A 57671-nucleotide genomic window follows, 5' to 3' on the forward strand; every position below is an offset into this window, starting at 1 on the left:
GGCTACTGTTGTTTTTTTTAACGCAAGAATGGTGAAAAAAAATAGCATATATGCGAAATTCTTATCAGTAAATCGTATAAAATGTATTTGCTAATATCATATTAACATAAGCCGACAAATCAAAAAGCTATATGAAACCTCATTATATCATACTAAATAAGCTTAAGTTTTTAGACCTACCTGTACTAATTATAACTCAATAACTTTTGAAGCTTCTTTAATAAGTTGTGCTGTATTTTTCACCTTAAATTTTTCAATAAGATGTTTTCTGTGAGAAATTGCAGTATGATTACTAATAAAAAGACGATCTGCTATTTGTTTCGAAGAAAAACCATCGGCAATCAATTTAAGTACCTCTTTTTCTCTTATTGAAATTAATTTGAAGTTTGTAAAACCACATGCTGTGTTTAGTTGTATACATTTTTCAATAGCTTCTTTTTCTGAAATATCATAATAATAATTTAATACCAGCGCTTCCTTTTCCAGATTAAATAATACAGCTTCATGTTTGATATAAATTCTTTTTCCGCAAAAATTTGTGATATGATATTTTAATGAAAACACATTCCTATTTAAATTACTTGTAAAAAAGCTTTTTAATTTTTTTTCTACCGTAGTTGCCTCAACAAAATCGACTATTGAAAGACCATGTTTCCAATCTGATTCAAAAAAAACAGCATCATTACAACCTATAATTTTTTGAAACGCTTTATTGTAATAAACTAATCTACCTTCTTTAACAGTACAAATACTAATAATCAATTTTTGTGATTGCTCACATGAATTTAAAATATTAGAAAGCTTGGATCTTAATAGACATCCATCAATAAAAGATGATTTATTTTTTAAATTACAATACATTTTAAGTTGGTTTCTTTGGTCAAAGTGTGTGTTTATAAAATTACTGAATTAGAGTAAGTTACATTCATGATTAACACCTTTTTATGAAGGGGATTTTCCCTATTTATGTTTATTTTAACAAGAACTATATATAGATTTTTCACATCCATTTAATTGAATTCACTTTAAATTTTAACGTGTAGTAATACTCATTTTTATCAAACCAAAGCAACTATAAAATCACAAATCCATTTTTGAACATCGTAATTCCAACTTATTTGAACCCGTTCTAATTAAATAATATTCGCAACTTTGAAGTCATATTTTCGTAAATTTGCAAATCCAAAAAAGTATTTTTTAATTAGTTGCTTTTTTGATCGATAAAAAAAACCGAAATGAGTAAGACATTATTTGACAAAGTATGGGATTCGCATGTAGTAAAACACGTTGAAGATGGACCAGACGTATTGTTCATAGACCGCCACATGGTGCATGAAGTAACAAGCCCTGTTGCTTTTTTAGGAATTGAAAACAGAGGTATTGACGTTTTATATCCTTCAAAAACATTTGCTACAGCAGATCACAACACTCCTACAATTAACCAGCACTTACCTGTTGCTGACCCACTTTCTGCTAATCAATTAAAGGCATTAGAAGAAAACGCAGCTAAACACGGTATTAGTCACTGGGGATTAGGACACGAAAAAAATGGTATTGTACATGTTGTAGGACCAGAATATGGTATCACTCAACCTGGTGCAACTATAGTATGTGGTGATTCACATACATCTACTCACGGTGCTTTTGGAGCCATTGCTTTTGGTATTGGAACTTCGGAAGTTGAAATGGTATTGGCTACACAATGTATTATGCAGCCTAAACCTAAAAAAATGCGTATTAACGTTAAAGGTGAATTGAGTTTTGGAGTTACTCCTAAGGATGTGGCTTTATACATTATTTCAAAATTAACCACATCTGGTGCTACAGGATATTTTGTAGAATATGCGGGTGATGTATTTGAAAATATGACTATGGAAGGTCGTATGACTGTTTGTAACCTTAGTATTGAAATGGGTGCCCGTGGAGGAATGATTGCTCCAGATGAGAAAACATTTGAATATGTAAAAGGTCGTGAATTCACTCCATCTGGTGCTGCTTGGGATAAGGCAATGGCTTACTGGGAAACTTTAAAAACTGACGACGATGCTGTTTTTGATAAAGAATTGACCTTTGATGCCGCAGATATTGAACCAATGATTACTTATGGAACCAACCCTGGAATGGGAATGGGAATTTCTAAAAGTATACCAAATGCTGCCGATGTTGAAGGTGGTGTGGCTACCTACAAAAAGTCTTTAGGATATATGGACTTTAGCGAAGGTGACGATATGATTGGTAAACCTATTGATTTTGTTTTTATAGGAAGTTGTACTAATGGGCGTATTGAAGATTTTAGAGCTTTTGCTTCTATCATTAAAGGACGCAAAAAAGCGGATCATGTAACCGCATGGTTAGTACCTGGATCACACAAAGTTGAAGCTGCTATTAAAGAAGAAGGTATTTTAGATATTATTCACGAAGCTGGTTTTGAGTTACGTGAACCTGGATGTTCTGCTTGTTTAGCCATGAACGATGATAAAGTTCCTGCCGGAAAACTAGCCGTAAGTACTAGTAACCGTAACTTTGAAGGACGTCAAGGACCCGGATCAAGAACACTACTTGCTTCTCCTTTAGTTGCTGCTGCTGCTGCTGTTACCGGAAAAGTAACTGACCCACGTGAGTTAATGTAAAAACGCTATTAGCTATTAGCCCTTGGCTTTTAGCTTCAAACAAAATTATTAAAAGCCAACAGCCAAAAGCTAAAGGCCAAAAGCTAAAAAATTATGGCATACGATAAATTCGAAATATTAAAAAGTACCGCTGTACCACTTCCTATAGAAAATGTGGATACAGATCAAATCATACCTGCTCGTTTTTTAAAAGCAACTGAGCGTAAAGGTTTCGGAGATAATTTATTCCGTGACTGGAGGTATAACAATGATAATACACCCAAAGCTGATTTCGTTTTAAACGACGCTACTTACTCTGGAAAAATCCTTGTAGGAGGAAAAAACTTTGGTTCTGGATCATCACGTGAGCATGCTGCATGGGCAGTTTACGATTATGGATTCCGTTGTGTAATTTCAAGCTTTTTTGCAGATATTTTTAAAGGAAACTGTTTAAACATAGGCGTACTTCCTGTACAAGTAAGTGCCGAATTTGCTGAAAAAGTTTTTGCAGCCATAGAAGCTGATCCAAATACAGAGATTGAAGTAAACTTACCTGAGCAAAAAGTAACTTTATTGGCTACTGGCGAAAGTGAGTCTTTTGATATCAATGGATATAAAAAAGGAAATATGTTGAACGGTTTTGATGATATTGATTACCTTCAAAATATTAAAAAGGATATTACAGCTTTTGCTGAAGAGTTACCTTTATAGTATAAAAACATTTATTACAAAAAGCGTTTTAACTATAAAGTTAAGACGCTTTTTGCTTTTCTGCTTCGATTTATATCAAATTGCTTACAAAACAATGTGATATTAATCAATAATAGTATTGAATATAGAATTTCATAAGTACTAAAATGAACAAAAGACATATAGAAATAATGGACACCACACTTCGTGATGGTGAACAAACTTCAGGAGTATCATTTTCAGCTTCCGAAAAATTAACCTTGGCTAAATTATTACTTTTAGAACTTAAAGTAGATCGCATTGAAATTGCTTCTGCTCGAGTTTCCAAAGGTGAATTCCAAGCGGTAACCGACATTACCTCATGGGCAGAAAAACAAGGTTTAATTGATCGTATTGAAGTATTGTGTTTTGTTGACAGAGGAATTTCTATACAATGGATGCTTGATGCTGGTGCAAAAGTACAAAATCTACTAACCAAAGGTTCTTTAAATCATTTAACCCACCAACTAAAAAAAACACCAGAACAGCACTTTGAGGACATTTCAAGTAATATCGAACTAGCTACCAGTAAAGGAATAGCAACTAATGTATACCTCGAAGACTGGAGTAATGGAATGCGGGATTCCAAGGAATACGTACTACAATATCTTGATTTTTTAGCTACACAACCTATTAAACGTGTGTTGCTACCAGATACACTAGGTGTACTCACTTATGAGGAGTCAAAAAAATTCATCACTGAATTAGTTGAACGCTATCCCAATATGCACTTTGATTTTCATGCCCATAATGACTATGATTTAAGTGTTGCCAATATTATGGAAGCTATAAAAGCTGGGGCACATGGCCTCCACCTTACTATGAATGGTATGGGAGAGCGTGCAGGTAATGCACCAATGGCTAGTGCTATAGCAGTGATTAATGATTTTATGGCCGATATTAAAATCAATGTTGAAGAAAAGGCGCTTTACAAAGTAAGTAAGTTAGTAGAAAATTTTTCAGGTTTTAGAATCCCTGTAAATAAGCCTGTTGTAGGTGATAACGTGTTTACACAAACTGCGGGAATCCATGCCGATGGCGATAATAAAAAGAACCTGTATTTTAATGATTTACTTCCAGAACGTTTTGGTCGTAAACGTAAATACGCTTTGGGAAAAACTTCGGGTAAAGCTAATATTGAAAAAAACTTACAAGAATTAGGTTTAGAGCTTAACGCAGAAGAAATAAAAAAAATAACACAACGTATTATTGAGTTGGGTGATAAAAAAGAGGTACTTACTAAAGATGACCTTCCATATATCATTTCCGACGTTTTAGACAACGGTACTTTAGAGCAGACTGTTCTTGTAGAATCATACGTATTAACACACGCTAAAGGCTTAAAACCCTCCACTACTGTTTCGGTAAGAATCGAAGGTGTATTGTATGAGGAACACGCCCAAGGAGATGGTCAGTTTGACGCTTTTATGAATGCCCTTAGAAAGCTTTACACGAAAAGGAATAAAACTATCCCAGAATTGATTGACTACTCTGTTCGTATACCTCCAGGAAGTCATTCCGACGCTTTATGCGAAACTGTAATTACTTGGAAAGACGAAAATAAGGAATTTGTTTCCAGAGGTTTAGATTCTGACCAAACCGTTTCAGCTATAAAAGCTACTGAAAAAATGCTAAACATTAACGAATTAAATTAATTTTTTACACTCTATGTATAACAAAAGCCCACCTAAATTTTATTTAAGCGGGCTTTTTAACAAGCTATCATCAATTAAAATTAAAAAGGGTTCAATTTTTGTTAAGCCTATCCCCCGAAATTTTTAACTCATACATTTTACTAAAAAACGTACTAGTCAAACCCTTTTAATTTATGCTCGCAATAATTAAATACTTAACTATACTGTAAAAAAAATGAGCTTTTAATCTTACGTAACATTTATAATTATTAAACACCTAATTATATGTGATTATTTTTGATAATATCAAATTTATGTAATTTACTAATTAATTTACCCCCTGTTTTCAGGGGTTTTTATTCTTTTTATTTATCTGTTATTATCAAAAATTTTGAAATGATCTATTGATTTTCTATAGATTACATTAAAGAGTTTCTTTTGACAATTCCTCTCCTTTTATATTGTAACTGTTTTCCAGATGTAACAATTTTCTCTAAAAATCAATGAGATTCTTTCAGAACTATCTCCAATACTAAATTCAAAAAAAGCGAAACATTCATTTCTTAATATTGACCGAATTAAAGGAGAATTATTTGCTACAAAATTTATTGAATCCATTGTACCTATTTTTTGAAAGGCTGTTTTGGAATCTATCATTATATTGTATTGAATAAAGTATTGCTAGTTTATGCTTTTACTCCTATTAATTAACTATGCAAAACATACTTTAATGTGGTATATTTGTCTCGAATTAAGATTAAAGTTCAAAAAAATCATACAAATGAAATTAAATATAGCACTACTTGCCGGTGACGGTATTGGACCCGAAGTAATTGATCAAGCAGTAAAAGTTTGTGACGCTGTGGCCACAAAGTTTAACCATGACATTAGCTGGACACCTGCATTAACCGGTGCAGCAGCTATTGATGCTGTTGGTGAACCTTATCCTGATGAAACTCACAATATTTGTGTAGCTGCTGATGCGGTTCTTTTTGGTGCTATTGGACACCCTCGTTTTGACAATGATCCTTCTGCCAAAGTACGCCCAGAACAAGGTTTACTTAAAATGCGTAAAAAATTAGGATTATTTGCTAACGTACGCCCAACATTTACTTTCCCTTCTTTAATTGATAAATCACCTTTAAAAGAAGAACGCATTAAAGGTACCGACTTAGTTTTTTTACGTGAATTAACTGGGGGTATCTATTTTGGTGAAAAAGGAAGAAAAGATGGAGGTGAAACTGCTTTTGACAACTGTGTTTACACCCGTGCAGAAGTACAACGTTTAGCTAAAAAAGGTTTTGAATTAGCTATGACACGCACAAAAAAGCTATGTTGTGTTGATAAAGCTAACGTATTGGAAACTTCAAGACTTTGGAGAGAAACTGTACAGGCTATGGAAAAAGATTATCCTGAAGTTGAAGTATCTTATGAATTTGTTGATGCAGTGGCTATGCGTTTAGTACAATGGCCAAATAGCTATGATGTTTTAATCACTGAAAACTTATTTGGAGATATTTTAACAGATGAAGCTTCTGTAATTTCTGGATCTATGGGATTAATGCCTTCTGCTTCTGTAGGAGAAAAAACATCTTTATACGAACCAATACATGGTTCATACCCGCAAGCTGCTGGTAAAGATATCGCCAATCCACTTGCTACTGTATTATCCGCTGCAATGATGTTCGAGGATGCTTTTGGTTTAAAAGAAGAAGCTGAAGCTATTCGTAATGTAGTAAACAAATCATTAGCTGAAGCCATCGTTACTGAAGATTTAGCTGCAGGTGGAAAAGCTTACAAAACAAGTGAAATTGGAGATTGGTTAGCTAAAAACATATAATTACATCCCAACATTAATAATACCAGGCCACTTTCTGCAACGAGAGTGGCCTTTTTTAGTATTTTTGACAAGCAGCTTAAAAATTCTGTATGCTTATTTTAAGTATACTTTTGATTATTATTTTTTATGAAGACTATTTCAATAACACTAATTTTAATATCTACATTAATCTTAGGATGTAATAAATCACAAAAACTTCAAAACACTACTAAAAGTATCGTATTGGATAGTTTACAACGAAAGACAAACCGTATAACTATTCAAAATTCAACCCATAAAATACCTAAAATATTAAAAGATGACGCTAATTTTGAAGCCTTATCAAAAAATATTGACACCCTAAATACGATTTCATTTGCTTTAATGGAAGCTAATGTTATTTCAATTAATGAAAATATTGAAGAACTTATAGAAACACTTCCTAAAGAGTACAAAAACAAAAGTATTTTAAGTCGACTTAATGAAATGTATACTTACTCTAAAGATGTGGCTTACCGAATTACAAAACAAAGAAAAGACACTGCTGTATTAAATAAAAAAGCTTCAAAAATAATTATTGGCTATAATCATCTACTTACACAAATAGACGAAACTACCTTTAAACTTCCCGAAGATTTTAAAAAAGAACTAGAGCGTGAAAAAGAAATAAAAAAAGACACCATAGCTGTTGAACCATTATTTTAACCAATTAAGTTTCTTGCTAGTTACTTTTTCTTATTTCAAAAACATTTAGTAGCATGTCATAAATTAAATCTGTTTTTAAACTTTTATCTTTTAGACTTTTAAAAAAAGACACCTTTTCCGGATACTCCTCTTTAAATTTATTTGAATACCAAATTATAAATGCCGGATTAGTCAACTCCTTCCCATCATGAGCATGCAACCACTTACCCTCCTCTCCTAAAGACTCTCCATGATCAGAAATATAAATCATTACACTTGGTTTTTCTATTTTTTCTAGTTTCCTTATTGTATGATCTAGAAAAAGATCTAGATAAACAATCGTATTATCATAAGAGTTAACCAATTGCTCTTTAGACATCGCTGGTATATACTTACTATCAATTACTGGTGTATATTTTCTTTCAGTCTCATTATATCTATCTTCATACCACCAATGGCTACCGATCATATGCATTGTTATCAAATGATTCAAATTACCTTTTTTCAGTGATTCTTCAAAATAAGGCAATAAAGCCTCATCCTTTAATTTATTAAAACTTGAAATTGATTTAAACTTATCAATAATATTCACTTCATCATTTTCCAAAACTATAGACTCATAACTACTCTCTAACAATTGATTACCTATCCATGAAGTATTAACATTAGCACTGTTCAATACACTATAAATACTTTTAACTTTTTTTTTGCTAGACTCATTTATTGATTCATCCGTTAAAATTTGAGGTAAACTAATTGCCGTATATGTTTTATTTGTATACATTTTCCTATAAGACAAGCAGTTACTTATATTTAACAAATTAGGAGTTGTTTCCCTAAAATATCCATTAATTTGCAAATGATCTGCTCTAACCGTTTCTCCTAAAATCAAAACTACTTTTAAACCTGAAACATCAGCATTATACTCGCCATTTACTACACTTTCAAATACCTTCTCTTTCTTTTCTAAAAATTCTTCAAAACTAGAAATCAAACTATATGGCTGTCTAATTTTAAATGTATTATGCCTACGACTTTCAATTAAAGGAAAAATCAAAATCAACAATACACTTATAACTGAAAATAAAGTACTATTTTTTTTAACATCAACTTTATTATATTTATTTAGTAAAATCACTAAACTAATTAACAGCATTGTTAAATAATTAAACAATTCTACTGTAAAAAAATCTTTAATTATATAAATTTTGCTTTGGAAGACTGCATCTAATAATGAAGAAGTTACAGATATATCCATGGTATATATCCCAAATCCTAATAATCCATAAATTATGTACAAAAATGGAAACAGTAATTTAAACACATACTTATTAAGTGACAAAAAAAACAAGACCCCAGCCACAGAGGATTGCAATAAAATTAGATGAACTAAATAGATTAGAGTATCCTTGAATCCATTTAATGGCAAATGATAATAAGATGCCCCTGTTACAAAAAAAACAACAGACACATTTAATAGTAAATGAAACTCAATATTACCTTTTATTTCTTGCATTTAATATTGGAAAAAATGAATTAATAAAATAAACTACAGGAACAATCAAAATTGCTTGAATCATAGTTATTAAAATTTTTTGAGCTTCTGTAAAATGAAAAACACTCATCCCGATTCCAAAAAATAATACTGCTTTTATTATAGTTAAAATTCTAATTTGAGTTGCTAGATATACTATTGTATTTCTTCCTATAAAAATTAAAAAATTTAACAGAGGTAACCTTTTAAATATTGAAATTAAAATTAAAATAGCACATATCGCATTGCTATAAAAAAGAAGTAAATTTCCTCCATATTCTGACTGATACATATCTACCTTAAAAGTATAATTCATTCCTAACAAAAAAACTACACTCAAAATTAAATTAACATATAAAGGAATGTCAAATTTAATAAACCTTTCTTTTAACAATTGTCCAAACCCATAAAAAAAAATGGCTACTAATGAAACATCAAAACTCCAAAAATACCAGTCAAAAAAATCAGATATAAAATAGCCTAAAATAGATAATGCTAAAACTGATAACAATTTAATCTTCTTATTTGGTAAAAAATCAACTATAGTATAAATCAAAAATGTAACAAATACACAAGGTAAAAACCATATTGGGATACCCCAGTCCATATAATTTTCTCCACCTTGCCCACATATGAGTCCTATAAAATTTTCAATAGCAGATAAATTTTTCTCTTTACTATCTCCAAAATGTCTACCTACAAAAAACCAAAAGACAAATAAAATACCTCCCCACAGATAATAGGGTATAATAATAATTCTCACTCTTTCTAGTATGTTCTTTTTTAAATTCTCAAGCTCACTTTTCTTATGAAAAATTCCTGCTAATAAAAAAAATAAAGGCATATGAAAACTATAGATATAATCATTTATTACTGGAAAATTATGGCAATAGATTACAGTAATCATTGCGAACCCCTTCAGCATATCTATCCAATGAATTCTCTCTTTATTTTTCAAATTTTAATTTAAAACTAAATATGATTAACAATACTATACAATTATACATAATTAAAATTATGGAAAACCTTTCATATTAAGAAAACACATTATTAAATTAAATTTGTACCTATATATTTTTTTTAAAATTTATAATTAAAACTGGCAACAAAATTAATACTGGGAGCAGATATACCCGACGAGTAAGTTCTATAGCGCTGATCAGTTATATTTTCCAAAGCAGCAACCAGCGTTATTTTTTTTGTTACATGAATACTACTTCTAATATTAATGGTCATCCATGATGGCAAAAAGGGATTACCATTACTATCTTTAGCATATATGAATATCTTTTCTTTTTCGGAAGGTGCCAATTCATCAAAAGAAAAACCTTGACTAAACTCTGTGTAAGCATCTAGCATCCATTTCTTTTTTTTATATTTTAAATGAATATTTCCAAAATCAGGAGATACATGTCTTACCGCTACACTAGTATTGTCCGAAAGTATATTTTTTCCTCTAGTTATTGTATAGCTTCCTAATAAATCTAAGTTAGTAAACAATGGAATTTGGGTGTTAATTTCTACTCCTTGAGTATACAAATGCGAACTATTTTGTATGGCCAAGACCCTACTTTCTTCTCCTCTAAAAAAAACTGATGAACTACCATTCAATTCAAAATCTGCTCTTGTCAACGCATTATCTAAAAAGGTATGATATCCAGTTAAGGATAACTTAAAATTTTCTTTTTTATAAACAGCTCCCAATTCAAAGTTATAAGCATACTCTGATTTTAAATTAGGATTAGGAACAATTAAGGTACCAGGCTCCGAATCTAAAACTGTTTTCCCTACATCGTCAATGTTCGGTGCCCTAAAAGCCGTATTGGCATTTGCCTTAATAGTTAACTTTTTAGCTATATTCCAGTTAACACCTAAAGCTCCTGTTAGTGCACCGGTATTAATTTTTGATTCTGAAAAAGGAAAATCAAGACTCTTACTATTAAATTTTGCTGCTAGTAACACATGATTATACCTCACCCCTGCTGATATATCTAAATGTTCATTTATATCAAAATTTGCAATCGAATACCCTGCCAATGATTGCCATGTTGATCCATTAGGATAACGTGTCAAAAATAAATCTGTCCTACTCTCATTTAAAATATTAAATTCTTGCGCTTTACTATATACTTTATTAAACACATATTCAAAGCCGTAACTAAAATTTATTTTATGCCAGGCTTTTCGCATATCGATATTTAAGGTATAAATATCAACAGTTTCTTCATTTTTAGTTCGAAATGGAGAATTAAAATCTCTAATATTACGACTCTCTTTATAAGATTGATAGGCATTAATTATTTTAAACTCATCAAAAAAAGCATGCTTTTTTTGATATGAAAAAACACTTGAAGCCATTAACCAACGTTGTGGTCCATAAAACCATTCGGCATGTCTAAACTGACCATCCCTTTTTCGTTGTAATCGATCATAGCGATCGTATTTTGATGTAGTAGTGTAAATAAAGCCTAATGATGTTTGGACATACTTATTGGGCGCATAAATTAATTTTTGAAGTAAATTATATTGCTCATATCCAGAAGCTATTTGTTTATTTGGATTATTATTTATTTTCACCACATCTACACCTGCTATGGTTTCAACAAACTCATTACGTAAATAATCATCAACTCCATTATTCCCTTGAATCAAATCTGAAAATGCATTATATGTCAAACTAGTTACCGATGCTAACTTTTTACCACTCAATCCAACATCTGCATGAAATGTACGCTCATTATTAGCTGTAGCAGTCCTAAAAAGAGCATTCCCGTTTACTTTGAATACATTTTTGTTCGTTATTTTTGGGGTTAATGTTCTAAAGTTGATAGAACCTCCTATAGCATCACTCCCATAAACAACCGAACCTGGTCCTAGTATAACTTCTGAAGTTTCTACAAATAAAGGATCAATCGATATAATATTCTGAACATTACCTCCTCTAAAAATAGCATTATTCATTCGTACACCATCAATTGAAAGCAATAATCTATTGGCAGAAAAGCCTCTTACAAAAGGACTCCCTCCACCTAATTGACTTTTCTGAACAAAGATATTTCCAGTTTTCTGCAACACATCTGCTGCCGTCTGCGGATTGGTTTTTAAAATATCATCCTTAGTTACTTGAATAATTTTTCTGGATATCTTCTGTTTTTCCTGAGTCCATTTCGTATTTGAAACAATAATTTCCTTTAATGACTCTTTTATACGATCCATTTCAATCACATAACCTAATGCCAATATTTCGGATGCACTAAGCCCTACTTCCCTATAGTCTTTAATCTTAAATTCATACCAAACATCCCCTTTATTCAAAAATACATTTACTTTCCCATTAGAGTCTGTATAACGAGTTTCTTTAAAAACCTCCGAAGAAATAGTTACCCCTTTTATAGGTTGTTTTGTTTCCAGATCAATCACTTTAATAGACTGAGAGAAAAAAAATAAGGGTGTAAGAAAAAAAAGATATAAAGTAATTTTATTCATTGGCTAATTAAAAAGAGCTTCTAACACCGATAAGGATTTTGTTTTTTTAAATCCAGGCACATGAAAACTATAATAAAGTAATACTTTATCCAGTAATTGTTTTCTAATGCTTTTTGGTAATGAGACTCCTTTTAGATCATCAAATTTTATGCCTAAAAGTAATTTAAATGCAATTAACAATTCTCCGTCAATAGCATATCCACTTTTATCTCCTACAGTAAAGCAAGCCTCTTCTAAACTAAACTGATTCAATTCAATATTTGATATATCGGGAGAACAGCCTAAAAAATGAGTAAGTTTCAGTAAAAAAAACACATGAAACAAAGCAACTTCATCATTAGAATCCAACCATAATAATGACTTCTTTATAAAATCATAAATCCCTTCATCTGACTCATTTTCAATCAAAACATTTGATAAAATTTCTGCTAAAAAAGAAATCAACCCTCCTTTTAATATAGATTCATGTAATGTTTTAAAATGAGTTATTAATTTCGCATCTATTATTCGCTGTAATGAATTATTTGACTTATAATTAGCATCAATATTTAAAATTGAAAAAGGTAAAAACAATGATGGTTTTAGTTTTCCTTTTCTTGATTTCAGCACACCTCTAACCAAATAAGAAACTACCCCTTTTTGCTTTGTATATAACTTAACAATCAAATCTGCCTCTCCATATCTTATAGAATGGACTACAATAGCTTCTGTTTTAATTAACATTAACGCACAATAAGTAATTTACCAATGGTTGTCTGTTCCCCTTCCTTTCCTGTGACTAAAACTAAATACACTCCTGAAGCTACTTTTTTACCACTAAAAGATCTTGTATCCCATGCTACCTCTCCGCTACTCTGACCTCCAAATGTTTCATTTTGAACCTCGTAAACTAAATTACCTTCTATGTCTGTAATTTTAACATTCGCTCCAACAGTTAAGCCTTGTATCTTAACACTTACATTTGTGTGTTCTGGTCGGACTGGGTTGGGATAAATTTTAAATTTCTCAAAATTTTCTTGAGCAACTGTCACTCCTCCATTATACTCCATTAGACCTTTATCCGTGGCAAAAAACACCACCCCCGTAGATTCATCTATAGCAATATCGTTTACAATATTTGAAGGTAATGGAGAATTGTCTTTAGTAAAATTTAGCAATACTTCTTGCCCATCTGGTGACAAATAAAATACCCCTCCTCCACTTACAGCTATCCATTTATTATTATTAGCATCAACTTTAATATCCGATATTGATTGCTGAAAAAACAATTCTTGAGGTATTCCCCCTGCTTCTTCATCTTCTATTATTATAGGTTCTCCTTTAATGTTATTTCCAGAATCAAACATACGCTCGGGGTTTTCAACAATTCTTAAACCCGCAGTTGCTCCCAACCATAAATCTCCATTTAAATCCAAAGCTAAAGCTTTGGAATTTGCAAACGATAATTCCAATGATTCACCTGGCAACGATACAATAACATCTCTGCCTAATCTCTTTTGATATGCCAAAATACCACTTGTTACACTAGCCATATATAAATTATCCTCTTCATCAAAAATCATCTCACTAACATTATATCGTGATATACTTTCTGATTGTTGGATAAAACTAGCATTTATAGTTATAGAGTTTTCAGAATCAACCGCATTAACATCTTTCCTAAATCTTTTTATCGCCCCCTCTCTCAATTCACCGTTAAAAAACCACAGTTCATTGTTTGAATCAAAATCAAATGTAAAAGCACTTATAAAAACTGGACTAACAGGGCTATTCAATACGTTACTATTTGTATTATTAAATAACTCAACAGTAGCTGCATTATTTATTTCATAAATCCCACCTCTTCTAAAGCTTCCAACAAATACTTGTTCTTTATTCTGCTTATTCATTTTTATACTTGAAAGTACCGAAATATCATTTAAAGCGCCATCAACATTAAACATACTCCATGGCAAACTAACCCAATCACCTCCTCTTAATCTACTGACACCTAGTCTTTTACTTTGAGGCCTAAAAAAAGAAGTTACACTCCCATATACCATCCACAAATCACCATCAAAGGCATCCAGAGAAAAAATATTATTTAACAGTGGCCCTGCTGGACTAACTGTATCATTATCCTGAAATTTTTGATTCAAAGTTTTTATAAAGCCTATTCCTTGATGTGTATAATACACCTCTTCATCTAAAAAAACCGAATGTGTCACTTTATTTACTAAAGTAGCATCCTCATATTCGATTTCTTTATCTAACACAAAGTCACTTGTTAATCGAAGCACTTTATCAGATAAAGTCACCGTCAAAAATGATTGATCAACCTCGAAATCCTTAATATCACTTGTTTCTGTATATACTGACTTAAAAGTCACTCCATCAAACTCATAAATTGATTTTGCTTCATTATGAGCTATCGCTTTTCCTGAAAACAATTGAATATCGCTAAAAACATCATTTTGAATTTCAGTCCAACTTGTAAACTCTATTAAATTTTCGTCAGTTTTATTTCCTAAAAACGTACCGCGACCCGCTATACTTGCAAAAACAGTATCATTTAAAACTGCCACGCTTACCACATCACTTACTACAGCCGATGAGTCACTAATAAAAAATGTATCGCCAAATAAATTTGCTTCTAAATTAAAAACCACAACACCAAAACCTGTAGCTATATATAACAAATTTTCATCTTCAAAAAAATCATTTACTTTTACACTAACAGGAGGAAGTCCTAACTTATTTTGAATATCGACTAATGAGGTCACTTTCCCAGACACTTCGTCAACAATCTCTACTAATCCATTTTTATACCCTATAATAATCAATGCTCTTTCCGCACTGTAATACAACGTTGAAATATCTTCTCCCGATAAGCCTTCAACAGTAGTGTATTCTGTATTCGTATTCGTTTCGGAATCATGCACAAACAAGGTGTTAGCTGACGCTACATACATTCGATCTCCAGCAACAACCATATCAACAAAATCAACATAAGCAAAATGGGACTTCCAATTTCCGGTAAAATCTTGAGCAACTAATACTAATGTATTTAGTAACCCTATTAATAAAAACACATACTTTTTTGAAACAACCATAGTATTATTTTACTATATAACTTATAAAAGATATCTATATTATTTTTATGAAATCGCTTTTTTCAAAGCTAAAATATACCCCAAATGAATTCCTTCATGAAAATTATTGAACTCAAAAGCATCATTTACATTCTTTAACTCAAAACCAGTACTGGTCATATAGGCTTCATAATTTTTAAATAAGCCTTCTTCAATTGCTTTCTCAGTGTCATCTATTGTTGCAAAAAGCAATACTTTTAACTCTTCTAATTCTTTTTCTGTTGCATCTCTTTTTGTACTTGAACCTTTTCGATATAATTCAATCCACTCCTCATCCACAACAGTATCTAAACCACTTAATCGATATACTAATAATTGTTGAGTAACTACTATATGTGCTATATTCCAAAATAAATTATTCTTAAAACCTTCGGGTACAAAATTTAACTGTTCTAAGGTGTAATGATCTAGTATTTTAAAATGAACTTTCCTACTGACTTTCGTAATTTCTAAGGCTCTTTTTAAATTTTCCATTTTTTGGTTTATTTTAAGTCAAAAATATGCTTTTTCTGGTTGATTTCATTTTCCTTTGCACTTAAAGATTTCTAACACCTTATCAATGATTAAAAAAGTATATCATTTAGCTACTTGTAGCACCTGTAAACGCATCATTAAAGAGCTTAATTTAACTGAAAGTTTCGAGCTTCAAAATGTAAAAGAACAGCCTATTACTGAAACGGAATTAAATAAACTCCAAGCATTCAGCGGAAGCTTTGAAAGTTTACTAAACCGTCGCTCTGTTTTATACCGTGAACGAAATTTAAAAGAACAACTATTAACTGAGGACGATTGTAAAAAGTTAATTTTAGAACACTATTCATTTTTAAAGCGCCCTATAATACAAGTAGACGACCACTATTTTATAGGAAACGCAAAAAAAACAATAGAAGCTGCTAAAACCTACTTAGAAAACTTATAACGCTAAATGAATCAACGTCAACTTGCTTTGATCGCCGCTTCATTTGTAGCGCTATTTTATGCTGCTAATTTTAGTATTGCCAAAAATGTAATGCCGCACTACATTAAACCTTTTGGATTTATTTTATTTAGGGTTACTGGTGCTGGACTATTATTTTGGCTTGTTGGCTTGTTGGGTCCCAAGGAAAAAATTGCGCCTAAACATTATCCTCGTATTTTAGGAGCAGCATTTTTTGGAATGGCACTTAATATGCTCGCTTTTTTTTATGGTTTAAACTTAACAACCCCCATTAATGCTGCGGTAATGATGGTTACCGCTCCAATGATTACGTTATTGCTCGCTGTAATATTCCTAAAAGAAAAACTACAATGGCATCGTATTTTAGGACTACTCATAGGCTTATCGGGCACCTTATTAATGATTATTTATGGCAAAGGAAATGCCACAACTGCCCCAAACCCTGCTTTAGGTAATTTTTTAATTTTTATTAATGCCGCTTCATTTGCTTGTTACCTTGTTATTGTAAAAAAACTAACACAAATTTATCATCCATTTACTTTTATTAAATGGATGTATCTTTTAGGAATACTAATGGTGCTGCCTTTTGGATTAAAACAGGTATTGGAAATGCCATTTTCTGAAATTCCAATATCGGGTTATTTAAGCATTGCTTATGTGGTTGTTTTTGTAACCTTTGGCACATACCTTTTAAACATATATGCCATAAAAATTTTAAAACCAACCACAGTGGCTGTTTTCATTTATTTTCAACCCTTTTTAACTACTCTAATTGCAGTTAGCTTAGGAAGCGATACTATTGACTTCGTTAAAGTTATAGCCTCCATCTTAATTTTTATAGGGGTATATCTAGTAAGTAAAAAACATTAAAAAATTAAAGCCTATCCACTAATTACTTTATACACACTAATTCCCAAACCAATCTAACTCGTTTACCAAATCAATATCTGCCGGTTGCACATTTACCAAACGTGTTTCTTCTTTGGTTAAAACTTTAAAATCTTCAGAACGATTCTTGCCCATTAAAGGTTCATAAATTTCTACGGGTGGCGCAATAATCTTTCTAGTTTTCATGTCTAACCAGGTACCCATCATTTCACCACGAGCAAAATTACCTCCCTGATCATCATAAAAGTTATGTCGTATTTTATAAAAAGTACCTTCTTCACTCAATGCAAAAACTTCCTGACTCACATATACCGGCTTACCTGGAAATACTTCTTTAAAATAATGCACCTCTTCTCTAAGTACTACAGGACCTACCCCATGCTTTTTCAAATCATTATAACCAATACCTTGTTTACCCATATATACCATTCGAGTAGCACTCATAAAATTCATGTAAGCCGAATTTGCTAAGTGCTGATTAGGATCTAGATCACTCCAACGAATATCTATTTTATTTAAAAACATAGTCTTACTTTTATATATTTAGTTTAGCAACACAATTTAAGTTAAAAACGTTAAAAATATAATTACTTAAGTAGAGTACTTTTCTTACAAAATATAACCTATCCAAAAGCACAGCGAAACAATTGATTTTGCAAGGATTCCAATACGGAATAAACTTTCTAATGCAAAAATTGGATTTAAAATAACTCGAATTGAAAAAACACTTACAAATACCATATTTCTGTATCTTTGCTACTTATACAATTTACTACGAATGATACATTCTATGACTGGCTTTGGAAAAGCTGTGATTCAATTAGAAAACAAAAAAATTAGCATTGAGTTAAAATCTTTGAACAGTAAAAACCTAGATCTTAATGCCCGAATGCCTAATCAGTATCGTGAAAAAGAACTTATTTTACGTAATACCATAGCCAAAGCATTAACTCGAGGAAAAATTGACTTTAGTTTATTTACTGAAGTTACTGGAGAAAACTCCAGCTCAAGCATTAATGCACCTGTCGTAAAAAAATACATACAGGAACTTGCCGAGATTTCAAACGCCAGCGAAAGTCAATTATTAGAAATGGCCATTCGTTTGCCCGACACTCTAAAAACTGAACGTGAAGAAATTGACGAAGCTGAATTTAAAATTATAGAGAATCTTCTTGCCGAGGCAATTAAAGAAATTCTTAATTATCGAAAAACAGAAGGAGAAGTACTGGAAAATGACTTTAAATTAAGAATCAAATCCATCCGATCACTTCTTGAAAAAGTAATCACCATTGACCCCGAACGTATTGAAAATGTAAAAATACGCTTGCAAAAAGGGGTTGTTGAACTTAAAGAAAAATATGATGAAAATCGCTTTGAGCAAGAACTTGTCTACTATATTGAAAAATTTGACATCACCGAAGAAAAAGTTCGTTTAGCAAATCACTTAGATTATTTTACCGAAAATTTAGCTTCAGAGGAATCTAACGGAAAAAAATTAGGCTTTATATCTCAGGAAATCGGTCGTGAAATTAACACTATTGGAAGTAAGTCCAATTATGCCCCTATGCAGCAACTTGTTGTTCAAATGAAAGATGAACTTGAAAAAATTAAGGAACAACTTTTAAATGTATTGTAATGGGTAAAGGTAAACTTATTGTTTTTTCAGCACCATCGGGCAGTGGTAAAACAACGATTGTTCAACACCTTTTAAACGAAACTAATTTAGCATTAGAATTTTCTATTTCGGCTACCTCTAGGTTACCCAGAGGCGAAGAAGTTGATGGTAAGGATTATTATTTTTTATCCATAAACGAATTTAAAAACAAAATTAACAATGATGAGTTTTTAGAATTTGAAGAAGTGTATACCGATAATTTTTATGGCACGCTAAAAAGTGAAGTCGAGCGTATTTGGAATACAGGAAAAGCTGTAATTTTTGATATAGACGTCATTGGAGGCTTAAATATAGAAAAGCAATTCCCAGACGAAACATTATCTATTTTTGTAAAACCACCCAATAAAACTGAACTTGAAAAGCGCTTGCGCGGAAGAGGGACAGAAACGGAGGAAAAAATACAAATGCGTTTAGCCAAAGCTGACGAAGAACTTGCTGTAGCCCCTGAATTTGATGCCATTATTACCAATGACAACTTGGAGCTTGCTAAGCAGGAAGCTTTTCAATTAGTCTCTAAATTTTTAAAATAATTCCCTCCACAGTTAAAGAAAGCTTTACCTATGAAAAAAATCGGATTGTATTTTGGCACATTTAATCCTATCCATATTGGCCATTTAACCATAGCTAATCATATGGTAGAATTTTCCGATCTAGATGAAGTATGGATGGTCGTTACTCCACATAATCCATTTAAAAAGAAAAGTTCATTACTGGACAATCACCACCGCTTAGAAATGGTATATAAAGCCACCGAAAACTATTCGAATATCCATCCAAGCGACATTGAATTTAAATTACCTCAACCTAATTACACTGTTTTTACTCTTGCCCATTTAGAAGAACGTTATCCCAACAAAGCATTCTGCTTAATAATGGGAGCTGATAATTTAAAAAGTTTTCATAAATGGAAAAATTATGAGACTATTTTAGAAAACTACCAGTTATACGTTTACCCCAGAATTTCAAAAGGAAGCATTCCTGAAAAATTTATAAACCACCCTAAAATTAGCTTAGTCACTGCTCCTATCATGGAAATATCGTCAACTTTTATTCGGAAAGCCATAAAAGATCAAAAAAACATTCAGCCCTTACTACCTAGTACAGTTTGGAGCTATATAGATGTTATGAATTTTTACAAATAAGAATTTCCATAATTCCTACAACACAAAACACTAAATAAAAGCATTTTATAAGTACATTAGAGCAACCAACTTTAAGTATTTTACACATTGAAAGTCCATACACCAAAAAACCTTCCCTTTTGGATTGTTTGCAGTGCCTTTGTTTTAGGAATATTTTGCGCTTCGCGACAAAATACTATTCTAATTCCTGCAATAGCTTTATATGTTATTGGATTAATCCTATTAACTGTGTTTTTTAATAAGCATAATCACGTATTTTTTATAAGTATCTCCAGTCTTTTATTTATAGGTTTAGGCGCTATCCGTTATCAAATCACACTTCCCAAATATCAAAAAAAACATCTGATTCATCAAAAAACCGCTAAAGGTACTCAAGAATTAATTTTCACAATCTTAAAAAAATTTAATACTTCAGATACGTATCAAAAATTCAACGTAACTATTCATACCATTAACAAACATAAAGTAATCGGCAATGCCTTACTCACAGTAAAAAAAGATTCGACAAAAGTAGCTTTTTATAAAGGCGACAGTTTTGTTTACTTTGGCAAACTCTCCCGTTTAAAAAAGCATCATAATCCTTATAGTTTTGACTATACAACCTATTTAAATACCCAACGTATAACGCATCAATTTTGGGCTAAACCCACAGAATTAAAACAAATCGAGTCACTAGCTAATCCACTGAATAATTTAATAAACACACTAAAGAAACATCTTGAAATCAACTTAAAAAAACAAAAATTACACTCCAACACGCTTCAACTCACTGCTGCTTTAGTATTAGGAAACAAATCTGAAATGAACAAACAACTTAATGTCGACTTTGCAAACGCCGGTGTTATTCATGTTCTTGCCATTTCTGGCTTACATATTGGTATCATCTATTTACTATTCATCGCTGTCTTCCATCAATTTTTGGCAAATACCGTATTTAAATCATTGGTTATTATATCCTTCTTATGGTTGTTCGCTTGGTTTTCTGGAGCAAGTCCATCTGCAATTCGAGCTACAACTATGTTTAGTTGTTTTGAGTTTTCGCGTTTACTAATGCGAAAACAACACCCCCTAAATTCACTATTTGTAAGTATTTTTATATTGAACCTTTTTGATCCATATACGTTATTCTCAGTAGGCTTTCAATTAAGTGTTATTGCCGTAGGTTCTATTATTATTGGCACCCCAAAATTATTAGCTCTTTGGTCCCCAAAAAAGTGGCTCATTCGTAAAATATGGGAAATAATAAGCATCAGTACTTGCGCCCAAATAGGGCTTCTTCCCTTGAGTATTTATTATTTTCATCAATTCCCGGGCTTATTTTTAATAGCAAATATTCCAATTATGCTAATTATAACTATAGTACTCATAAGTGCTATTGCCATTGTTATTTGGAGCTCACTAGGGACTATTCCATTTTTTATCACAGAAAGCTACAACTATTTTATTACAACTATATACAACTACATTCATTGGGTTTCTCAACAAAAAAACTTTCTTTTTACCGAACTATACATACAAGCTTCAACATTGATATTTGCTTATGCCACAATAGCATTGTTATTCTACTCCTACAAAAAACCTAAGCTAATTTACCAATGGAGCTTCCCTGTAACATTAATTGCAATAGGAATTATTTTTTACGAAAAAGCATCTTCTTTATTTAAAAATGAATTATGGCTACATAGTCACTATACAAATACTATAATTAGCGAAATAAGCCCAAATCAAATCAACGTCTATTCAAAAAACACACTTACGGATAAGGATAAAAAATATATTATTTCTCCAATAGAAGGCAACTTGCATTCAACAGGTCATTTTCACAAACTAAAAAACAGTTATACCTATAATGATCAGACCATCCATATTATTAATCACAAAAATAGTTTACCAAATACTATTGAAAATACGATACTTATTTTAACTGATTCCCCTAAAATTAACCTAGAACGCTTACTAGCTAATCAAACACCAAAACTAGTTATTGCAACAACTCATAATTATAAAAATCTAGTACAAAAATGGAAAGCTACTTGCTTATTAAAACAAGTAGCTTTTTATGATAGCTCTCAAAAGGGAAGCCTAAATCTAACAACTAAGTTACTTAGCCTTTAAATGTACCCACAAAATTCTTTTCATAGGCCTTAAACATTTTTTGACTTGTTACTTGTTTATAATCATCCGATTGGATTAACTTTAAAAATATCTCTAACTGTTGAGGCGTATGAAAACCCGTTACTGGAAAAATCAAATTACTTTTTTCATCAAAAAATACCATACTTGGGTATCCGGAAATCCGTAATGACCTTGCAAAAATATGACTTGGTTTTCTTCCTCTTTTTCCTGCTACATAATCTGGATTAGAAAATTTATTACCTTGGTAAGTAAACTCATCATTCCCTTCGGCATCAAATTTTACAGCATAAAAATGCTCATTCACATATTTTACTACATCTGGATTACGAAATGTTTTTTTATCCAATAATTTACAGGGACCACACCAATCGGTGTATACATCCATAAATATTTTTTTGGGATTTTCCGATTGAGCATCTAAGGCATCCTGCATACTCATCCATTTAATTTCCTGTGCGAATGACATGGAAACTAGTAACGAACAAGTTATAAAAAGTATTTTTTTCATAAAAACGAATTTAGTTATTAGTCTCAATAACTATTCCTAAATTACGAATTTATCGAATACCATGCATTAATTTAATAATTGTTTTATTTAAGACCAACATTGTAAGACCTGCAACACAAGGAATTATGGTAAAAATCATAAAAAAGAAACTCATCCCATAACTCTCTACAATTGGGTCTAAATAACTCCCTGTAATACCTGCCATTAAATTCGCTATAAAACTAGAAAAATACCACACACCAAACATTAAACCTAAAAACTTAATAGGCGCTAGCTTACTAACGTATGATGTTCCTACTGGTGAAACACAAAGTTCGCCCATGGTATGGAAAAAATAAGCCAACACCAAAAATACCATGCTTACCGAAGCCGACTTTGCATTTAAAGGAATATTCATTGATCCGAATGATAACACTGCAAAACCAATACCCAATAAAATAAGTCCTATTGCAAATTTAACAGGCCCCGTTGGATTATACTTACTCTCCCATATTTTTGAGAAAAAAGGCGCAAATACTATAATATAAAATGAATTTAAAATACTAAACCAAGATGCAGGCACCTCGGTAACTTCATTCGAAAACTCTCTGATAAGCATCCAAATCACAAACCCCCAAACTATTACAAAACTTGTTCCTAGTAAAATATTAGACAAGGCGTATTTTGAAAAAGTTTGCCTAAAAAGCAACGATAACACCCATGTAATAATCATCATGGGCACAACAGTTAATATCGTATTGAATACTTTAAATGTTAAGGCACCCCCACCTTCTAATACTCTATTTGTATAATCTTTTGCAAATACAGTCATTGAACCACCCGCTTGTTCAAATGCCCACCAAAAAAAGATGGTAAAAAAGGTAAAAATCCCAATAACAACCAACCTATCTTTTACCACTTTAGATTTACTTATTTTTTCAATCACTTCCTCAACATCTTCTTTAACCTCATCTATGGCATCTTCAACCGCATCATCTACATCCTCAATATCTTTATTAAACTCACCAATTTTACCAAAAATACCTTGAGCAAAATAAAATTGAAGCATTCCAAAAAACATAAAAATACCTGCTAAGCTAAAACCGTAATGCCAGCCCACCTTTTCTCCTATATAGCCACATAATAATATTCCTAAAAAAGCGCCTGCGTTCACCCCCATATAAAAAATGGTAAAACCTGCATCTCTTTTTTCAGGCACCTTAGTATATAATTGCCCTACTATAGAAGCAATATTTGGCTTAAAAAAACCATTTCCTAATATTATCAAACCTAGCCCCATAAAAAAGAACACATTCGAAAACACCTCCAAAGCCATTGACGCATGACCCAATGTCATTAAAAAAGCACCTAAAACCACTGCTTTTTTAAAACCTAAAAATTTATCTGCTACAAAACCACCTAACATTGGTGTTAAATACACCAAGCCTGTATACCAACCATATAAAACCAAAGCCTCTCCTCTTTCCCAACCCCAACCATTATCAATCACCGAGGTTACTAAAAACAACACCAATAATGCCCGCATACCATAATAGGAAAAGCGCTCCCACATTTCGGTAAAAAACATTACAAATAATCCAGATGGATGCCCTAAAACAAGTTTTTGATTTACTTCTGATCCGCCGTATAGCATATAATATAAATTTTATTTTTTTCAATAGGGTCAAATTACGAAATACAACTATGCGAAATCATAAAATTATGTTATCCTAATATCGTTTTATGAAAAAAAGAATTAATAATATCAAAAAAAATATACTTTATATTTTTTTTACAAAGCATTTAAATTAATAAAAAAAATGAGCTTAAAATTTTTAAATCCATAAACTGACAAATTTCATAAATATTTTAATTATTAAAATTTTTAAACAACTTACATCCATTTCATCCTATTTAAAATCAATTGCAACTTAAATCAAACAGAAAAAAGTTAAATTTATTTTCTTTTATTATCCTCTCATAATTGTTATGTAGGCAACTTTATCTAAAAAAATATACCTAAAATAACGGAAACAAGTTTCCCTAGTCTATGTCAACTTATAATTAATATCATTTGGTATTAAACTATATTTGCTCTATTAAACTATTATTTATGACTCCTGAAGTTACTGGATTTTCAAAACTAAATAAACATCAAAAAATTGACTGGTTAGTAGCTAACCATTTCCAAAATACCGAAAAAGCAAAACAAACACTGCACAACTATTGGAATGCCAACGAACAGCTTCAACAGTTGCATGATGAATTTGCCGAAAATACCCTAAGTAACTTTTACCTCCCTTTTAGTATAGCCCCCAACTTTACAATTAATAATAAACGTTATACCATTCCAATGACTATTGAGGAAAGCTCTGTAGTTGCTGCTGCTAGTAATGCAGCTAAATTTTGGAACAAACGAGGTGGATTTAAAGCCACCGTAATTAACACTGAAAAAATTGGACAAGTTCATTTTAGTTTTTCTGGCAAAAAAGAACATCTAAATTCTTTTTTTAAATCAATTAAATCAAAATTAATTGCTGCCATTACACCTATTGAAGCCAACATGAAAAAACGTGGAGGTGGACTTTTAGATATTCAACTTAGGGACAAAACCCAAGAATTAGCAAATTACTACCAACTGCATTGCACCTTTGAAACTGTAGATGCTATGGGAGCCAATTTTATAAATACTTGTTTAGAAAAATTTGCCGAAGTATTACAAATCGAAGCTCTGGAATACGATGATTTTTCGGATGCAGAAAAGAATATTGAAATCATTATGAGTATTCTTTCTAACTACGTTCCTAACTGCGTGGTTAAAGCAGAAGTTTCGTGCAAAGTCAGTGAATTGCCTAACACTGAAAATTTATCATCGCTCGAATATGCCGAAAAATTTGTAAGAGCCATTAATATCGCCGAAAAAGAACCTTACCGTGCCGTAACTCATAACAAAGGCATTATGAATGGCATTGATGCCGTTGTTATTGCCACTGGAAATGATTTTAGAGCCATTGAAGCTAGCGCACATGCCTATGCTGCAAAAAATGGAAGTTATAGCAGTTTAACTCACGCACACATTACCAATGATGTCTTCACTTACTACATTGAAATTCCTTTAGCTATAGGTACCATAGGTGGATTAACTAGCCTACACCCTATGGTGAAATTAGCCTTAGAATTACTGGAAAAACCTAATGCAAAACAACTCATGGAAATTATTGCTGTGGCTGGTTTAGCGCAAAATTTTGGTGCTGTAAATTCCTTAATTACTACAGGAATTCAAAAAGGACACATGAAAATGCACCTATTAAACATATTAAATCAACATCACGCTACCGCAGAAGAAAAACAAAAAATAGTACAGTTTTTCACCAAAAACACGGTAACACATAGCGAAGTGATTAAACAATTAGCATTACTAAGAGCCTAATGAAGCAGACCTTTTATAGCAATGGAAAATTACTCCTTACCGGAGAATATGTAGTTTTAGATGGCGCCAAAGCATTGGCTATCCCTACTAAAAAAGGACAATCATTAGTCATTACAGAAAATGATTCGGGCATAATAGAATGGAAAAGCTTTGACTGCCATAACCAGACATGGTATACCACAAAAATTTCGACACATCATTTTTTTAGTCATACTGCTCCAAAAGGGGATTCTAAATTTGATACTACTTTATTTAAAATTCTTTGGGAAGCCTTACATGCAAATCCCTCTTTTTTAAATAAAACCAAGGGTTACCACATAGAAACCCACCTTACATTCGAACGTTTATGGGGGCTAGGAACTTCTTCTACCTTAATTAATAATATTGCCCAATGGGCAACTATTAACCCATATGAACTATTACACAAAAGTTTTGGCGGTAGCGGATATGATATTGCTTGTGCATCTGCAAACACTCCTATCTTCTATCAACTTACAAATAACAAATACCAACCTAATGTAAGCTTCACCACATTTAATCCTACGTTTGCATCCTCACTTTTTTTTATTTATTTAGAAGAAAAAAAAGATAGTAAAGAAGCTATAAAAAACTACCGTAACCTATCTACAGAAAATCTAGCTTCGATCGTTACAAAAATTAATACGATCACCGAACAAATAGCCCTATGTCAAGACTTAGAACTATTTAAAAACCTTATCACTAATCACGAAAATTTAATTGCCTCCATATTAAAAACAACTACTGTAAAGCAGGATCGATTTCATGACTACACTGGTGTAGTAAAAAGTTTAGGCGGTTGGGGTGGCGATTTTGTATTAGTAACAGGCACAAAAAATGACATGTCTTACTTCTCCCAAAAGGGATATACAACTATAATTCCTTTTTCAGAAATGATCCTTTAATTATAGTCTTGCTAGCCAAGCTTAATACTTATAAAAGCACACTCGCTTTTTATCAATTTTCCAAATCTTTAAAAAACTATTTTACACGACAAAAAAACACAAAGTTCAAACAAAAAAAATACCAATAAAAAAAATTAACAACTAAAAATCAGCTATTTACATATATTCAAGGTAAAATAAACCGACAAAAAACACATAAACGAGTAAGGCTATTCGTTCTTTTAAAAAAACACCTATTTTAGCTTTGAGTTTTATTTTTATGTTCCTAAACATTGAGCATGAAAAAAATAAGTTTACTAGCAATTTCTTTGATTACAAGTATTGGCAGTTACGCACAATACAATTATGGAGAAGTACTCCAAAAATCACTACTTTTTTACGAAACACAGCAATCTGGGGTATTGCCCGACTGGAACCGTATAGACTGGAGATCAAATTCTGGTGTAAATGACGGAAAAGATGTTGGTTTAGACCTTACCGGTGGTTGGAATGATGCAGGAGACCATATTAAATTTGGCTTCCCTATGGCATTTTCTGTAACTGCCTTAAACTGGGGTTTTCTGGAATACAAAGAAGGTTATGACAAAGCTAACCAAACTGACATATTTTTAAGAAATATTAAATGGGTAACTGATTATTTTATAAAATGCCACCCTAGTCCAAATGAATTTTACGCACAAGTTGCCGATAGTAAATCACAAGATCATAACTTTTGGATGCCAGCCGAAATGGTTGATGAACACCCAATGTATGGACAACGTATGGCCTATAAACTAAGTACAACAGCACCAGGTACGGAAGTAGCATGCGAAACGGCTGCCGCATTAGCATCGGCGAGTATTATGTTTAAAACTGTTGATCCTGCTTACAGTGCCACCTTGTTGCAACACGCAAAAGAATTATATGAATTTGGGGATACGTACCGAGGAATATACAATGAGGACGGAAATATTCCTGCTTCAGGAACATATTCTTCTAACGGATATCAAGATGAGCTAGCATGGGGAGCATTGTGGTTATACAAAGCCACAGGAGATAAAAATTACTTAGAAAAAGCTGAAAAGGAATACAGCGAACCAGATTTTCTTTGGAGTTTAGTTTGGGATGATAAATCTTATGGAAATATGGTACTTTTAAGTATCATTACTGGTAAAGATAAGTATATCGCAGATGCCGAAAAACACTTGGATTTCTGGCAAAAGGGAGGTGGAATTAGCTATTCTCCAGGAGGACAAGCTCACCTTACACAATGGGGATCTTTTAGACATTCCATGAACGCTTCATTAACTGCACTTATTTATAGTGACAATGTTGCCACGTCTAAAAAAAGTACTTATCATGATTTTGCCGTAAATCAAATCAATTATATTTTAGGTGATAATCCATTAGACAGAAGTTTTGTAACGGGTTTTGGAAAAAACCCTCCAAACAAACCTCACCACCGAGGACAACACTCAAGTTGGTCCAGAAGCCCAAAAGTGCCTGAAGAATCTAGACACACCTTGTATGGAGCCTTAATGGGGGGACCTTCTAGTCCAGATGACACATTTGTTGATGATAGGACTGATTTTATTGCCAACGAAGTTGCTACTGATTACAACGCTTGTTTCCAAGGTGTGGTTGCCCGTATGGTAATGGAATTTGGCGGAACAGAACTGGATAACTTCCCTCAACCAGAAGAACCCGGAGTTGAATTTGTTAATGAAGTTAAAATTAATGGAGAATCTAGTCGCTACACAGAATTAGCTATTTGGTTAAACAACCGATCTGGATGGCCTGCGCGTATTCCAAATTCACTTTCTGCACGTTACTTTGTTGATATAACAGAAGGTATTGATGCTGGCTTAAGCCCTGATGATTATACAATCACATCACGAGGAGCTGGAAAAGCTACTGGAGGCTTACAAGAATGGGATGTCACTAACAACATATACTATGTAGAGGTTGAAGTTGACGCAGACAAAATGCCTTTCCCTGGTGGCGCAAGTCAATACCGTAGAGAAATTCAAGTACGTATCGAGGTACCTGCCTCTGCACCTGCAACAGCTTGGGATCCATCGAACGACCCATCATACGAAGGTTTAACAGGTATAGTAACTGAATTTGACAAAGTTTCTATTTACAGCGATGGTAAATTAGCTAATGGTGATGAACCTGCAGGCTCTAGCGTATTAGCCGCCGGATTCACTATTGATAAAGTATCTGGTATTGCTCCATTTACAGCTAAGGTTAACGCATCTAAATCTAATGATCCCGAAGGAAAAGGATTAACATATAGTTGGGATTTTGGAAATGGTAAAACTGCCTCAACGAAAGAAGCAAGTACTACTTTTGAAACTGAAGGCGAATACACAGTAAAACTAACCATAACAGACTCCACTGGGGCTACTGCCGAAAAAGAAATTACTGTGAATGCATTTGGAGAACGCAGCTGTTCATTTGACACACCTCGCGCAACTTCATTACCATCTATTGAAAACAAAAATTTCTCAAATGTTCATGTCATAGGAGATGATGGACCTAGTTTAGACAATGTTACTGCATTTACGATAAATTGGAATTTAGAGAACAATGGGTTATATGGTTTTGCTTTAAGCACAAGCGACGGAAACCCTGGGCATTATGTTGATTTATCAGCAAAAGTAACTCAAAACTTTAAGGATATTAATCCAAGTATTTCTATTACATCTAGTGGATTTACAGGTTTAGATGACGACTATTGGGTTTCTGTTGATGAAGGAAACTTGGTATTAGTTTCAAAAACTAAAGAAGCAACTATCTATTTCAGCAATAGTAGTGAAGTTCCTGTTTGTGGAGAAAAACCAACACTATCTAATGAAACATTTAGCGCTTTAAATATTGGACTATATCCAAACCCAGTTGTTGATCAATTACATATTAATGGAGATATAAATAAGGCTCAACTTACTATATACAGCATTAATGGTTCTGTAGTTGAAAGTACCGAAATTGATTCTGATGAATTTACCACATCACTTTCTAACCTAACTAACGGAATGTACTTAATACACATTCAAAAAGAAGATGGATCTGTAGGGATTGAAAAAATTATAGTGAATCGTTAAAAATTAATTTCACAATTCATCAAGCATTATAAAAAGCCGAATAACTAAAAAAAAAAATAGTTGTTCGGCTTTTTAATTCTTAGAAATCATAACACAAAACATAACTAAACAAAAAAGCCACTCTCTGTAAAAGAGGTGGCTTTTATATATTAAAAGAATTTGTTTTAACTACAACTCCTTACTATAATGTATGTCACTTTGTGATTTAATTTTATCTGCTGCTTGCTCGGCTGTAATATCACGCTGCGGATTTGCAAACATCTCATAACCTACCATAAATTTTTTCACTGTTGCCGAACGTAATAACGGTGGATAAAAACTCATATGCATATGCCATTCTGGGTGGTCCTCCCCATCTGTTGGGGCTTGGTGGATTCCCGCTGAATATGGAAACGATGTTTTAAAAATGTTATCATATTTAGTAGTTAACACCTTTATAATTTCAGCATAACTCTTTTTCTCTGCATCAGATAATGTTGAAATAGTCGCATGCTTTTTACGAGGCATAATCATCGTTTCATATGGCCATATTGCCCAATATGGTACTAATGCAACAAAGTATTCATTTTCAACTAATACACGTTCATCTGCAGCTAATTCTTGATCCAAATACGCCTCCAACAAGGACTTATTGTTATCATTCCAGTAATTTAAAAACTGAGTACTTTTCTTTTTTATTTCTTCTGGAATAGAACGTTGTGCCCATATTTGACCATGAGGATGCGGGTTACTACACCCCATAATACCCCCTTTATTTTCAAATATCTGTACATAGTTAATATCATCATTTGCTCCTAATTCAGCAAATTCTTTTTGCCATAAACTAATTACCTTTTCAATATCAACAGCCTCCATTAAAGGCAAAGTCAATGCATGGTTTGGTGAAAAACAGATCACTTTACAAATCCCTGTTTCGGTTTCCGCTTTCAATAAACCTTCGTTATATTTTTCACTTGGCACTCCTTGCAACAATGCAGCAAAATCGTTTGTAAAAGCAAAAGGTTCTTTATAATCAGGATTTACAGCCCCACCTGCACGTTCATTTGTAGGACATAAATAACAATTTTCATCATAGGTAGTCGATGATAATTTAGCAGGCTCTTCATTTTTACCCTGCCAAGGTCTTTTCGTTCTATGTGGTGACACCAAAACCCATTCTCCCGTAAGGACATTTAACCTACGATGAGGACTTTCATTAAAATCTATATTACTCATGCTTAAATTAATTTATTATTGCTGTACCTTGACTAGGAACTGCCGTAAATGACGTTAAGTCTATATTGAATTTTTCTTTATATGCTTTGGTAGCATCTGCTACAAATTCGGCCACTCCATCTTTATGAATTAAGTTAATGGTACATCCACCAAAACCACCACCCATCATTCGCGCTCCAAGCACTTGATCGTAATTTTTAGAAAATGCTGCTAAAAAATCTAATTCTTCACAACTCACCTCATAATCGTTTTGTAAACCATTATGTGACCCATACATTAATTCCCCAAAAGTAGTTAAATCTTTTTCCTTTAAGGCTTTTACTGCTTTTTCAACACGGGCATTTTCTTCTAAAACATAAGTAGCTCTTTTAAAAGCTATCGGAGTAATTTCCGATTTGACAGCCGCCAACATTTCAAAAGTAGCTTCGCGCAATGAAGTAACTTCTGGATTATTTTTTGCAATAGCCTTTACCACAGATGCGCACTCAGCCACACGAGTATTATACGCACTATCCGCTAAGTTATGCGATACGTTGGTATTCAATAACAAGACTTGGTAATCACCAAAATCAGCAGGAATCATCTGATGTGCAATACTATCGCAGTCCAATAAAATTACATGACCCTTTTCGCTCATTACAGAAGCAAATTGATCCATTATTCCACACTGTGTTCCTACATAAGTGTGCTCTGCTTTTTGACCTATTTTTACTAAATCAATTTTTTCAAGACCTAAATTAAAAATTTGATTCAAACCAAACGCTAAGCCACATTCCAAAGCTGCGGAGGAACTTATACCAGATCCCATAGGCAAATAGCTTTCAATAATACAATCAAAACCGGCTATTTGTTTATCCCGTAACTGAATTTGACTTACTACACCTAAAATGTAATTTTCCCACTCTTTATCACTCGGTGCCACTTCATTTAAATTAAATGACATCATTTTATCAAATGTAGCACTGTATACATTACAAGTATCTGGTGTGTTATTCTTTTGAAATTGGAAAATGATGTGTTTATCAATTGCAGTTGGCAAAACAAAACCTTTATTATAATCTGTATGCTCTCCAATAAGATTAATCCTACCCGGGGAAGCTACTTTCAATTCCGTTTTAAAGGAATCCACAAATTCTTTGTGTACACTATCTGTCATAGTTACTATTATTGAATCTCTATTTATAAATAAGCCTTAATACTATTTCAAACTTCGAACAGGCATTATAAAACTGAAGTACATTATGCTTAGAACAGCAATAAAAAAACCAACTCCTTAATGATTGTTAAAAATTTGCCACAAATATAGTAAATAGCATATACATATATAGCGTATAAGAGCATAGAACATGAAACAACTTGTGTAGAATGAGTTGAACTAAAATGATTTTTAAAGACTATATTTTATAAAAAAGACCCAATATTTATAACGAAGCATTAGAAACATAAAATCATAATCTTAAGTTAAACATTTTAATATTACACAATTCTTAATTTTTTTAAAAAAAATAAGAATATTAATCATAATTAATGTTATAAAATTAAATTTTAAACAATAATACCCCACTCTTCCTTTCTATTGCAACACATCAGATTGATTTTATGTATTTTTGTTACACGCTTTCGAGCGTAATTTCATAATTAAACTTTGTGTATAGGCCTGAGCAACTTATACACCTTTTAGAAGTTTAGTTTTTTGATTAGTTGTTATTCCAGGCAGAGTGATTACTGCCTGGATTTTTTTTACCCCATAATAAAAAAACAACACTAACAAATTCTACAAAAAAACACAAGCAAACGACAATTTATCTTAAATTTTTAGCTTCAAATTAGCTTATCATAGTTAAAAAAATAAGCTAAATAACGTACCTTTGGCAATTAATAATTTTAATCCATATTAAAAAAATGATTACTCAAGAAGACTTTGGAACTACTCAATCTGGAAGCAATGTTCAAAAGTTTATTTTTAGTAACAATAATGGATATTCTATTCATTTATTAAGCTACGGACTTAGCATTCAAAAAATTATATATCCCGACAATCAAGATATAGCCCTAGGCTTTGACACTATTAGCGAATATGAGACTGACCCATATTACATTGGTAAAATTATTGGCAGGAACGCTAACAGATTATCCAATGGAAGTATCCTTATAAATCAAAAAGAAATTCAACTTTCTCAAAACGAAAACAACAAACAACTACATGGAGGACACCATGGTTTTGACACTAAAAATTGGAACTGCGAAATAATAAATTTTGAAGACAAGGACGTACTGATCGCCACATACACCAGTAAAGATTTAGAGGAAGGTTACCCTGGAGAACTTAAAGTTACCGTTAGCTTCGAATTAACTAACAAGAACACTTTAGAGATGAGTTATACGGCAACTACCTCAAAAACCACAGTGGTCAACTTAACTCGTCATGATTATTTCAATTTAAAAGATGGTGGAATCTCTGATATTAAAGATCATCTTATAAAAATTAATGCTGACCAGTATACTGTTAATAATACTGAAAATCTTCCTACTGGAGAAATAAAAACCACGAAAGACACTGCATTACATTTCAATACAGCAACAAAAATTAACGAAAATATTGCAAAAGATCCCGATAACCTTATTATGGGATATGATCATAATTACATCATAAAGAAAAACAACAACAATGAAGTCAGCTTAGCAGGCACAGCTATAGACCCTAACAGTAAAAGACAATTAGAAGTTTATAGTTCCCAGCCAGGCTTACAATTTTACACTGCCGCCTACCTTAACCAAGTAAAAGGCAAAAACAACATTATATATAATGGATTTCATGGCTTTTGTTTTGAAGGACAACATTTCCCTGACGCCACAAAACACAAGCACTTTGATTCCACTATTTTAAGACCACAACAAACATATACACAAAAATTAATTTATAAATTTAGCACTAAATAAATAGGTAATATGAAAATATTAGTAACAGGAGGATTAGGTTTTATTGGTTCTCATACCGTTGTAGAGCTTCAGAATGAAGGATATGAAGTTGTTATTATTGACAATTGCTCAAACTCATCTGAAGAAGTTCTTGTGGGTATTGAAAACATTACTGGAAAAAAGCCCATTTTTGAAAAAATGGATTTACGTAACCGTCAAAAAGTAAGTGATTTTTTCAAAAAACACTCGGATGTTACTGGCGTTATTCATTTTGCCGCATCAAAAGCTGTTGGCGAAAGTGTTCAAATACCACTTACTTATTACGAAAACAACATTGGAACACTTGTTTACCTATTACAAGAGCTACAAGAAAAAACCGATGCTAGCTTTATATTTAGTTCCTCATGCACCGTATATGGACAAGCCGACGAACTACCCATTACAGAAAGCGCACCTGTTAAAACAGCTGAATCTCCATACGGAAATACCAAACAAATAGGTGAAGAAATTATTAGAGACACTTGCAAAGTATCACCTCAATTAAAAGCTATTGCGTTACGCTACTTTAACCCTATTGGTGCTCATAAATCAACAGAAATAGGCGAACTACCTTTGGGCGTACCTCAAAATTTAGTCCCTTTTATTACACAAACTGCAATGGGCTTGCGCGACAAGCTTTCTGTTTTTGGAGATGACTACAACACACCGGACGGTACCTGCATACGTGATTATATCCATGTGGTTGACCTTGCCAAAGCACACGTAATTGCCTTAACACGATTATTAAAAAACAAAAACAAAGAAAATTACGAAGTATTCAACCTAGGTACCGGTACAGGTAGCTCTGTTCTAGAAGTAATAAAGTCTTTTGAAAAAGTCTCAGGAAAACCTCTTAATTACGCCATTGTTGACCGCAGAGAAGGTGATATTACAGCTGCATTTGCTGACACCAACCTTGCCAATAATGAACTTGGCTGGAAAGCAGAATTAAGCTTAGACGAAGCTATGAAATCAGCTTGGGAATGGGAGCAAAAAGTAAGAAGTAAGAAGTAAGAAGTTAACAATATTCTCGGAACAAAAAAACCTGTAAAACGTAATGTTCTACAGGTTTTTTTTATGAGTATTGGCAACTGAAACTGATACTTTCTAATAAAGCACCGCTCTTTTATCTTCTATTTCAGCTTTTTCTTTTAATGCACTTAACAAAGCTCCTTGCGCCTTACGAGCTTCATCTTCTGCTTTTTTATTAGCCAAACCTTGATACGAAGCCAAACCTTGACCTGGAGTTTTTGAAGTCACCTTAACCACGTAGACTCCTTTATTTCCTTCAACTGGTTTTGATACTGCATTCACATCCAACGCAAATGCCGTTCCTACTACTTTCTTTTCAATACCCGCACCACTTATTGTCGAATTCTTCATAGTAATAGCAGATGCCGATTTTACCGTAGTATTAGTTGCTTTAGCAATTTCCTCTAAACTAGCACCACTAATTTTAGCTTTTAAAATTTTAGCTTTCTTCTCATTCTTTAAAATAGGAGAAACTTTTGCCGAAGCCTCTTCAACATTCATTAAACCTGCTTTTTCGACTGCCGTTAATTTTGCGATCACATAACCACTTGGTAAATCAAAACTTTTTATAGCTCCTTTTTTAGTTTCTTTATCAAAAGCCCAACGAACTATCTGACGCTGTTTACCTATTCCTGGGATATTTTCATCAAGCTCACCCATTTTAGTAACAGGTTTAGTTGTTAAATTTTCTTCTTTTGCCGCTGCTTCAAAACCTTTTTCACGCGCATCAATTACAAACTTTGTTGACTTCGCATAAATTTCATTAATTGTTTTTTCGCTTGGCTCAATTTTTTGCGCAATAGTTGCAATTTTAACTGCCTTTTGAATATTCTTTTGATCTTCGATTTTAATCACATGAAAACCAAATTGAGTTTCAACCACACCCACATCTCCAGTCTTGTTTTCAAAAACATAATCATTAAATGCCGGCACCATACGTCCTGGTGTAAAATAACCTAAATCACCACCTTTATCTTTATTTGATCGATCTGCAGATAAGCTAGCCGCTAACTCCTCAAACTTAGAACTCTTTTTAGAAACTACTGTCAACACACTATCCGCTAACTTTTTTGCTTCCTCTTTAGTTCTTGTAACATCAGGTCCCGCAAACTGCAAACCTTTATAAGCAACTAATATATGACTTGCCTTTACCGAATCTGGTATTTTAGTTTCAGCAATTAATTTTGAAAGTTTTATGTAAGCTCCATCTTTATATGGCCCATACACCTTACCCAATTCTGCATCAAATAAATTTGTAGCCACATCTGTATTTAACTTACTCTTAAACTCATATTTATCCACATACTTAATTGCTGAATTTTCATTTACAAATTCTTCAACATTTTTAGTATTAATAAAACCTAAAACTTTTTCAGTTTGCTTAGTTACATTATTAAATTCATCGGAATCATTTACCAACTTTGCTAATTCTGTAGAAATCGCTTTTTCATCTTCTAAAGTAGCTACTTCATCAATTTTCACATATTCAATATCTGCATACGCATCCCTTTTGTATTCTGTTTTATGCGCATTAATATAAGCTAATATTTCACTTTTAGAAACCTCTACCTCTTTATCATCAACTGAAGTGTAAGGCAATTGAACATAACTAATATTAATTTTATCATTCTCCATTTTATAGGCTAACTCCCCCTCATTAATAGTAGCTCCTAATCCAGCCTTAACCATATTCAAGTAAACATTCCCTGCAACATCTTTAGCTATTTCTCCTTCATTGTTAGTCCAATTGTTATATCGAACTCTATCAGTTTCTTTCATTTCTAAAATCAACTCTTGTAATTTTTCTAAACTAAAATTTCCATCATCATCCTTTAGTGATGGATCATTTGCATAACGTCTCGCTAATTCTTCGTTTAAGTGCTCTCTATCAACAATAATTCCTGCATCATTAGCTCGCTGACCGGTTAATAACCCATTCACTTTTTGATTCCAAACATTACGTACAGCTTGCATGTCTGATCCACTTCGACGCTGGTTATCGACCAAAGCCTGAAATTCAGACGTTTTAATTTCCTCTCCATTTATCTCTCCTATAGTTTTTTGAGCCTTTTGACCTCCAAATCCTCCGCTTCTAACCAAATCTCCAATGATAAATGCGAAAAGAGCCAGAGCTATAATCATTATTAGAAAAAATGATCGTTGCCTAATTTTATTTAATACTGCCATCCTTTTGGTACTTTATTTTATTCGATAAGGGGCGAAAATAAGATTTTATTACTTAAAATAAAACAGAAAGCATTTAAAAATTCAAGCGTTTTCGTAGACTTTAGCTTGACATCACCTTAAGCGCTGTTAGGATTATTTTATTCTCCAAGGTTTCTTTAATTGTAATTTGAAAGTGTTCTATTACAATTACTTCATTAGCCTTTGGAATTTCTTCGGTAAAGTTTACAATAAACCCTCCTAAGGTCTCATAGCTTTCAGACTCAGGAATATTCAAATTATACACTTCATTAATATGATCAACCTCAATACGCGCCGAAAAAAGAAATTCATCTTCCGAAATTTGTTCCTCAATTAGCATTACAGAATCATGCTCATCTTCAATTTCACCAAATAATTCCTCAATAATATCCTCCACTGTTACCAAACCACTAGTACCTCCATACTCATCCACTACCACAGCAAGACTTTTACGTTTTTTAGTTAAACTATTTAACACATCCTTGATATACATGGTTTCGGGCACAAAAAATACAGGCCGTATGACTACGGATAAACTTTTAGGGCTTTTAAACAATTCAAAAGCGTGTACATAACCAATAATATCATCAATCGTATTATTGTAAACTAATATTTTAGACAAACCTGTAACTTGAATAAGCTTAGCCACCTCAGAAATGGATTGCCTCCTGTCCACCGAAACCATTTCCGTTCTTGGCACCATCACTTCTCTCACTCTTACGCCAGAAAACTCCAATGCATTCTGAAAAATTTGAATTTCAGAATCCAATTCCTCTTCATCAGTAATTGTACCCACCTGTTGGTTTATATAATCTCCTAACTCAGTTTTTGAAAATGTTAATGACTCCTGATCCCCATCTGTTTTAAAAAAATACTTGAGCACTACATTGGAAACTCCCATAACCCCCCAAGATATTGGCGTAAACAACCAATAAAAAACATAGGCTGGAAAAGCCATAATTTTAACTAATTTATTGGCATAAATTTGAAAAAAAACTTTTGGAAGAAATTCTGCAGTAAATAAAATAACCAACGTAGACAATAATACTTGTAAAAAAAGACTAATACCTGAAGTTATGTCTGGAAAATTTCCTGCTATCCAACTCACCAAAAATTCTCCCATTAAAATACCATAGATCACCAACACAATATTATTCCCTACCAACATGGAAGCAATAAATTGCGATGGTTTTTCGGTAAGCTTTCCTAAAATTTTAGAAGTAAATGTCTGTTGTTTTTTCTCAATTTCAAGATGAATTTTATTCGCCGAAACATAAGCTATTTCCATTCCTGAAAAAAAAGCTGACAACAACAAACACAATAAAATAACCCCAACTTGAAACCACATAAGTTGTTATTTTCTATTCTGAAACTTTTTACGAAAATGACGTTTAAAAAAGAACATCCCTATAGCTGCGACCATTAACAATATAAATGCCCAATTAATATTACCCGTTGCTTGATATTCTTTAAACACGGTATATCCAAAAAACACACCTACAAATAAATAAGCGTATTGAAAAAAAGCCTGAAGTGCTTTCATAAAATTTTTAATTAAAATACTGAAGCAACATAAACCACTTCGAATAGCAAGATACAAAAAATGACCGTAGAAGATTAGTCATTCAATATTTGAGTACCTACATTTATGCGCGACTTAAAGTTCGTAAAGTCTTCATTTACATCAAAACCAGCTCCCTTATTTTTAGCGCCATTCTTAAGTACTGCATTGTAATCATTATCCGTATACAACCAATGCAATTTTTGATCCCAATACAATTGAGGCGCATTTACCCGAATACTATCTGCGGTAATTATTTTGACATTCCCAGACAAATCTACCAAATTCGTTTTCTCATATTGTATCCCATAATCTGCCTTTACATTTGACTCTCCTCCGTTTTTATCAAATATAATTAACTCTACCCCTTTAGGAAATTCCCGATAAGGAAAATCAACATGTGTATAATCTTTAAAAACAGGCGTTTTCATTACAGCTACTAACCTTCCGGAATCTGTATATTTGACCACAACTTCTTTTCCTACTCCCTGAGCCACTTCGGCAAAATTCACTGTATTAGTATTCCCTCCTTTTGGAGTACAACAATAAAAAAACATTGCTGTAAGCATCCCTACAGCAATGTTTTTTAAAAAATTTCTATATGTTGTTTTAATAGCCATTTAGCTACAAATTATAAATTTGGCACTTTAACCGACTCTCCTATCCAACATCCAATTTTAATTGTTTTTCCTTGCATTCCTTTTGTAAACACATCAGATTTAGAAGGTGCACTAGCCATATAACTTGCTACCGTTTTTTTAGCTCTTGAAGCCACAGAAGGATCCACCCTTGCTGCTTTATTAGCATAATTAGCAGCTAACCAATATACCGCACGCTTACTAAACTCATCCGTACCACAATTATTTGCACTTTTACCAATCATACTAGCAATTTGCAAATACGCCCCTCCTAATGAAGGCTTATATTCCAATGCCTTTCTAAAATACGTTCGTGCTTTTCCATAACTCCCCTTTTTCTTTTCGGCCAAAGCAATTTCTACATAAGCTTCTGCTTTTCTACTTGGGTTATCCTCACGCTCAATAGCTTCTTCATAATATTTACGTGCAGCGGCCACATCACCTCTTTGCTCTGCTAACTTACCTAAATACTTAGCAGTTACTGCCGAAGGCTCTAGCTTATGCTGTTGCTCCACCAATTTTAAAAATAATGGATCTGTCGTACATTCTTTTTTATACATACGTCTAGCAGATTGCTTTACCCACTTGACATCTCCTTTTTTAGCCTCAAACTCCTGTGTAAATAGTGGAATTAAATAAGGACAATCGGCCAACTTACCTAATTTTTTGTCAACAGATGCTTTTACTTGACTATATACTTTTAAGTTCTTTTCTGCCTTAGCTAAAGCTTTTTTCTCTTTACTCAACAAATCAACTCCAGATTCTTCCTTTGCAGTATATTTTGCAATTTTAGCAGCCATCTTACTTTCTTCAACTTCAATTTTATCTGTTAAATCATCATAAGTAGAAAAAACCTCACCTATTTCCTTTTTCCCCTCAGACTGTAAACTTAATAATAAAGAAAAATAAGTGTAAATTTTCTTAGGTCCCTTAAAGTTCTCCTTATCCTTAGTGTAAGCATCTTTAAACATTTCAAATTGCTCCTCCTTTGTACCCATTTTATTTTCGTACTTCAACAAAGCAATATCAGAAATCATATCACCCTCTTGTGTTTTAGATGCAAAGTGCTGCTTACGCTCTTTGAACAACGCAACTAATTCATTAACCACCGCTGCTTTACCACCTTCTGGAGCTTTTTTAAGCTTATCGCGAAGTATTTTTTCGCTATACTGAAACGTTGCCAAACTATATGTTGGACAATCCTTACGTACTTTGTCTAAATAAGGAGCTGCTTCTGCATAGTTTTTTACCTTAGCACTCTCTATCCCCAAAGAGGCATTTTTTTTACACTCGTCTGACACCTGAGCGCTTAAAGAATAAGTCGTTACTAAAAAAGTACCAATAGCTATTTTAAGTAATGATTTCATAGTTAATTGTTGTATTAATTAAATTTTCTTTTCCTAAACCATTTATCACTTAATGATAAACCTACTGAAAAATTGATAAAGTTTTCTTTTACTAATCCTGCAGTTGTTGTTCCTCTAGAACCAAGCTCTACACCTAAATCCAAAGAGGAGTATCCTTGGGATACTGGCAATGAAACACCAAAAGATGTGCCAAACTCGTTAACATCCTCTCCTTGTAACACTAAGCCTATTCTTTCATAACGCATTCCAACCCGGTAAGTCATTCGTTTAAAATAACTTGTTAATGAATTATATTTTGGAATGATAAACCCTCCAACTTTAACCCCATATGCCTTTGCATAATTAACTCGATCTCTATTCTGAACTCGATCTTGATAATCATTATTATTTTCCAAATACGCCTCTCCTCCAACAAACCATTTACTCTTTTTTATAACACCCGCACCAAGCGTCAACCTACTTGGCAAGCTAAACGATCTGTCTGCAATATCTAAAATTTCATTTTCTGACGCTATTACAACACCAGTTGTTGTAGTGGCTACAGCAGAAATTTGTTGTATATTTTCCGATTTAATAGTTCCTGATTTACTATACACTACAGACGCCCTAACCAAAGTTTCTTCATCAAGATCTAAATCATATACACCCGAAAAAGTATAACTAAAACCTCCCACATCTGTTTGCGTTGTCACTCTTGTATCATTCTGCGTATCCGGAAATTGAGTTACCACATTTTCTAAACGCCCGAAATTATACTGAAATTCAGCTCCTAACTTTAAACCTTTGTACAGTTTTGCTCCAGCTCCAAAATACACTCTATTTACATTTCCTGATCCAGTATTACTTTCCTCAAAACCTGCATTATTAACACCTTTAAAAGAAAAACCTACGGATCGATAAGGCAATAACCCAAAACCAAATCCAAACTTACCTGCTGGTATACTTATCGTTAAATAATCCAATGTTGTCGCTTTTCCGGTACTTTCACCCCCTTGCTCTTTAAATCTCGTTGAACTGTAAGTCCCTCCCACACCTAATGCAGTCGTTTTTAAATCTCCATAAAGTGCTGGATTTTGAATATTTGGAGTAAATGGATTTGAATACAAGGACAAACCACCCATACTCTTATTTGCAATAGATCCTCTAAAATTTTGCAAACCCAATCCATGGATTGAATACGGTGACGATGAAGATTCCTGTGCATATGCCATACCTGCCACCAAAAGCAACACACTTATTATTATTTTTTTTATCATTTACTGGTATTGAAATCGAGTATAAAATTTAACCCTTTAAACAAAAAATTTGGGTCGACAAATATGCTACTTTTTAATCGTTTAGACAAGAAATTAGCGTCTCCACCCGTCAAAATAACGACTAACGAACCAAAGGTGTTGCTAAATTGCTCAATTATACCGTTTATTTCACTAACAAAACCATTAAAAACTCCTGCATGAATTGCATTTTCTGTACTATCTCCAATCAAACCATCATACGCTATAGCTTCCAACTTAGGTAAATTAGCGGTATGATCATTCAAACTTTTGTAACGCAATTGCAAGCCTGGACTTATCCCCCCACCTTTGTACGCCCCTTTTTCATCTAAAAAATCATAGGTTACACAAGTTCCAGCATCTATAATTAAACAATTTTTATTGGAATACAATTTACTTGCTCCCGCCACCAACGCCAAACGATCCACACCTAAAGTTTTCGGCGTGCTATATAAATTTACAAACGGCATTTGTGTATTGCAATCCAAAACCAGTAATTGCTCATTGTTTAGTACTTTTTCAATAGCACTTTTGTCCAGAGCAGAAACCGACGAAAGAATAATTTTAGTAATTTTTGGATAATGAGATTTAATTTCTAAAAAAACTTCAAAAAATCCAGCATATTCTACCTGTTGTTTACTTCTTACAATACCCCCCTCAAAAACAGCTAGTTTCACCAAAGAATTCCCTGCATCAATAACTAAATTCATCCCTAATTTTGTTTTATTTTCCAAAAATATGAAAGTTTTTTTACGAAAGTTGTTGCATAACCCAAAAAAGGTTCTATATTTGCACCCGCTTAGTAACATAAGCGAAATTGGGTGCCTTAGCTCAGTTGGTAGAGCAAAGGACTGAAAATCCTTGTGTCCCTGGTTCGATTCCTGGAGGCACCACCTTTAAAACCTCACTATTTATAGTGAGGTTTTTTGTTTTACACCCCTACAACCAAAGTCCCGAAATATTAGTTATAATGGCGCTCAAGAAACCGCAACCCGTTAGTAGACATTATTCTTTCAACCACCTCATTCGCATCAATATTATTTGAAGGCATCTTAAATTTATTTTCTTTAAGATAATTATAAGCATGACGTTCTAAAAAATCCGCTAAAAAAGGCAATTCTTCCGCAGTCCAAAAAGAATTTAAAGGATCAATAATCCCATCAAAATCAGTTCCCAAAACCAAGCAATCCCAAATAAACAAGCCTTCATTATCTAAAACCTCTGCCACATGTTGTATTTGCCTCCACATCAACTCTGAACGATAATGCATAATTTTGGAACGTTTTACAGAATGCTTTACATTTTTAAGTGTTTTATCACTAGCCACCCTACGCTCATCTAACTGAAATCCAAAAATCCCTTTACTTTTAGCAACTTTTATAATTTCATCATTAAAAAAATTAACATCTACCGCTTTTAAAGTATCCGCCACTTTTGAACCTCCCGAAACTTGATTATCCATAGCCAACAAACCATTTGCCGCTCCATGACTTACTATTATTGGAACATCCTTATACTCCGGATTAGTTTCCAACATATGATAATATTCCTTTCGAGATGCTACGCTCATATGTTTTACATCAACCAGAATTCGTTTTCCATTTTTATCACTCAACAATTCACTAACCACTTTTCTTCCCAAATCAGTAAACCCCAAATTCATACCATCTGATTGATCCACCTTACTTTTCACCAACTTAGTAAAGCTCTCTGCATGGCCACATAAATAATTCCAAAAATGATGTGCTACCGACACAAAAAATGGAGGCGTATCCCAGGATTTAATTTTCTGAAGATTCCCTAAAAATTGCACTTCCGTTGGTGGTTTGCTAATATTCGAATTCAAAACATGCAACCCCTCTATAGACATGAGCACACCTATTGTAGTCACCTGCTCATCATCCGAAGCATTTAGTTCCTCTATCTCCTTATAATTCCTTACTAATTGATACCTAAACTTCCCTTCGGGCAACTTAACCACTTTCCCATTCAATTGCTTATAAAAATCATACTCCATTTCAAGATCCTTAAAATAATCTTGAAGTCCCTGAATATGATCTACACGTTTTTTACCTACACCTGTAGCAAAATTAGCTGCTATATCTTTTAAAAATTCACTTTTAAGCTTATTTACAAAAAACCATTTTTCAATTGGATACAAGGACACACATGCCACCCCCACACCTCCCCGGGCAAGACTAGTGAAATTTGATTGCGAAAACTTGGTTAAATTAATCACATAATTAACCAACTTATCAAAAACGGAAGGAGGATTATACTTCCAAATACTACTCGATCTATGTCTTCGACCATGATTAATTCCAATTTTCTTATAATTAAAACTTTTCCCAAAAGGCTTCATTGCAGCATGACAATGAAAATCAACGTAATTATTAGTTCTATCTCTCATTATTCTAAATTATATAGTTAAAAAAATTTAGCACAATTCATGATTAGAAATGAGGACAATGAAGTTTTCGCAAAAAACTATATTATTTTACAGGCATTTACTTACTACAATATAACAATAATTAACCACTTAATTCACAGTATATAACAAAACAAAAACACTCTATAATGAAGCACAATTCACTATAGAGTGTTTTTAAAACTACTATTTTTTTTAACGGCAAGTTGGACAACTGCGCTCTATCTTTGTAGGCTCTGACCAACAACTTCCACGCCTAACTCTTAATGTTATAGAAATTCCTTTCCTAGAAGAGGACACAGGAGTTTTCGAATCATAACCTTTTCCATCACCAGTACCCATAAACACATCTACTTTACCTTCTTTTGTTATCAATCTATTTCTCAAAATAAATCCACCATCAATATACCCCACATGACCATTACCTGAAACGGTCCACTCATACTCATCCCCTACGGCATCAGTTTTTATTGGATGCAAAAGCGCCCAACCAAACACATCCGAACGTCCTGTTGAAATATTTGGCGCTACTTTACAAGGCGGAACTGGCGCCACTACCGCTTTAACTTTTCCTGTAACCGTAAATCTACAACTTGATTTATTAGCTCCATAATCACTTGCTGTTATAGTCACTATTTGGTGACCCGCCCTAACCAAAGTTCCAGGCGCTGGGGATTGTGTTAACTTTACAGTTCTAGAACAATCATCAGTAGCCTCAAAAGAACTTCGATAATCTTTTAGTTGTGTTTTTTCATCTACAGTACGCGTTCCTGTTATCCCACATTTAATAACTGGAGCCGTATTATCGTTATTAACACATTCAAAATTAACATATGTCATTTCTAACCATGGCACAAAGCCTTTTCCTGCTTCTAGAACCAAAGCTGACGTCCCTTTTGCATGTATATTCGGCAAAGCATATATTTCAAAAGAACAACTTGACCCAGGATCTGCCGTTACAATATAAATGAATTCATCATTCTCACCAAGTATATTATAAACACAGGAGTCTCTGTTAGTTATAACATCTTCTCCTTTTCTATGAGTAAAAATTAATCTTCCACCTCCCGCAAGCCATATCCCTCCAAAATCTTTAGAAATCTTTGAAGAGCTAATAGACTGAGTTCCCAAAAATTCTTCCAATACAGCTTCCTGATCTTCTTTTTCAGGAATTAACTCCTCTTCCTCTGTATTACAAGCCACAAATAATACCGAAAACGTAATAATAAAAAAGAGTTTGTAATTTTTTGCAAATAACAAATTAAACATGGTTTGTTTTTCCATAATAAATAATTTTTGATTAAAATATTAGAATTTAATAACCAGCAAGATACACGGGAGAAAACCAAAAAAAATCCCTACTTTCAGTGAAGATACACCCCCAGTTTTCAGTGAAAAAAGGGCACAAAAAAAGCCACCTTAAAAAAGCCACCTTAAAAAAGATAGCTTTAAAAATAAGTGGGCAATGAGGGATTCGAACCCCCGACCCCCTCGGTGTAAACGAGGTGCTCTGAACCAACTGAGCTAATTGCCCTAATTGTATTATTTGCAATAAAGAAAGTTGTGGGCAATGAGGGATTCGAACCCCCGACCCCCTCGGTGTAAACGAGGTGCTCTGAACCAACTGAGCTAATTGCCCTTTCTTTAGTTACTCCTAGAATAAAATCCTAGGCGGGTGCAAATATATAACTCTTTTATGAATTTCAAACTCTTTTTTCAATAAAAAAACTAAAGAATTTCAGCAACCACAAACGTACTTCCTCCTACATAAATCATATCTGTTGAAATCGCCGCTTTTTTAGCCATCTCAAAAGACTCTTTTACAGAGGCATAACTCCCTCCTTTTAAATCATACTTAAAGGCTATTTCTTTTAATTCTTTTTCTGAAAAGCCTCTAGGATTATCTGGCTTCGTAAAATAATAATTGGCATTTTTAGGAAGCAATGGCAAAATACGTTCTAAATTTTTATCTTTCACCACACCAAAAACGATGTGTAAATTTGTTTTAGGTTGCTTGTTTATTTGATCAACTACCACTCGTAGTCCTTCATAATTATGCGCCGTATCACAAACAGTAAACGGACTTGTATTCAAAATTTGCCACCTCCCTTGCAAACCTGTATTTTTTACCACTGATAAAAACCCTTTCTCAACAGCAAGTTCACTTATATCCCATGCATTATTTTTAAGCACTTCTACCACCTTTAACGCTGTTTTGGTGTTCTCTTTTTGATAATTCCCCAACAAGTCTGTTTTGTAAGAACATGCTTGCTCTAATTCCGCAAAATAAATAGCAGCTCTCTGTTTTTGAGCCACCTCATTAAAAACTTTTTTTGTCTCTTTACTCGTAGCTCCTAACACACATGGAATCCCCGACTTTATAATCCCTGCTTTTTCTGCTGCAATCAATTCCAAGGTATCTCCTAAAAATTGAGTATGATCCAACCCTATATTGGTAATCACCGAAACTTCAGGCGTAAGTATATTGGTTGAATCTAATCGCCCACCTAGACCCACTTCAACAATAGCAATATCCACTTTTTCTCTAGCAAAATGCTCAAAAGCCATACCAACCGTCATTTCAAAAAAAGACAATTGGTTTTCCTTAAAAAAAGAATGATTCTTTTTTACAAAATCAACCACACTTTCTTCGCCAATCATTTGACCATTAATCTTTATTCGCTCTCTGAAATCTTTTAAATGTGGCGAAGTATACAAACCTACCTTAAAGCCAGCTTCTTGTAATATAGAAGCCAACATATGACTTGTAGAGCCCTTCCCATTGGTTCCACCCACATGGATAGATTTAAATTTACGTTCTGGATTATTCAAATGATTTGCCAACTTAATTGTATTAGACAAATCCGCTTTATAAGCAGTCTTCCCCTGTCTTTGATACATTGGAAGTTGCACAAAAAGCCAATCAATTGCTTCTTGATAGGTCATTATTCGGAAAGTTTAAAGGTATACACTATACTCCCTGTTTGCTTGGAGGGTGCTTTTTCGTCACTATTAAAACGCGTAGCCATAGCAGCCTCTTTCGCAGGCTTCATTAAACAAGGAGCCGTATTGGTTGTTCCTTTTATACCTGGGTACGCTTGGATCACTTTCCCTGTTTTATCCACTACAATTTTAACCACTACTGTTCCCGTTTCATTACAAACAGGTATTTTTTTCTCTTTATTCAAGGCTTTTCTTCCGCCTAAGCGGTAATTACCATCACCATCTAAACCCTTACCATTACCATAATAAGACTTTGCATTAGGATCACCATCCGGCCTACCTTTATCTCCTCCAGTAGCATCATCTCCTTCTCCTCCTTTGGCTTTTCCATCATTTTTGGGGCCGTTTAAAAAACTATCCAAAGCACTTTTTGTACTGGCATCTGGTTTTTTCTCGACCGGTTTAGGCTTTTCTTTTTTTACAGGCTGCTCCTTCTCTTTCTTAACTTCTTTAGTTTTTGTTTCCTTTTTAGGAACCTCCTTTTCTATCTCGGCCTTCTTTTCTTTTTTCTCTTCTTTTATTACAGGTGCCTCTGCATCTTCTTGCGTAACCACTTCTTCACTATCCGGTGTTGCTTCAGACGCATCTTCTTCCGACACTTCCTCTTCAACCTCCTCCGGGACCACCTCTTCAACTGGAGCTGTTTTTACAGGTTCGGTAGGTTGAACTCGACCACTCCCTATATCAGTAGTTCCAAAATTTACTGCTATCCCCTGTTCCTCGGCTGGATCTAAATAGGTCATTCCAAAAAAGAACATAATCAACAGCAATACCATATGCAAAAGTATGGTAATGAGTAAGGATTTCTTTTTATGTGGCGTATCTAGCATTAGTATCTAATGGTTATTGGTTTTGACTTTTGACTTTTGACTTTTGGCTTTTGGCTTTTGGCTTTTGGCTTTTGGCTAATATGTTTATTTTTTCATATTAAGCAGTCACTATTATTTTTACTTATTCAAAAAAGACAAACACCTTGCTTGCTTATATAAAAACAATTGAATCTTATTTATTCTGGTTTGACCGCTAATACAATTTTATATTTATGTCGATTGGCAATATCCATTACTTTAACTGCTTTTTCGATAGGAACTCCTTCTTCGGCTCGTAAAATAATTGTTGGATTTTCCACTGTTTTTAATTGATTAACCACGGTATTTTCCAAGCCTTTTTCACTAACACGTTTACTATTTACATAGAATTGTTTCTTTTTAGTAATGCTCACTGAAAGGTTTTGAACATTGGTAGTCTTTCCTTTTGCTTTTGGCAAAATCAGATCCAAAGCTTCGGGTGTAATTGCCGGCGAAGTCAACAAGAAAAAAACCAATAACAGAAATACAATGTCTGTCATGGACGACATACTAAATTCGGGACTTACTTTATTTCTTCCTCGTAAATTCATAAGTAAGATTGCTATTAAACAGGTTCATTTAATAAATCCAAGAAATCAACAGCTGTAGCTTCCATTTGATGCACTACTTTATCCGTTTTTACCACCAAATGATTATAACCTATGTAAGCAATAATCCCTACAATTAAACCAGCAACCGTGGTAGTCATAGCGGTATAAATACCTTCGGCCAAATTCCCCATATCCGCTTGCCCACTACTTGTGGCCAATTGATGAAAAGCCAACACCATACCAATCACTGTTCCCAAAAAACCAATCATTGGAGCCGCTCCAGCTACTGTAGCTAATATACTCACATTTTTTTCTAGCTTGTACACTTCTAATCTTCCAGCATTTTCTATAGCCGTATTTATATCCTCCAACGGACTCCCTATACGCGAAATCCCTTTTTCGGTCAATCGAGATACTGGAGTCGCTGTTTCTCTACATAATGATTTTGCCTCATCTGTTTTCCCCGAACTCACATATGCTTTTATATTCCCCATAAAACCTTCATCGTATTTTGATGCTGCTTTAATAGCAAATAAGCGTTCAAAATAAATATATACCGCAACAAAAAGGAGCACAAATAATATTCCTATTACGATCATACCAGCTATTCCTCCACTGATTAATAAATCGATTATCGAAAGTGTTTTTTCCTGAGAAACCTCGTCACTAGCAACTTCTTGCAACAAACTATTCAACATAATTAAGTTTAAATTTTAATTTAATTAGCATCCACCTCGGGACATCACATTTATTAAGACTTAAATATAACGCATTTTGTTTTTTTAAATTACAATTTTACTTACAAAAGAATGCATACCTATCAACTAAATAACAACATATTACTAGATAGACTATCCTACACAAAACAAAACCTCTTAATGCGAATACATTAAGAGGTTTTAATACTATTTTTATTGTAAGAAATTTTACAATTCTAATGCTTTTAATAAATTATTATCCATTAGTAATTCTTCTGGATTTTCTAAAGCTTCTTTAACAGCCACTAAGAAACCTACTGATTCCTTACCATCAATAATTCGGTGATCATAAGATAATGCCACATACATTATAGGCTGAATTACCACCTGCCCATTCACTGCCATTGGACGCTCAACAATGTTATGCATTCCTAAAATAGCCGATTGTGGAGGATTTATAATTGGCGTAGACAACATTGATCCGAACACTCCTCCATTAGTAATGGTAAATGTTCCTCCTGTCATTTCATCAACCGTAATTTGACCATCTCTGGCGCGTAATGCCAAACGCTTTACTTCAGATTCCACTCCTCTGAAAGATAAGTTCTCGGCATTTCTAATTACAGGTACCATTAATCCTTTTGGTCCAGAAACTGCAATACTAATATCCTGAAAATCATTTTCGATCATAAAATCACCATCGATCATAGCATTAACCGCTGGATACATTTTTAATGCACGTACACATGCCAAGGTAAAGAAAGACATGAAACCTAAGTTTACTCCATGCTTCGCTTTAAATGACTCTTTATGCTTTGCTCTTAAATCAAAAATCGGTTGCATGTTCACCTCGTTAAACGTGGTTAACATAGCTGTTTCATTTTTAACCTGAACCAAACGCTGCGCTACTTTACGACGCAACATTGATAATTTTTTTCGAGATGTTCCTCTACTTCCACCAGAAGTAGGTGTACCCATTGATGGTATCGCTTTTACAGCATCATCCTTAGTTACACGACCATCACGACCAGTCCCTTTTACGCTTGCCGCATCAATCCCTTTTTCTGCCAACACCTTTTTAGCTGCTGGCGAAGCTGTACCGCTTGCATATGTTTCTTTAGCCACAGGAGCTGCTGGTGCAGGCGCTGCTTTTTCTTCTTTTTTCTCTTCTTTTTTCTCTTCCGTTTTTGGTGCCGAAGCTCCACCTGCTGGCTTAGCTGCATCTGTATCAATTAAACAAACTACTTGTCCAACTGCTACTGCGTCACCTTCTTCGGCTTTTAGTGTAATTATTCCACTTGCTTCCGCAGGAAGTTCTAATGTTGCTTTATCACTATCAACCTCTGCAATAGCTTGATCTTTTTCTACATAATCTCCGTCTTGGACTAGCCATTCCGCAATTTCAACTTCGGTAATCGATTCTCCTGGTGAAGGAACTTTCATTTCTAAAGCCATAATATCTATATATTTTACCTGTAAAGGATTCTAAATTTTACTTAATTATTAACGTTGATTATTTTTTGTTTGATCAAAAACATAATCAATCACTTGTTGATGACGACGCTTTGAACGTGTTGAACTACCTGCTGCTGGCGCCCCATATGGCCTACGTGTAGCAAAACGGAATGTTGTTGCTTTATCATAATTCATTAACATATGTGCCATAGCCCCCATATTCCTTGGTTCTTCTTGTGCCCAAACCACATCATCTGCTCCATACTTTTCAATAACTGCATCCATAGCATTAGCTGGTAATGGAAATAATTGTTCGATACGCACTAAAGCTACATCATCTCTATTTAACTTTTCACGCTCTTCCACTAAATCATAATAGAACTTCCCAGTACAAAACACTAAAGTTTTTGTCTTTTTAGCTTCTACAGCAGTGTCATCAATTAACTCTTGGAAGTTCCCCGCTGCAAATTCCTTTTTAGAAGAAACCACCTTAGGATTACGCAATAAACTTTTAGGCGTAAATACAATTAAAGGCTTACGATATTCTGCTTTTAATTGCCTACGTAATAAATGAAACAAGTTTGCTGGCGTAGTTACATCGGCAACGAACATATTATCTTTTGCACACAATTGCAAGTAACGCTCCATACGTGCTGATGAATGCTCTGCACCCTGACCTTCATAACCATGTGGCAATAACATTACCAAACCATTTTGCATTTTCCACTTATCCTCTGCAGCAGAAATGTATTGGTCAATCATAATTTGAGCTCCATTACTGAAATCTCCAAACTGTGCCTCCCAAATAGTTAGTGTTTTTGGACTTGCCATAGCATATCCATAATCAAAACCAACTACTCCATATTCCGAAAGAAATGAATTATACACATAGAAATCACCTTGATCTCCATTAAGATTATTCAATAACTCAATCTCTTCTTCACTATCTTCTACCTTAACAACAGCATGTCGGTGTGAAAATGTTCCACGCTCTACATCTTGCCCACTTAAACGTACATCATACCCTTCTTTTAGTAAAGAACCATAGGCTAATAATTCACCCATTGCCCAATCCATTTGATCGGTTTCGAAATACATTTTTTCACGCGCCTGAATTAAACGCTCAATTTTACGCAAAAACTTTTTATCGCTAGGTAATTTAGTAATTACTTTTGCTATTTCATCTAGTTCAGCTTCAGGAAATGTGGTATCAATGGTTTCCATCATGCGATCTTCTTCGACACGAGTAAAACCTTCCCAATCACTCTCCATAAATGGAGTGATAATCGTTTTATCTTCTTTACGAGAATCTTCTAATTTCTCTTCAAGTTTATTTTTGTATTCTTTTTCTATTTGAGAAACAAATCCATCATCAATAATACCTTGCGCTAACAATTTATCTGCATAAATATCCCTAGGATTTTTATGCTTTGCAATTGCTTTATACAATTTTGGCTGTGTAAAACGTGGTTCATCACCTTCATTATGCCCATATTTACGATACCCCAACAAATCAATAAACACATCGCGTTTAAATTCCATTCGGTAAGCCAATGCAAAATTCATGGCATGTACTACAGCTTCGGCATCATCGGCATTTACATGTAATACTGGCGACAAGGTCACTTTAGCCACATCCGTACAATAAGTTGACGAACGCGCGTCTAAATAATTGGTCGTAAATCCAATTTGATTATTTACTACTATATGTATGGTACCCGCAGTTTTATAACCATCCAAACGTGCCATTTGCACAATTTCATAAACAATACCTTGACCTGCTATTGCCGCATCACCATGTACAATAATTGGCAATACTGCCGATGCATTATCTGCGTAGCTACGATCCTGCTTTGCTCTTGCAATACCTTCAACTACCGCTCCTACAGTTTCCAAATGCGAAGGATTAGGCGCAATATTCATATTAATGGCTTGACCACTTTTACTTTTACGCACTCCTGTCCATCCCATGTGATACTTTACATCACCATCAAAAATATCATCAGCATAATCTTTCCCGTCAAATTCACTAAAAATATCCTTAGCACTTTTTCCGAAAATATTTGTCAATGTACTTAAACGACCACGATGGGCCATTCCCATAACAAATTCTTTAACCCCCAAATCCGAGGCACTTTCAAGCAAATGATCTAATGCTGGGATTAACGCCTCTCCACCTTCAAGCGAAAAACGTTTTTGTCCTACATATTTGGTATGTAAAAAATTCTCAAAAGAAACTGCTTCGTTTAACTTTTTAAGAATTGTTTTTTTCTCGTCACTAGAAAATTCTGGATGATTTCCGTTCTTATTCAACCGTGCTTGAATCCATTCACGCTCTTTTGGAGAACGGATATACATGTATTCTACCCCAATTGAATCGCAATAAATACGATCCAAATGATTTACAATATCACGCAAGCTTGCTGGTCCCAAACCAATAATTTCACCTGCACTAAAAACAGTTGATAAATCCGCATCACTTAATCCAAAAGATAGCAAATCAAGCGTAGGCTCATATTTTCGACGCGCACGAACAGGATTTGTTCTAGTAAACAAGTGCCCACGAGTTCTGTATCCATCAATTAAGTTGACTACTCTAAACTCTTTTTGAACATTTTCAGGAACCAAAGCATTAGTCGATGAAGTTTCTTCGGAAACAACTTCTGCATTTTCTAAACCAAAGTCAAAACCTTGAAAAAAGGCTCTCCAACTAGGCTCTACACTATCAGGACTATGTAAGTATTGATCATACATATCTGCGAAATACGCAGCTGACGCCCCATTTAAAAAAGAATAATTATCCATTGTATGGCTTTAACAGCTCTTTTTATTTTAAAACAAGAACCAAAATTACAATTTACTAGGAGATTAACGTTAGTTTTATCTATATTTATATACGGCATTTTTCTTTTTTTTAACAATTATATGCGCATAAAATTATGAATTCAAAAAAGCTTTTCGGAATCTCACTCTTTCTTATAGGAATTTTCTCCACTTATTCACAAGAAAACACTCAGCAAACTAATTTTTGGGATAATGTTCGTTATGGAGGTAGTTTAGGGCTTGATTTTTCGAATAATGTAACCAGCGTTATTGTCTCTCCTTCGGCTGTATACCAATTTAATCCGAAATTTTCCGCTGGAGCTGGAATAAATTTTGGTTATACCCGCTTTAAACGTAACGATGTAAATCAATACAATTATGGAGCCTCACTAATTAGTCTTTACAATCCTATTACAGCACTACAATTATCTGCCGAACTAGAACAAACTTTTGTAAATTCCTCTGCTACTATAGCTGGTGAAAAAATAAAAAACAACTTCAATTTCCCTGCGCTTTATTTAGGCGCCGGATACCGCTTGGGAAATGTTGCTATAGGTGCTCGATATGATGTGCTTTACAAAGAAAACAGAAGCATTTACGCCTCGGCCATTTCTCCTTTTGCAAGGGTTTATTTTTAGGTTAGATGTTAGATAAAAATAAATTCTATATTCTCTTATTGCCCTTGCCTTCACATATTTTAAAACATATGAGTTCACAAATAAGCAGATGCTAAAAGATAAATAATTGCGATTTACGAATCCGTAAAATCAAGGAACAATTTTTCATACAGATAAATTCACTTTTAAATTAGGAATCTATCAGTTTAATTATCGATGCTTATTACAAAAAAAAAGAGCTAAAACAGTTGTTTTTATATTACACCCAATGTTTGTTTATGATCTTGGTTTTCCAGTTACTCCCGATAATACGGAAAATTATGATGTGTTAATCTGTGTTGCAAATTGACCTAATATACGTGTTGAAGCGTGGGACACGCTACTAAAAGCCCGAGCAATTGAAAATCAACACTATTGGAGTAACTATAATAAGGAATAGACTCTAATAATTTACATTATATAGACTATTCTAACTCATATGATCCTCTTGGAAAGCAACCTTTGAAAACAAATGAAAAAAACTTCCTTTTTTAAAATGATAGAAATGATTTTACTTTTCATCAACTCACGAGATTTTGATTAATCTTTATATCCAAATTAGTAGGATTGTTAAAAGACTTTACAAGTGTGATTACACCTACAATTTTAAGGTTTTATACAATTTTTACAAAAAAACGAGTTATTGAATAAAAACAAAACCAAACAAAACCAAACAGTAAATGAAACTAAACTCATTATTATTTACATCGCTTGCTATGTTATCATTAGCGACCGTAGGTCAAACCGAAAAGCAACCAATAAAAGAAGACACTTGGCATAACCCCATAAATTACAAGCAAGAAATAATTGAAAGTATAAAAAAGTCGCCTTTTTTAAAGACAAGTCCAAGTTTTCTATTACAAAGAAGTGCTACAGATGTAAAAGCAGTAGCTAGACCTACTTTCCCAGATTTTGAATTTGTGAATGGTATAAACATGGCTTGGGATAAATTTTCAAGTGACATAGGCTATGAAGTAACTCCCACCTATACTACCGAATACCACCCAAATTGGGCTCATTTTTCAAATGTATTTGAAAGTGTAGCTAATAGTGGAGGAAATGTAGTTAGATGGTGGTTTCATACCGATGGAGCTACCAGTCCTGTTTTTGATAAAAATGACGAATTTGTTGTTGAAAATCCAGATTTTTTCCTCACTGATTTGAAAACTCTTTTAGATTTAGCAGTTGAAAAAAAGATCAAAGTTCAAATTTGTCTATGGTCTTTTGACATGTTAAAAGGTGGCCCAGGTAGATGGCGTGTAAATTCAGCACGAAATAAAAAAATCCTTACTTCGGATGCACATTTACAAGCTTACCTTGATAATTCGTTGGTGCCTTTAGTAAAAGCTATTGGTAATCACCCAGGGTTATATGCATGGGAATTATTTAACGAACCAGAAGGAATGACTACAGAATATGCTAGTCACTGGCCTGATTTTACGGATAAAGTTTCGATTACTGATATTCAAAAAACAGTAAATAAAATGGCTTCTGCCATAAGAAATGCACAACCAGGAGTAAAAATTACCAATGGAGCTTTGGGGTTTATATCTGGAGTCGATAATTTAATTTTCGGCTATCATAACAATTATACTGATGCAAGATTAGCAGAAAAAGGAGGAAAATCCGATGGCTATTTGGATTTCTATAATATTCATTATTATGACTGGGCAAAAGAATCAGGTTCTCCATTTCATAATACTTTCGCTAGCACTAATTTAGATAAGCCAACAATTATTGCTGAGTATTATCCACAAGATACTTTTGGAGTTACTGTAGATCAATTAGGGCCTGAATTAATAAATAAAGGATGGCATGGTACACTAGTTTGGTCTTGGACAGACAAAGGATGGGATGCGATGAAAAAAGCAGTTAAAAGCACTACAGAAGCACTAGATGAAATCACCTTAAATATTTCTGATTTTTCTTCCTTGGAATCTAAAATAAGTATTTACCCTAACCCTGTGGTTGAAGCCGTTAATATTACATCAATTTCAAAGAAAATATCAGAAATAACGATTTGTGATATTGCAGGGAATCATATTTTTAATAAAAAATTGAATGGCGCTATTGAAACTACAATAGACCTTACTCGTTTTTTAGCAGGAACATATATTATTTCTTTAAAGAGCGCTAATGTTAGTAAAGTTCTCAAAAAGAAATTCGTTAAAATATAAAAGTGCTATAAGAATAGTATTTGTTTTTTTTTATTGTAAAACCACTAAAAGGTAATCAATCGCCGATTACCTTTTAGTGGTTTTACAATAAGGGTACTTCAGTACTTCATTTGGCAACTATGATCTTAAAAGATTATTATTAGCAGCGATAAGTGCTTTCCTACTTTAATCCTTTTGGATATACAATCCTAATATGTTTACTCTAAGAAGAAGTCCCTCCAATTGAAATAAAATCACTAAAAAACTGCAAAATAAAAAAACAACCACCAAACGATGAAATTTTAGATCTCATATCTAACAGTCTTGCAATCTCTAATCTTAGATAAAACTACACTCTTCTATTCATTAAATAAACACCAAAATCAATAAGCAATTGTTTATTTTCCTGAGAAATAGCTAATGTATCCACTTTTTCAAAAGCCTTCTCGGTATATTCTTTTATTAATTTCTGA

General features: G+C 33.4%; 46 protein-coding genes and 3 tRNA genes (1 of these 49 running past the window's edge). 19 read left to right on the forward strand and 30 right to left on the reverse strand.

Annotated features, from left to right (window positions below):
* Window positions 1-189 precede the first annotated feature (189 nt).
* On the reverse strand, window positions 190-861 hold the full coding sequence (locus KQA_RS0200480; RefSeq protein WP_010177205.1) for a response regulator transcription factor: 672 nt from the start codon (window positions 859-861) through the stop codon (window positions 190-192).
* Between the two features lie 374 nt (window positions 862-1235).
* Between KQA_RS0200480 and leuC the strand changes: the two genes are divergently transcribed.
* The 5 genes from leuC to KQA_RS0200510 all read left to right on the forward strand — a co-directional run bounded on the left by leuC (window position 1236) and on the right by KQA_RS0200510 (window position 7496).
* Window positions 1236-2630 (forward strand): 3-isopropylmalate dehydratase large subunit, encoded by a 1395-nt coding sequence (gene leuC / locus KQA_RS0200485; protein ID WP_010177206.1) that lies wholly within the window; start codon window positions 1236-1238, stop codon window positions 2628-2630.
* Window positions 2631-2723: 93 nt separating this feature from the next.
* The gene (gene leuD, locus KQA_RS0200490) at window positions 2724-3320 is read left to right on the forward strand and encodes a 3-isopropylmalate dehydratase small subunit (protein ID WP_010177207.1); all 597 of its coding nucleotides are present in this window, start codon (window positions 2724-2726) and stop codon (window positions 3318-3320) included.
* 146 nt (window positions 3321-3466) lie between these two features.
* The gene (locus KQA_RS0200495) at window positions 3467-4993 is read left to right on the forward strand and encodes an alpha-isopropylmalate synthase regulatory domain-containing protein (protein WP_010177208.1); all 1527 of its coding nucleotides are present in this window, start codon (window positions 3467-3469) and stop codon (window positions 4991-4993) included.
* Between the two features lie 760 nt (window positions 4994-5753).
* Window positions 5754-6812, forward strand: coding sequence for a 3-isopropylmalate dehydrogenase (gene leuB / locus KQA_RS0200505; RefSeq protein ID WP_010177210.1), 1059 nt, complete (start codon window positions 5754-5756; stop codon window positions 6810-6812).
* A 126-nt stretch (window positions 6813-6938) separates the two neighbouring features.
* On the forward strand, window positions 6939-7496 hold the full coding sequence (locus KQA_RS0200510) for a hypothetical protein (RefSeq protein ID WP_010177211.1): 558 nt from the start codon (window positions 6939-6941) through the stop codon (window positions 7494-7496).
* Between the two features lie 16 nt (window positions 7497-7512).
* Here KQA_RS0200510 and KQA_RS0200515 read toward each other — a convergent pair whose 3' ends face one another.
* The 6 genes from KQA_RS0200515 to KQA_RS0200540 form a co-directional block, all read right to left on the reverse strand.
* Window positions 7513-8991, reverse strand: coding sequence for a sulfatase-like hydrolase/transferase (locus tag KQA_RS0200515; RefSeq protein WP_010177212.1), 1479 nt, complete (start codon window positions 8989-8991; stop codon window positions 7513-7515).
* Window positions 8972-9967, reverse strand: a complete 996-nt coding sequence (locus KQA_RS0200520; RefSeq protein WP_157366547.1) for an acyltransferase family protein — start codon at window positions 9965-9967, stop codon at window positions 8972-8974. The genes KQA_RS0200515 and KQA_RS0200520 overlap by 20 nt, the downstream gene beginning before the upstream one ends.
* A gap of 122 nt (window positions 9968-10089) precedes the next feature.
* Window positions 10090-12495 (reverse strand): TonB-dependent receptor plug domain-containing protein, encoded by a 2406-nt coding sequence (locus KQA_RS0200525; RefSeq protein WP_010177214.1) that lies wholly within the window; start codon window positions 12493-12495, stop codon window positions 10090-10092.
* A gap of 3 nt (window positions 12496-12498) precedes the next feature.
* Window positions 12499-13218 carry a DNA repair protein RecO gene (gene recO, locus KQA_RS0200530; protein WP_010177215.1) on the reverse strand — a complete coding sequence of 240 codons (720 nt, stop codon included), beginning with the start codon at window positions 13216-13218 and terminating at the stop codon, window positions 12499-12501.
* Window positions 13218-15587: a type IX secretion system anionic LPS delivery protein PorZ gene (gene porZ, locus KQA_RS0200535; protein WP_010177216.1), complete on the reverse strand. Its 2370-nt coding sequence runs from the start codon at window positions 15585-15587 to the stop codon at window positions 13218-13220. The genes recO and porZ overlap by 1 nt, the downstream gene beginning before the upstream one ends.
* A gap of 45 nt (window positions 15588-15632) precedes the next feature.
* Window positions 15633-16100 carry a DinB family protein gene (locus KQA_RS0200540; protein WP_010177217.1) on the reverse strand — a complete coding sequence of 156 codons (468 nt, stop codon included), beginning with the start codon at window positions 16098-16100 and terminating at the stop codon, window positions 15633-15635.
* A gap of 85 nt (window positions 16101-16185) precedes the next feature.
* Here KQA_RS0200540 and KQA_RS0200545 point away from each other — a divergent pair, with 85 nt between their 5' ends.
* Window positions 16186-16545: an arsenate reductase family protein gene (locus tag KQA_RS0200545; protein WP_010177218.1), complete on the forward strand. Its 360-nt coding sequence runs from the start codon at window positions 16186-16188 to the stop codon at window positions 16543-16545.
* A 6-nt stretch (window positions 16546-16551) separates the two neighbouring features.
* A complete protein-coding gene (locus KQA_RS0200550) occupies window positions 16552-17433 on the forward strand; it encodes a DMT family transporter (RefSeq protein ID WP_010177219.1) in 882 nt (293 codons plus the stop codon).
* Window positions 17434-17469: 36 nt separating this feature from the next.
* Here the strand turns inward: KQA_RS0200550 and KQA_RS0200555 are convergent, their stop codons facing one another.
* The gene (locus tag KQA_RS0200555) at window positions 17470-17976 is read right to left on the reverse strand and encodes an acyl-CoA thioesterase (protein WP_010177220.1); all 507 of its coding nucleotides are present in this window, start codon (window positions 17974-17976) and stop codon (window positions 17470-17472) included.
* A gap of 253 nt (window positions 17977-18229) precedes the next feature.
* Between KQA_RS0200555 and KQA_RS0200565 the strand changes: the two genes are divergently transcribed.
* The 4 genes from KQA_RS0200565 (at window position 18230) to KQA_RS0200580 (ending at window position 22383) form a co-directional block, all read left to right on the forward strand.
* Window positions 18230-19087 (forward strand): YicC/YloC family endoribonuclease, encoded by an 858-nt coding sequence (locus KQA_RS0200565; protein WP_010177221.1) that lies wholly within the window; start codon window positions 18230-18232, stop codon window positions 19085-19087.
* Window positions 19087-19656, forward strand: a complete 570-nt coding sequence (gmk, locus tag KQA_RS0200570) for a guanylate kinase (protein ID WP_010177222.1) — start codon at window positions 19087-19089, stop codon at window positions 19654-19656. The genes KQA_RS0200565 and gmk overlap by 1 nt, the downstream gene beginning before the upstream one ends.
* A gap of 30 nt (window positions 19657-19686) precedes the next feature.
* Window positions 19687-20268 (forward strand): nicotinate (nicotinamide) nucleotide adenylyltransferase, encoded by a 582-nt coding sequence (gene nadD, locus KQA_RS0200575; RefSeq protein ID WP_010177223.1) that lies wholly within the window; start codon window positions 19687-19689, stop codon window positions 20266-20268.
* 87 nt (window positions 20269-20355) lie between these two features.
* A complete protein-coding gene (locus KQA_RS0200580; protein WP_010177224.1) occupies window positions 20356-22383 on the forward strand; it encodes a ComEC/Rec2 family competence protein in 2028 nt (675 codons plus the stop codon).
* Here KQA_RS0200580 and KQA_RS0200585 read toward each other — a convergent pair.
* Window positions 22373-22912 carry a thioredoxin family protein gene (locus tag KQA_RS0200585; protein ID WP_010177225.1) on the reverse strand — a complete coding sequence of 180 codons (540 nt, stop codon included), beginning with the start codon at window positions 22910-22912 and terminating at the stop codon, window positions 22373-22375. The two genes, KQA_RS0200580 and KQA_RS0200585, sit on opposite strands and share 11 nt — an antisense overlap.
* A gap of 49 nt (window positions 22913-22961) precedes the next feature.
* Window positions 22962-24545, reverse strand: a complete 1584-nt coding sequence (locus KQA_RS0200590; RefSeq protein WP_010177226.1) for a peptide MFS transporter — start codon at window positions 24543-24545, stop codon at window positions 22962-22964.
* A 459-nt stretch (window positions 24546-25004) separates the two neighbouring features.
* Between KQA_RS0200590 and KQA_RS0200595 the strand changes: the two genes are divergently transcribed.
* The 3 genes from KQA_RS0200595 (at window position 25005) to KQA_RS18210 (ending at window position 30330) form a co-directional block, all read left to right on the forward strand.
* A complete protein-coding gene (locus KQA_RS0200595) occupies window positions 25005-26321 on the forward strand; it encodes a hydroxymethylglutaryl-CoA reductase, degradative (RefSeq protein WP_010177227.1) in 1317 nt (438 codons plus the stop codon).
* Window positions 26321-27244, forward strand: a complete 924-nt coding sequence (locus tag KQA_RS0200600; RefSeq protein WP_010177228.1) for a GYDIA family GHMP kinase — start codon at window positions 26321-26323, stop codon at window positions 27242-27244. The genes KQA_RS0200595 and KQA_RS0200600 overlap by 1 nt, the downstream gene beginning before the upstream one ends.
* A 278-nt stretch (window positions 27245-27522) precedes the next feature.
* Window positions 27523-30330, forward strand: coding sequence for a glycoside hydrolase family 9 protein (locus tag KQA_RS18210; protein WP_010177229.1), 2808 nt, complete (start codon window positions 27523-27525; stop codon window positions 30328-30330).
* A 168-nt stretch (window positions 30331-30498) separates the two neighbouring features.
* Here KQA_RS18210 and KQA_RS0200615 read toward each other — a convergent pair whose 3' ends face one another.
* Together KQA_RS0200615 and galK are read right to left on the reverse strand one after the other, a co-directional pair.
* Window positions 30499-31545, reverse strand: a complete 1047-nt coding sequence (locus KQA_RS0200615; protein WP_010177230.1) for a UDP-glucose--hexose-1-phosphate uridylyltransferase — start codon at window positions 31543-31545, stop codon at window positions 30499-30501.
* A gap of 7 nt (window positions 31546-31552) precedes the next feature.
* Window positions 31553-32701: a galactokinase gene (gene galK / locus KQA_RS0200620; protein ID WP_010177231.1), complete on the reverse strand. Its 1149-nt coding sequence runs from the start codon at window positions 32699-32701 to the stop codon at window positions 31553-31555.
* Between the two features lie 746 nt (window positions 32702-33447).
* Between galK and KQA_RS0200625 the strand changes: the two genes are divergently transcribed.
* Together KQA_RS0200625 and galE are read left to right on the forward strand one after the other, a co-directional pair.
* Window positions 33448-34485, forward strand: a complete 1038-nt coding sequence (locus KQA_RS0200625) for an aldose epimerase family protein (protein WP_010177232.1) — start codon at window positions 33448-33450, stop codon at window positions 34483-34485.
* Between the two features lie 9 nt (window positions 34486-34494).
* Window positions 34495-35517: a UDP-glucose 4-epimerase GalE gene (gene galE / locus KQA_RS0200630; RefSeq protein ID WP_010177233.1), complete on the forward strand. Its 1023-nt coding sequence runs from the start codon at window positions 34495-34497 to the stop codon at window positions 35515-35517.
* 93 nt (window positions 35518-35610) lie between these two features.
* Here galE and KQA_RS0200635 read toward each other — a convergent pair whose 3' ends face one another.
* From KQA_RS0200635 to KQA_RS0200665, 7 genes are all read right to left on the reverse strand, one after another.
* Window positions 35611-37722: a peptidylprolyl isomerase gene (locus KQA_RS0200635; RefSeq protein ID WP_010177234.1), complete on the reverse strand. Its 2112-nt coding sequence runs from the start codon at window positions 37720-37722 to the stop codon at window positions 35611-35613.
* A gap of 100 nt (window positions 37723-37822) precedes the next feature.
* Window positions 37823-39088, reverse strand: a complete 1266-nt coding sequence (locus tag KQA_RS0200640) for a hemolysin family protein (protein ID WP_010177235.1) — start codon at window positions 39086-39088, stop codon at window positions 37823-37825.
* A gap of 6 nt (window positions 39089-39094) precedes the next feature.
* On the reverse strand, window positions 39095-39283 hold the full coding sequence (locus tag KQA_RS0200645) for a hypothetical protein (RefSeq protein WP_010177236.1): 189 nt from the start codon (window positions 39281-39283) through the stop codon (window positions 39095-39097).
* Between the two features lie 74 nt (window positions 39284-39357).
* Window positions 39358-39921, reverse strand: coding sequence for an LPS export ABC transporter periplasmic protein LptC (gene lptC / locus KQA_RS0200650; RefSeq protein WP_010177237.1), 564 nt, complete (start codon window positions 39919-39921; stop codon window positions 39358-39360).
* 11 nt (window positions 39922-39932) lie between these two features.
* The gene (locus KQA_RS0200655) at window positions 39933-41306 is read right to left on the reverse strand and encodes a tetratricopeptide repeat protein (RefSeq protein WP_010177238.1); all 1374 of its coding nucleotides are present in this window, start codon (window positions 41304-41306) and stop codon (window positions 39933-39935) included.
* Between the two features lie 14 nt (window positions 41307-41320).
* Window positions 41321-42562, reverse strand: a complete 1242-nt coding sequence (locus KQA_RS0200660) for a porin family protein (RefSeq protein ID WP_010177239.1) — start codon at window positions 42560-42562, stop codon at window positions 41321-41323.
* Window positions 42559-43290: a type III pantothenate kinase gene (locus KQA_RS0200665; RefSeq protein WP_029209392.1), complete on the reverse strand. Its 732-nt coding sequence runs from the start codon at window positions 43288-43290 to the stop codon at window positions 42559-42561. Before KQA_RS0200665 ends, KQA_RS0200660 begins: the two co-directional genes overlap by 4 nt.
* A gap of 110 nt (window positions 43291-43400) precedes the next feature.
* On the opposite strand from KQA_RS0200665, the gene KQA_RS0200670 reads away from it, so the two are divergent.
* Window positions 43401-43473: transfer RNA gene (locus tag KQA_RS0200670), tRNA-Phe, on the forward strand.
* 68 nt (window positions 43474-43541) lie between these two features.
* Here the strand turns inward: KQA_RS0200670 and KQA_RS0200675 are convergent.
* The 10 genes from KQA_RS0200675 to KQA_RS0200720 all read right to left on the reverse strand — a co-directional run bounded on the left by KQA_RS0200675 (window position 43542) and on the right by KQA_RS0200720 (window position 54368).
* On the reverse strand, window positions 43542-44990 hold the full coding sequence (locus KQA_RS0200675) for a membrane dipeptidase (RefSeq protein WP_010177241.1): 1449 nt from the start codon (window positions 44988-44990) through the stop codon (window positions 43542-43544).
* A 213-nt stretch (window positions 44991-45203) separates the two neighbouring features.
* On the reverse strand, window positions 45204-46292 hold the full coding sequence (locus KQA_RS0200680) for an HYR domain-containing protein (protein WP_010177242.1): 1089 nt from the start codon (window positions 46290-46292) through the stop codon (window positions 45204-45206).
* 175 nt (window positions 46293-46467) lie between these two features.
* Window positions 46468-46542: transfer RNA gene (locus tag KQA_RS0200685), tRNA-Val, on the reverse strand.
* A gap of 30 nt (window positions 46543-46572) precedes the next feature.
* Window positions 46573-46647 (reverse strand) — tRNA-Val (locus KQA_RS0200690).
* Between the two features lie 89 nt (window positions 46648-46736).
* Complete coding sequence (locus KQA_RS0200695) at window positions 46737-47954, reverse strand: bifunctional folylpolyglutamate synthase/dihydrofolate synthase (protein ID WP_010177243.1); 1218 nt, start codon at window positions 47952-47954, stop codon at window positions 46737-46739.
* Complete coding sequence (locus tag KQA_RS0200700) at window positions 47954-48841, reverse strand: hypothetical protein (RefSeq protein WP_010177244.1); 888 nt, start codon at window positions 48839-48841, stop codon at window positions 47954-47956. Before KQA_RS0200700 ends, KQA_RS0200695 begins: the two co-directional genes overlap by 1 nt.
* A gap of 176 nt (window positions 48842-49017) precedes the next feature.
* Complete coding sequence (locus KQA_RS0200705; RefSeq protein ID WP_010177245.1) at window positions 49018-49410, reverse strand: ExbD/TolR family protein; 393 nt, start codon at window positions 49408-49410, stop codon at window positions 49018-49020.
* A gap of 14 nt (window positions 49411-49424) precedes the next feature.
* Entirely contained in the window at window positions 49425-50108 is a 684-nt protein-coding gene (locus KQA_RS0200710; protein ID WP_010177246.1) for a MotA/TolQ/ExbB proton channel family protein, read from the reverse strand.
* A gap of 228 nt (window positions 50109-50336) precedes the next feature.
* Window positions 50337-51563, reverse strand: a complete 1227-nt coding sequence (odhB, locus tag KQA_RS0200715; protein ID WP_010177247.1) for a 2-oxoglutarate dehydrogenase complex dihydrolipoyllysine-residue succinyltransferase — start codon at window positions 51561-51563, stop codon at window positions 50337-50339.
* Window positions 51564-51611: 48 nt separating this feature from the next.
* Window positions 51612-54368, reverse strand: a complete 2757-nt coding sequence (locus KQA_RS0200720; protein WP_010177248.1) for a 2-oxoglutarate dehydrogenase E1 component — start codon at window positions 54366-54368, stop codon at window positions 51612-51614.
* A gap of 134 nt (window positions 54369-54502) precedes the next feature.
* Between KQA_RS0200720 and KQA_RS0200730 the strand changes: the two genes are divergently transcribed.
* The gene (locus KQA_RS0200730; protein WP_010177249.1) at window positions 54503-55024 is read left to right on the forward strand and encodes a hypothetical protein; all 522 of its coding nucleotides are present in this window, start codon (window positions 54503-54505) and stop codon (window positions 55022-55024) included.
* A 698-nt stretch (window positions 55025-55722) separates the two neighbouring features.
* Window positions 55723-57219: a T9SS type A sorting domain-containing protein gene (locus KQA_RS0200735; RefSeq protein ID WP_010177250.1), complete on the forward strand. Its 1497-nt coding sequence runs from the start codon at window positions 55723-55725 to the stop codon at window positions 57217-57219.
* Between the two features lie 328 nt (window positions 57220-57547).
* Here the strand turns inward: KQA_RS0200735 and KQA_RS0200740 are convergent, their stop codons facing one another.
* Window positions 57548-57671, reverse strand: the 3' portion of a protein-coding gene (locus KQA_RS0200740; RefSeq protein WP_010177251.1) for a polyprenyl synthetase family protein. The gene runs 854 nt beyond the window's last position; the window shows 124 of its 978 coding nt (coding positions 855-978); the start codon falls outside the window, past its right edge; its stop codon occupies window positions 57548-57550.

It is taken from the genome of Aquimarina agarilytica ZC1, assembly GCF_000255455.1.
In the GTDB taxonomy this organism is placed as follows: Bacteria; Bacteroidota; Bacteroidia; order Flavobacteriales; family Flavobacteriaceae; genus Aquimarina; species Aquimarina agarilytica.

Excerpts from the sequence above, each read along its gene's own strand:
- KQA_RS0200585 (WP_010177225.1), bottom strand. The coding sequence starts at position 22,912 with ATGAAAAAAATACTTTTTATAACTTGTTCGTTACTAGTTTCCATGTCA.
- lptC (WP_010177237.1), bottom strand. The coding sequence starts at position 39,921 with ATGGCTATTAAAACAACATATAGAAATTTTTTAAAAAACATTGCTGTA.
- KQA_RS0200550 (WP_010177219.1), top strand. The coding sequence starts at position 16,552 with ATGAATCAACGTCAACTTGCTTTGATCGCCGCTTCATTTGTAGCGCTA.
- KQA_RS0200635 (WP_010177234.1), bottom strand. The coding sequence starts at position 37,722 with ATGGCAGTATTAAATAAAATTAGGCAACGATCATTTTTTCTAATAATG.
- recO (WP_010177215.1), bottom strand. The coding sequence starts at position 13,218 with ATGTTAATTAAAACAGAAGCTATTGTAGTCCATTCTATAAGATATGGA.
- KQA_RS0200615 (WP_010177230.1), bottom strand. The coding sequence starts at position 31,545 with ATGAGTAATATAGATTTTAATGAAAGTCCTCATCGTAGGTTAAATGTC.
- gmk (WP_010177222.1), top strand. The coding sequence starts at position 19,087 with ATGGGTAAAGGTAAACTTATTGTTTTTTCAGCACCATCGGGCAGTGGT.
- odhB (WP_010177247.1), bottom strand. The coding sequence starts at position 51,563 with ATGGCTTTAGAAATGAAAGTTCCTTCACCAGGAGAATCGATTACCGAA.
- KQA_RS18210 (WP_010177229.1), top strand. The coding sequence starts at position 27,523 with ATGAAAAAAATAAGTTTACTAGCAATTTCTTTGATTACAAGTATTGGC.
- KQA_RS0200705 (WP_010177245.1), bottom strand. The coding sequence starts at position 49,410 with ATGAATTTACGAGGAAGAAATAAAGTAAGTCCCGAATTTAGTATGTCG.
- KQA_RS0200695 (WP_010177243.1), bottom strand. The coding sequence starts at position 47,954 with ATGACCTATCAAGAAGCAATTGATTGGCTTTTTGTGCAACTTCCAATG.
- KQA_RS0200660 (WP_010177239.1), bottom strand. The coding sequence starts at position 42,562 with ATGATAAAAAAAATAATAATAAGTGTGTTGCTTTTGGTGGCAGGTATG.
- KQA_RS0200595 (WP_010177227.1), top strand. The coding sequence starts at position 25,005 with ATGACTCCTGAAGTTACTGGATTTTCAAAACTAAATAAACATCAAAAA.
- KQA_RS0200555 (WP_010177220.1), bottom strand. The coding sequence starts at position 17,976 with ATGTTTTTAAATAAAATAGATATTCGTTGGAGTGATCTAGATCCTAAT.
- KQA_RS0200565 (WP_010177221.1), top strand. The coding sequence starts at position 18,230 with ATGATACATTCTATGACTGGCTTTGGAAAAGCTGTGATTCAATTAGAA.
- KQA_RS0200710 (WP_010177246.1), bottom strand. The coding sequence starts at position 50,108 with ATGTTGAATAGTTTGTTGCAAGAAGTTGCTAGTGACGAGGTTTCTCAG.
- leuB (WP_010177210.1), top strand. The coding sequence starts at position 5,754 with ATGAAATTAAATATAGCACTACTTGCCGGTGACGGTATTGGACCCGAA.
- KQA_RS0200540 (WP_010177217.1), bottom strand. The coding sequence starts at position 16,100 with ATGGAAAATTTAAAAAGAGCCTTAGAAATTACGAAAGTCAGTAGGAAA.
- KQA_RS0200515 (WP_010177212.1), bottom strand. The coding sequence starts at position 8,991 with ATGCAAGAAATAAAAGGTAATATTGAGTTTCATTTACTATTAAATGTG.
- leuC (WP_010177206.1), top strand. The coding sequence starts at position 1,236 with ATGAGTAAGACATTATTTGACAAAGTATGGGATTCGCATGTAGTAAAA.
- KQA_RS0200720 (WP_010177248.1), bottom strand. The coding sequence starts at position 54,368 with ATGGATAATTATTCTTTTTTAAATGGGGCGTCAGCTGCGTATTTCGCA.
- KQA_RS0200640 (WP_010177235.1), bottom strand. The coding sequence starts at position 39,088 with ATGTGGTTTCAAGTTGGGGTTATTTTATTGTGTTTGTTGTTGTCAGCT.
- nadD (WP_010177223.1), top strand. The coding sequence starts at position 19,687 with ATGAAAAAAATCGGATTGTATTTTGGCACATTTAATCCTATCCATATT.
- KQA_RS0200645 (WP_010177236.1), bottom strand. The coding sequence starts at position 39,283 with ATGAAAGCACTTCAGGCTTTTTTTCAATACGCTTATTTATTTGTAGGT.
- galE (WP_010177233.1), top strand. The coding sequence starts at position 34,495 with ATGAAAATATTAGTAACAGGAGGATTAGGTTTTATTGGTTCTCATACC.
- KQA_RS0200680 (WP_010177242.1), bottom strand. The coding sequence starts at position 46,292 with ATGGAAAAACAAACCATGTTTAATTTGTTATTTGCAAAAAATTACAAA.
- leuD (WP_010177207.1), top strand. The coding sequence starts at position 2,724 with ATGGCATACGATAAATTCGAAATATTAAAAAGTACCGCTGTACCACTT.
- galK (WP_010177231.1), bottom strand. The coding sequence starts at position 32,701 with ATGACAGATAGTGTACACAAAGAATTTGTGGATTCCTTTAAAACGGAA.
- KQA_RS0200735 (WP_010177250.1), top strand. The coding sequence starts at position 55,723 with ATGAAACTAAACTCATTATTATTTACATCGCTTGCTATGTTATCATTA.
- KQA_RS0200675 (WP_010177241.1), bottom strand. The coding sequence starts at position 44,990 with ATGAGAGATAGAACTAATAATTACGTTGATTTTCATTGTCATGCTGCA.
- KQA_RS0200495 (WP_010177208.1), top strand. The coding sequence starts at position 3,467 with ATGAACAAAAGACATATAGAAATAATGGACACCACACTTCGTGATGGT.
- porZ (WP_010177216.1), bottom strand. The coding sequence starts at position 15,587 with ATGGTTGTTTCAAAAAAGTATGTGTTTTTATTAATAGGGTTACTAAAT.
- KQA_RS0200525 (WP_010177214.1), bottom strand. The coding sequence starts at position 12,495 with ATGAATAAAATTACTTTATATCTTTTTTTTCTTACACCCTTATTTTTT.
- KQA_RS0200600 (WP_010177228.1), top strand. The coding sequence starts at position 26,321 with ATGAAGCAGACCTTTTATAGCAATGGAAAATTACTCCTTACCGGAGAA.
- KQA_RS0200665 (WP_029209392.1), bottom strand. The coding sequence starts at position 43,290 with ATGAATTTAGTTATTGATGCAGGGAATTCTTTGGTGAAACTAGCTGTT.
- KQA_RS0200590 (WP_010177226.1), bottom strand. The coding sequence starts at position 24,545 with ATGCTATACGGCGGATCAGAAGTAAATCAAAAACTTGTTTTAGGGCAT.
- KQA_RS0200510 (WP_010177211.1), top strand. The coding sequence starts at position 6,939 with ATGAAGACTATTTCAATAACACTAATTTTAATATCTACATTAATCTTA.
- KQA_RS0200655 (WP_010177238.1), bottom strand. The coding sequence starts at position 41,306 with ATGAAATCATTACTTAAAATAGCTATTGGTACTTTTTTAGTAACGACT.
- KQA_RS0200480 (WP_010177205.1), bottom strand. The coding sequence starts at position 861 with ATGTATTGTAATTTAAAAAATAAATCATCTTTTATTGATGGATGTCTA.
- KQA_RS0200700 (WP_010177244.1), bottom strand. The coding sequence starts at position 48,841 with ATGCTAGATACGCCACATAAAAAGAAATCCTTACTCATTACCATACTT.
- KQA_RS0200625 (WP_010177232.1), top strand. The coding sequence starts at position 33,448 with ATGATTACTCAAGAAGACTTTGGAACTACTCAATCTGGAAGCAATGTT.
- KQA_RS0200730 (WP_010177249.1), top strand. The coding sequence starts at position 54,503 with ATGAATTCAAAAAAGCTTTTCGGAATCTCACTCTTTCTTATAGGAATT.
- KQA_RS0200545 (WP_010177218.1), top strand. The coding sequence starts at position 16,186 with ATGATTAAAAAAGTATATCATTTAGCTACTTGTAGCACCTGTAAACGC.